The 57,428-nt window shown below is 40.7% G+C and carries 61 protein-coding genes and 1 other RNA gene (1 of these 62 only partly in view); 45 read left to right on the forward strand and 17 right to left on the reverse strand.

The features are described 5' to 3' along the window. The first annotated feature begins 89 nt into the window (after positions 1-89). Positions 90-1,148: a chloride channel protein gene (locus BGC07_RS09265; protein WP_069312868.1), complete on the forward strand. Its 1,059-nt coding sequence runs from the start codon at positions 90-92 to the stop codon at positions 1,146-1,148. A gap of 9 nt (positions 1,149-1,157) precedes the next feature. Here the strand turns inward: BGC07_RS09265 and BGC07_RS09270 are convergent, their stop codons facing one another. The 3 genes from BGC07_RS09270 to rnpB form a co-directional block, all read right to left on the reverse strand. Next, positions 1,158-1,670 (reverse strand): GrpB family protein, encoded by a 513-nt coding sequence (locus BGC07_RS09270; RefSeq protein WP_069312869.1) that lies wholly within the window; start codon positions 1,668-1,670, stop codon positions 1,158-1,160. Next, complete coding sequence (locus tag BGC07_RS09275; RefSeq protein WP_069312870.1) at positions 1,667-2,035, reverse strand: (2Fe-2S) ferredoxin domain-containing protein; 369 nt, start codon at positions 2,033-2,035, stop codon at positions 1,667-1,669. Before BGC07_RS09275 ends, BGC07_RS09270 begins: the two co-directional genes overlap by 4 nt. 78 nt (positions 2,036-2,113) lie before the next feature. Next, positions 2,114-2,461: RNase P RNA component class A (gene rnpB / locus BGC07_RS09280), an RNA gene on the reverse strand. A 624-nt stretch (positions 2,462-3,085) separates the two neighbouring features. Between rnpB and BGC07_RS09285 the strand changes: the two genes are divergently transcribed. Next, a complete protein-coding gene (locus tag BGC07_RS09285; RefSeq protein WP_069312871.1) occupies positions 3,086-4,531 on the forward strand; it encodes a S8 family serine peptidase in 1,446 nt (481 codons plus the stop codon). Positions 4,532-5,158: 627 nt separating this feature from the next. Next, the gene (locus BGC07_RS09290; RefSeq protein ID WP_069312872.1) at positions 5,159-5,836 is read left to right on the forward strand and encodes a C1 family peptidase; all 678 of its coding nucleotides are present in this window, start codon (positions 5,159-5,161) and stop codon (positions 5,834-5,836) included. Positions 5,837-5,905: 69 nt separating this feature from the next. Here the strand turns inward: BGC07_RS09290 and fabI are convergent, their stop codons facing one another. Together fabI and BGC07_RS09300 are read right to left on the reverse strand one after the other, a co-directional pair. Continuing rightward, complete coding sequence (gene fabI / locus BGC07_RS09295; protein WP_069312873.1) at positions 5,906-6,661, reverse strand: enoyl-ACP reductase FabI; 756 nt, start codon at positions 6,659-6,661, stop codon at positions 5,906-5,908. A gap of 361 nt (positions 6,662-7,022) precedes the next feature. After that, a complete protein-coding gene (locus tag BGC07_RS09300) occupies positions 7,023-7,955 on the reverse strand; it encodes a LysR family transcriptional regulator (protein WP_069312874.1) in 933 nt (310 codons plus the stop codon). A gap of 112 nt (positions 7,956-8,067) precedes the next feature. On the opposite strand from BGC07_RS09300, the gene BGC07_RS09305 reads away from it, so the two are divergent. Then, positions 8,068-9,300, forward strand: a complete 1,233-nt coding sequence (locus BGC07_RS09305; RefSeq protein ID WP_069312875.1) for a multidrug effflux MFS transporter — start codon at positions 8,068-8,070, stop codon at positions 9,298-9,300. On the opposite strand, the gene polA is transcribed toward BGC07_RS09305, so the two are convergent. Next, positions 9,297-12,011, reverse strand: a complete 2,715-nt coding sequence (gene polA, locus BGC07_RS09310; protein WP_069312876.1) for a DNA polymerase I — start codon at positions 12,009-12,011, stop codon at positions 9,297-9,299. The two genes, BGC07_RS09305 and polA, sit on opposite strands and share 4 nt — an antisense overlap. A 53-nt stretch (positions 12,012-12,064) precedes the next feature. Beyond that, the gene (locus tag BGC07_RS09315; RefSeq protein WP_069312877.1) at positions 12,065-12,688 is read right to left on the reverse strand and encodes a hypothetical protein; all 624 of its coding nucleotides are present in this window, start codon (positions 12,686-12,688) and stop codon (positions 12,065-12,067) included. Positions 12,689-12,761: 73 nt separating this feature from the next. Between BGC07_RS09315 and BGC07_RS09320 the strand changes: the two genes are divergently transcribed. From BGC07_RS09320 to BGC07_RS09350, 7 genes are all read left to right on the forward strand, one after another. Further along, positions 12,762-13,775, forward strand: a complete 1,014-nt coding sequence (locus BGC07_RS09320) for a threonine aldolase family protein (RefSeq protein WP_069312878.1) — start codon at positions 12,762-12,764, stop codon at positions 13,773-13,775. Positions 13,776-13,921: 146 nt separating this feature from the next. Next, positions 13,922-15,448: a 2,3-bisphosphoglycerate-independent phosphoglycerate mutase gene (gene gpmI / locus BGC07_RS09325; RefSeq protein WP_069312879.1), complete on the forward strand. Its 1,527-nt coding sequence runs from the start codon at positions 13,922-13,924 to the stop codon at positions 15,446-15,448. 34 nt (positions 15,449-15,482) lie between these two features. Further along, a complete protein-coding gene (locus BGC07_RS09330; RefSeq protein ID WP_077216837.1) occupies positions 15,483-16,652 on the forward strand; it encodes a murein hydrolase activator EnvC family protein in 1,170 nt (389 codons plus the stop codon). A 33-nt stretch (positions 16,653-16,685) separates the two neighbouring features. Next, complete coding sequence (locus tag BGC07_RS09335; RefSeq protein ID WP_069312880.1) at positions 16,686-17,996, forward strand: S41 family peptidase; 1,311 nt, start codon at positions 16,686-16,688, stop codon at positions 17,994-17,996. After that, entirely contained in the window at positions 17,971-19,140 is a 1,170-nt protein-coding gene (locus BGC07_RS09340; protein ID WP_069312881.1) for a glycoside hydrolase family 3 N-terminal domain-containing protein, read from the forward strand. The genes BGC07_RS09335 and BGC07_RS09340 overlap by 26 nt, the downstream gene beginning before the upstream one ends. 50 nt (positions 19,141-19,190) lie before the next feature. Continuing rightward, entirely contained in the window at positions 19,191-19,916 is a 726-nt protein-coding gene (locus BGC07_RS09345) for a 16S rRNA (uracil(1498)-N(3))-methyltransferase (RefSeq protein WP_069312882.1), read from the forward strand. A gap of 155 nt (positions 19,917-20,071) precedes the next feature. After that, a complete protein-coding gene (locus BGC07_RS09350) occupies positions 20,072-20,428 on the forward strand; it encodes a hypothetical protein (protein ID WP_069312883.1) in 357 nt (118 codons plus the stop codon). A 23-nt stretch (positions 20,429-20,451) separates the two neighbouring features. Here the strand turns inward: BGC07_RS09350 and gshB are convergent, their stop codons facing one another. From gshB to rdgB, 3 genes are read right to left on the reverse strand one after another with little or no spacing between them, the layout of a single operon-like run. Beyond that, a complete protein-coding gene (gene gshB, locus BGC07_RS09355; protein ID WP_069312884.1) occupies positions 20,452-21,444 on the reverse strand; it encodes a glutathione synthase in 993 nt (330 codons plus the stop codon). A 47-nt stretch (positions 21,445-21,491) separates the two neighbouring features. Continuing rightward, the gene (gene hemW / locus BGC07_RS09360; protein WP_069312885.1) at positions 21,492-22,658 is read right to left on the reverse strand and encodes a radical SAM family heme chaperone HemW; all 1,167 of its coding nucleotides are present in this window, start codon (positions 22,656-22,658) and stop codon (positions 21,492-21,494) included. After that, the gene (gene rdgB / locus BGC07_RS09365; RefSeq protein WP_069312886.1) at positions 22,658-23,251 is read right to left on the reverse strand and encodes an RdgB/HAM1 family non-canonical purine NTP pyrophosphatase; all 594 of its coding nucleotides are present in this window, start codon (positions 23,249-23,251) and stop codon (positions 22,658-22,660) included. The genes hemW and rdgB overlap by 1 nt, the downstream gene beginning before the upstream one ends. Before the next feature lie 159 nt (positions 23,252-23,410). Here rdgB and purE point away from each other — a divergent pair, with 159 nt between their 5' ends. The 4 genes from purE to aroE all read left to right on the forward strand — a co-directional run bounded on the left by purE (position 23,411) and on the right by aroE (position 27,224). Next, the gene (purE, locus tag BGC07_RS09370; RefSeq protein WP_069312887.1) at positions 23,411-23,917 is read left to right on the forward strand and encodes a 5-(carboxyamino)imidazole ribonucleotide mutase; all 507 of its coding nucleotides are present in this window, start codon (positions 23,411-23,413) and stop codon (positions 23,915-23,917) included. Next, on the forward strand, positions 23,914-24,999 hold the full coding sequence (locus BGC07_RS09375) for a 5-(carboxyamino)imidazole ribonucleotide synthase (RefSeq protein WP_069312888.1): 1,086 nt from the start codon (positions 23,914-23,916) through the stop codon (positions 24,997-24,999). The genes purE and BGC07_RS09375 overlap by 4 nt, the downstream gene beginning before the upstream one ends. A gap of 240 nt (positions 25,000-25,239) precedes the next feature. Then, positions 25,240-26,385: a hypothetical protein gene (locus BGC07_RS09380; protein WP_235603063.1), complete on the forward strand. Its 1,146-nt coding sequence runs from the start codon at positions 25,240-25,242 to the stop codon at positions 26,383-26,385. Beyond that, positions 26,382-27,224, forward strand: a complete 843-nt coding sequence (gene aroE, locus BGC07_RS09385; protein ID WP_069312889.1) for a shikimate dehydrogenase — start codon at positions 26,382-26,384, stop codon at positions 27,222-27,224. The genes BGC07_RS09380 and aroE overlap by 4 nt, the downstream gene beginning before the upstream one ends. Here the strand turns inward: aroE and BGC07_RS09390 are convergent. Further along, a complete protein-coding gene (locus BGC07_RS09390) occupies positions 27,204-27,992 on the reverse strand; it encodes a substrate-binding periplasmic protein (RefSeq protein WP_069312890.1) in 789 nt (262 codons plus the stop codon). The two genes, aroE and BGC07_RS09390, sit on opposite strands and share 21 nt — an antisense overlap. Before the next feature lie 129 nt (positions 27,993-28,121). On the opposite strand from BGC07_RS09390, the gene BGC07_RS09395 reads away from it, so the two are divergent. From BGC07_RS09395 to proC, 8 genes are read left to right on the forward strand one after another with little or no spacing between them, the layout of a single operon-like run. Then, entirely contained in the window at positions 28,122-28,325 is a 204-nt protein-coding gene (locus BGC07_RS09395) for a hypothetical protein (protein WP_069312891.1), read from the forward strand. Further along, positions 28,326-28,697 carry a hypothetical protein gene (locus BGC07_RS22200; protein ID WP_069312892.1) on the forward strand — a complete coding sequence of 124 codons (372 nt, stop codon included), beginning with the start codon at positions 28,326-28,328 and terminating at the stop codon, positions 28,695-28,697. A gap of 53 nt (positions 28,698-28,750) precedes the next feature. Next, complete coding sequence (locus tag BGC07_RS22205; protein ID WP_235603064.1) at positions 28,751-29,248, forward strand: energy transducer TonB; 498 nt, start codon at positions 28,751-28,753, stop codon at positions 29,246-29,248. Positions 29,249-29,304: 56 nt separating this feature from the next. After that, positions 29,305-29,856, forward strand: coding sequence for a YqgE/AlgH family protein (locus BGC07_RS09410; protein WP_069312894.1), 552 nt, complete (start codon positions 29,305-29,307; stop codon positions 29,854-29,856). A 50-nt stretch (positions 29,857-29,906) separates the two neighbouring features. After that, a complete protein-coding gene (gene ruvX, locus BGC07_RS09415) occupies positions 29,907-30,308 on the forward strand; it encodes a Holliday junction resolvase RuvX (protein WP_077216838.1) in 402 nt (133 codons plus the stop codon). Then, the gene (locus BGC07_RS09420) at positions 30,295-31,002 is read left to right on the forward strand and encodes a hypothetical protein (protein WP_069312895.1); all 708 of its coding nucleotides are present in this window, start codon (positions 30,295-30,297) and stop codon (positions 31,000-31,002) included. Before ruvX ends, BGC07_RS09420 begins: the two co-directional genes overlap by 14 nt. Next, positions 30,986-31,681 carry a YggS family pyridoxal phosphate-dependent enzyme gene (locus BGC07_RS09425; protein WP_069312896.1) on the forward strand — a complete coding sequence of 232 codons (696 nt, stop codon included), beginning with the start codon at positions 30,986-30,988 and terminating at the stop codon, positions 31,679-31,681. Before BGC07_RS09420 ends, BGC07_RS09425 begins: the two co-directional genes overlap by 17 nt. A gap of 10 nt (positions 31,682-31,691) precedes the next feature. Then, on the forward strand, positions 31,692-32,519 hold the full coding sequence (gene proC / locus BGC07_RS09430) for a pyrroline-5-carboxylate reductase (protein WP_069312897.1): 828 nt from the start codon (positions 31,692-31,694) through the stop codon (positions 32,517-32,519). A 57-nt stretch (positions 32,520-32,576) separates the two neighbouring features. On the opposite strand, the gene BGC07_RS09435 is transcribed toward proC, so the two are convergent. Beyond that, positions 32,577-33,791, reverse strand: coding sequence for an amino acid permease (locus tag BGC07_RS09435; RefSeq protein ID WP_069312898.1), 1,215 nt, complete (start codon positions 33,789-33,791; stop codon positions 32,577-32,579). A gap of 291 nt (positions 33,792-34,082) precedes the next feature. Between BGC07_RS09435 and hemE the strand changes: the two genes are divergently transcribed. The 10 genes from hemE to BGC07_RS20630 all read left to right on the forward strand — a co-directional run bounded on the left by hemE (position 34,083) and on the right by BGC07_RS20630 (position 41,202). After that, positions 34,083-35,138 (forward strand): uroporphyrinogen decarboxylase, encoded by a 1,056-nt coding sequence (gene hemE / locus BGC07_RS09440; protein WP_069312899.1) that lies wholly within the window; start codon positions 34,083-34,085, stop codon positions 35,136-35,138. 23 nt (positions 35,139-35,161) lie between these two features. Beyond that, positions 35,162-35,941, forward strand: a complete 780-nt coding sequence (gene maeA / locus BGC07_RS23240; RefSeq protein WP_268801641.1) for an oxaloacetate-decarboxylating malate dehydrogenase — start codon at positions 35,162-35,164, stop codon at positions 35,939-35,941. Next, positions 35,880-36,887, forward strand: a complete 1,008-nt coding sequence (gene maeA / locus BGC07_RS23245) for an oxaloacetate-decarboxylating malate dehydrogenase (RefSeq protein WP_268801642.1) — start codon at positions 35,880-35,882, stop codon at positions 36,885-36,887. Before maeA (BGC07_RS23240) ends, maeA (BGC07_RS23245) begins: the two co-directional genes overlap by 62 nt. A 30-nt stretch (positions 36,888-36,917) precedes the next feature. Beyond that, the gene (locus BGC07_RS09450) at positions 36,918-37,649 is read left to right on the forward strand and encodes a YjjG family noncanonical pyrimidine nucleotidase (protein ID WP_069312900.1); all 732 of its coding nucleotides are present in this window, start codon (positions 36,918-36,920) and stop codon (positions 37,647-37,649) included. Then, positions 37,643-38,431, forward strand: coding sequence for a hydroxyacylglutathione hydrolase (locus BGC07_RS09455; RefSeq protein ID WP_069312901.1), 789 nt, complete (start codon positions 37,643-37,645; stop codon positions 38,429-38,431). Before BGC07_RS09450 ends, BGC07_RS09455 begins: the two co-directional genes overlap by 7 nt. Positions 38,432-38,511: 80 nt before the next feature. After that, positions 38,512-39,135 carry an outer membrane protein gene (locus BGC07_RS09460; RefSeq protein ID WP_139121661.1) on the forward strand — a complete coding sequence of 208 codons (624 nt, stop codon included), beginning with the start codon at positions 38,512-38,514 and terminating at the stop codon, positions 39,133-39,135. Between the two features lie 241 nt (positions 39,136-39,376). Beyond that, on the forward strand, positions 39,377-40,033 hold the full coding sequence (locus BGC07_RS09465; RefSeq protein WP_069312903.1) for an outer membrane protein: 657 nt from the start codon (positions 39,377-39,379) through the stop codon (positions 40,031-40,033). A gap of 131 nt (positions 40,034-40,164) precedes the next feature. After that, positions 40,165-40,509 carry a hypothetical protein gene (locus BGC07_RS09470; RefSeq protein ID WP_069312904.1) on the forward strand — a complete coding sequence of 115 codons (345 nt, stop codon included), beginning with the start codon at positions 40,165-40,167 and terminating at the stop codon, positions 40,507-40,509. Positions 40,510-40,580: 71 nt separating this feature from the next. Continuing rightward, a complete protein-coding gene (locus BGC07_RS09475; protein ID WP_069312905.1) occupies positions 40,581-41,015 on the forward strand; it encodes an outer membrane beta-barrel protein in 435 nt (144 codons plus the stop codon). Between the two features lie 19 nt (positions 41,016-41,034). Continuing rightward, on the forward strand, positions 41,035-41,202 hold the full coding sequence (locus BGC07_RS20630) for a hypothetical protein (protein WP_158006902.1): 168 nt from the start codon (positions 41,035-41,037) through the stop codon (positions 41,200-41,202). Between the two features lie 354 nt (positions 41,203-41,556). Here the strand turns inward: BGC07_RS20630 and speA are convergent, their stop codons facing one another. Further along, positions 41,557-43,455, reverse strand: a complete 1,899-nt coding sequence (gene speA, locus BGC07_RS09480) for a biosynthetic arginine decarboxylase (RefSeq protein WP_069312906.1) — start codon at positions 43,453-43,455, stop codon at positions 41,557-41,559. A gap of 39 nt (positions 43,456-43,494) precedes the next feature. Then, positions 43,495-43,836: a P-II family nitrogen regulator gene (locus BGC07_RS09485; protein ID WP_069312907.1), complete on the reverse strand. Its 342-nt coding sequence runs from the start codon at positions 43,834-43,836 to the stop codon at positions 43,495-43,497. A 128-nt stretch (positions 43,837-43,964) separates the two neighbouring features. Between BGC07_RS09485 and ubiK the strand changes: the two genes are divergently transcribed. Together ubiK and BGC07_RS09495 are read left to right on the forward strand one after the other, a co-directional pair. Then, positions 43,965-44,225: a ubiquinone biosynthesis accessory factor UbiK gene (gene ubiK, locus BGC07_RS09490; RefSeq protein ID WP_069312908.1), complete on the forward strand. Its 261-nt coding sequence runs from the start codon at positions 43,965-43,967 to the stop codon at positions 44,223-44,225. Positions 44,226-44,304: 79 nt separating this feature from the next. Further along, positions 44,305-45,807 (forward strand): YifB family Mg chelatase-like AAA ATPase, encoded by a 1,503-nt coding sequence (locus tag BGC07_RS09495; RefSeq protein ID WP_069312909.1) that lies wholly within the window; start codon positions 44,305-44,307, stop codon positions 45,805-45,807. Positions 45,808-45,829: 22 nt separating this feature from the next. On the opposite strand, the gene BGC07_RS23250 is transcribed toward BGC07_RS09495, so the two are convergent. Genes BGC07_RS23250 through BGC07_RS09505 form a run of 3 tightly spaced genes read right to left on the reverse strand, consistent with a single transcriptional unit; the run spans position 45,830 to position 50,086 of the window. After that, positions 45,830-47,074: an efflux RND transporter permease subunit gene (locus BGC07_RS23250; RefSeq protein WP_268801643.1), complete on the reverse strand. Its 1,245-nt coding sequence runs from the start codon at positions 47,072-47,074 to the stop codon at positions 45,830-45,832. Next, positions 47,061-48,920: an efflux RND transporter permease subunit gene (locus tag BGC07_RS23255; RefSeq protein ID WP_268801644.1), complete on the reverse strand. Its 1,860-nt coding sequence runs from the start codon at positions 48,918-48,920 to the stop codon at positions 47,061-47,063. The genes BGC07_RS23250 and BGC07_RS23255 overlap by 14 nt, the downstream gene beginning before the upstream one ends. A 26-nt stretch (positions 48,921-48,946) precedes the next feature. After that, positions 48,947-50,086, reverse strand: a complete 1,140-nt coding sequence (locus tag BGC07_RS09505; RefSeq protein ID WP_069312910.1) for an efflux RND transporter periplasmic adaptor subunit — start codon at positions 50,084-50,086, stop codon at positions 48,947-48,949. 418 nt (positions 50,087-50,504) lie between these two features. On the opposite strand from BGC07_RS09505, the gene BGC07_RS09510 reads away from it, so the two are divergent. From BGC07_RS09510 to BGC07_RS09545, 10 genes are all read left to right on the forward strand, one after another. Beyond that, complete coding sequence (locus BGC07_RS09510; RefSeq protein WP_069312911.1) at positions 50,505-50,933, forward strand: response regulator; 429 nt, start codon at positions 50,505-50,507, stop codon at positions 50,931-50,933. A 333-nt stretch (positions 50,934-51,266) separates the two neighbouring features. Further along, a complete protein-coding gene (locus BGC07_RS09515; RefSeq protein ID WP_077216839.1) occupies positions 51,267-51,623 on the forward strand; it encodes a TrbC/VirB2 family protein in 357 nt (118 codons plus the stop codon). Next, positions 51,624-51,818 (forward strand): VirB3 family type IV secretion system protein, encoded by a 195-nt coding sequence (locus BGC07_RS09520; protein ID WP_235603065.1) that lies wholly within the window; start codon positions 51,624-51,626, stop codon positions 51,816-51,818. 88 nt (positions 51,819-51,906) lie between these two features. Next, positions 51,907-52,431, forward strand: a complete 525-nt coding sequence (locus BGC07_RS23875) for a hypothetical protein (RefSeq protein WP_139121662.1) — start codon at positions 51,907-51,909, stop codon at positions 52,429-52,431. Further along, positions 52,331-54,406: a VirB4 family type IV secretion/conjugal transfer ATPase gene (locus tag BGC07_RS09525; protein WP_394332118.1), complete on the forward strand. Its 2,076-nt coding sequence runs from the start codon at positions 52,331-52,333 to the stop codon at positions 54,404-54,406. Before BGC07_RS23875 ends, BGC07_RS09525 begins: the two co-directional genes overlap by 101 nt. Continuing rightward, a complete protein-coding gene (trbF, locus tag BGC07_RS09530; protein WP_069312912.1) occupies positions 54,399-55,085 on the forward strand; it encodes a conjugal transfer protein TrbF in 687 nt (228 codons plus the stop codon). Before BGC07_RS09525 ends, trbF begins: the two co-directional genes overlap by 8 nt. Beyond that, positions 55,085-55,414, forward strand: coding sequence for a hypothetical protein (locus BGC07_RS22210; RefSeq protein WP_235603066.1), 330 nt, complete (start codon positions 55,085-55,087; stop codon positions 55,412-55,414). The genes trbF and BGC07_RS22210 overlap by 1 nt, the downstream gene beginning before the upstream one ends. Then, positions 55,411-56,115 carry a TrbG/VirB9 family P-type conjugative transfer protein gene (locus BGC07_RS09535; RefSeq protein WP_235603067.1) on the forward strand — a complete coding sequence of 235 codons (705 nt, stop codon included), beginning with the start codon at positions 55,411-55,413 and terminating at the stop codon, positions 56,113-56,115. Before BGC07_RS22210 ends, BGC07_RS09535 begins: the two co-directional genes overlap by 4 nt. Then, a complete protein-coding gene (locus tag BGC07_RS09540; protein ID WP_235603068.1) occupies positions 56,115-57,320 on the forward strand; it encodes a TrbI/VirB10 family protein in 1,206 nt (401 codons plus the stop codon). The genes BGC07_RS09535 and BGC07_RS09540 overlap by 1 nt, the downstream gene beginning before the upstream one ends. 63 nt (positions 57,321-57,383) lie before the next feature. Continuing rightward, positions 57,384-57,428, forward strand: partial view of a hypothetical protein gene (locus BGC07_RS09545; protein WP_235603069.1) — the beginning only. The gene runs 192 nt beyond the window's last position; only the first 45 of its 237 coding nucleotides appear in the window; the start codon lies at positions 57,384-57,386; the stop codon falls past the right edge of the window.

Below are 57,428 nucleotides of genomic sequence, written 5' to 3' on the forward strand. Positions count from 1 at the left end.
GGCGCTGTGTCCATTGGGTTTTATGTTAATTATCTGTTTGCAAAAATAAGTTTTTTCAGGGTGCTGAGGGCAGTGGTATTCCACAAGTGATGGCAGCGTTGAGCGTCAAGCAGCAAGCTTCTCGCAAGCATTTAGTCTCAGTACGCATCGCCATCGGTAAGTTCTTTTTGACGGTATTAGGTTTTTTGTGTGGTGGTTCCATCGGTCGTGAAGGGCCAACGATCCAGTTAAGCGCCGCTATTATGAACTCGCTCGGGCGTTGGGGGAGTTTTCATCGTCATGATGTCGAACGTGGTTTATTATTGGCTGGTGGTGCCGCCGGAATTTCAGCTGCGTTTAATACACCGTTGGCGGGGATTGTTTTTGCGATTGAGGAGCTTTCAGGCTCGTTTGAAAAGGGAATTAGCGGTACGATAGTTACGACCGTGATTTTAGGCGGGATTATCTCACATTATATTTTGGGGAATTACTCATATTTTGGTACCAGTACAGCGATTTTGGATATCACCTCAGGTGGTTGGTATCCGATTGTTATCTGTGCTGTTTTGGGTGGTTTGCTCGGCGGTATTTTTAGTACTTTATTGCTTTCTTTAACTTGGTTACTTAGAAATTTTGCCAGAGTTCACCCATTAATTTTAGCGGGCATCATGGGCTTAATATTAGCCATTATCGGGGTGCTTACTCATGGCTCGATCTTTGGCAGTGGCTATCAAGAAGCAAAAGCGGTGGTGACAGGCACAGGGTCGGTATCTGATTATTATGGCCCACTAAAAATGCTCGCTAATTTAGTTACATATTTAAGTGGCATTCCTGGTGGTATTTTTGCGCCTTCACTATCGGCCGGAGCTGGTTTTGGACAGTTATTGTCTCTTGCTTTGCCAGATCATTTTCATCAAGCGGTGATTATATTAGGTATGGTGGCCTTTTTCTCAGGTGTTGTACAAAGTCCCATTACCTGCTTCGTGATTGTGTTAGAGATGACGAACAGTGTTTCAGGCAATATGATTTTACCTATCATGTTAACGTCTGTGATGGCGACTGCGTTCTCCCGTATTGCCTGCCGCCAACCGCTTTATCATTCTTTGGCTAAGCGCTATTTGCGTAAGCCAGAAATCAGAGTGGGCTTAGGCTTAAAAGCGCGAAACTAGCTGCCGAGCTTAATTGTTATTTTTAGCAGATGCTAAAGTCGTCTGAATAAAGTCCGTTTTTGCTCCAGCATAATCATTGCTATCGGTAAATTGAGGAGCTAACTCTAATTTGTGCTCGGCGTATTGTTGAGCAACTGTAGGGTGCGTGCGCAGATAGTCTCTAAACAATAAGTGTCGCTGCCAAAAGTCACTTGTTGTTTCGACAAGGTGAATATGATGAGTATGTAAGCCTTGGTCGTTTAGACGTTGGAAATAGCGACGTTCAGGAAGTTCTTTTTCATATTGACAGATATAGTTGTAACCTAGCTTGATGATTGTAGGCACAATACATTGATCTGCGATTTGTAATAGATCAACCCCTATTAAAATATCGATGATGGGTTTTGCCGTAAGCCCTGGGACAGCAGTGCTGCCGATATGCTCTATCGCAGTAATCCACTGGCCGGCTTGACTCAATAATAGCTTTTTTTCTTGTTGATAGCGCTGTGGCCAGTCTGGGTTATAAGGTGCTAGGTGAATCATTCTTCAAGGTGACCATCCAGAGCACAGTGAAAGGCAAACTCATTAACCACTTCGCCTTTGATTAAATGCTCTTGAATAATGCGCTCAAGTACCTCAGGGGTGCAGGAGTGGTACCAGACACCATCGGGGTAAACCACGGCAATGGGGCCTTGTTTGCAGAGCCTTAGACAGTTGGCTTTGGTTCGATAAACCTCGCCACTTTGGGCAAGACCAAGTTCGTTTAATCTATTTTTTAAGTAATTCCAAGAAGTTATACTGTCTTCTTTATTGCAGCATTTCGGCACAGATTGATCAGCACACAAAAAGATATGGCGTTTGATGTTGCAGATATTGAGTTTATCGCGAGTTTCTTCTAAATTGAGCATCTTGACTCTCTACAGCGGATTGCTATTTAAGTATGAGTAAAATAATAAGAGAATCAGTATACAGTGATGAGAATAAGGATGTCGAGTCAGCCTATAAGCCGGGTTCTGTCGTGAATAGTCATTCATCTGGGATACATGTCGCCATGTACCTCAAGCAACCTACCCAACCTCAGTATGGGCCATACCGTTGAGGTTCTATTTGGTCTTGCTTCAGGTGGGGTTTACCATGCCACGCAATGTTGCCATGCGCGCGGTGCGCTCTTACCGCACCCTTTCAGCCTTACCGGTGATCAATCACTTAGGCGGTCTACTCTCTGCTGCACTTTCCGTAGGCTCGCGCCCCCCAGGCGTTACCTGGCACCTTGCCCTATGAAGCCCGGACTTTCCTCTATAGCCAACGGCTACAGCGACTATCCAGCCGACTCGAACCGCTCTATTATAAGGGGATATTTCACTTCGTCAATAAAAAGTTGCTTTTATGGGGCTGTTGATAGGTTGGAGTAGGCTGTTTGGTGTCCACAGTCAACGGGTTGTTCTAGTTATCTTTGTTAAAGGAGCTAGCATTTGGTTGTTGTATAACTAAAGTGTAAATAGTTTATGTTATTTGTTAATGTTTTTTGTCATGTGTATTTTTATGTAAAATAAAATTATAGCTATTTTTCCTAAATTTTTATTTTAAAGTGTCGTTATTTCCATATATGGGTGGTAATAGTTATTTAATTTCCTTTATTTATAAAGTTAGGTGTGTTTTTTATGTTAATTTCATTTTAAAATTCTAGCATTTCATTTTCTGTTGTTGCTTAAATGTTAACACTTGTTAATAATGTGTTGACTTGATGTTAAGATTCGTTATATAACGTAATTCATGCGGTTTATATAACACAGTTAATCTGATGGAGTAGGGCATGAAACTAAAACCACCTTCTTGATTTAGAATTCTTGCTTCCATCTATGCATTGTTGAGCTGTTAATATTTAATCTTAAAGCTTGATAATAATCAGCTATTTTTCATTGTTAATTATTCTAATGTATTTTATTGGAGAAACCTTTATGCAAAAAAGAAAATTGTCTCTTGCTATCGCTGTAGCGGGAATAGGCCTTCTTAGCCAGGCTTACGCAGGTGAAGTTAATCTTATTGTAAAATATAAGCCAGAAAATTCTTCTCTTATGAATTTAAACGCGATGTCATCTTCTTCAACAAGTGGTTTAAAGGTCACGAAATCACAGCCTATTAACGCTGACACTCAGCTTGTGACGGTAGAAACTAAAGACAGTGACTCTATGTTGCTGATGTCTGCAAATAGTGCATCTGCTGGCGATAGTTCTGCTAAAGTTGATTATAAAACAGCACGAGAATTCATGGATGCGCATCCGGACGTTGTATATGCGCTTCCAGCAAAATCAACGATGAAAGCCTTTGATGTACAAAAAAAAGCAATCTCTAGTCCTAATACGGGAACAGGTGTGCGTGATGATTGGGGAAAACAATGGGATATGGATAGTGATGGTTATGGTTACGGTATTGGTGTAAATGAAGCTTGGCGATTGATACAGAATCCAGCGGGGACTTATGTTGCCGTGGTTGATACGGGGCTTGCTGTTCAAGCTCCTGAAGATATTAGTAAGGAAGTTGTGGATAATGGGCTGCCTTATTTTCATTATGAAAACAATAAAACTGTAGTAGATTACAATGTTTATCAACAAAGTGGCCACTTTCATGGAACTCATGTTGCAGGCACAATTGATGCGAATGGTCCAGAGGTTACTGGAGTGGCAGGCCCAATAGACTCTATTAAAGTTGCTCCGGTAAAAGCACTGGCTGACGAAGGGTCTGGAAACACTTATGCCATTATGGAAGCGGTAAAATGGTCAGCAGGTGTTCCAGTATCTGGTGTACAGACTAACAACTACCCGGCTAAGGTTATTAATTTAAGCTTAGGGATGTCACGTTATTATACTGAAAATGGTCAAGAAAAAACCTATTATAGTGAGAGTTATTGGAAAAATAATGTCATACCAAGCATGTGTGCTGCTTGGTATGATGCTGCAAAGAGTGCGGAGGATGAAGGTGCAACCTTGGTGATTGCCGCAGGAAATGATAGCCATGAGTTATGGAATGATATTCCATCAGGTTGTCAAAATTTCAAATCGATAGTTGTTGAGGCGACTGGCCCTACAGGAAAAAAATCATATTACTCGACTTATTCAACAAATGATTGGAAATTACAAAGCACTGTGGTGAGAGCGCCTGGTGGAGATGCTGATTTTGGTGAAGCAGGAGAAATTTACTCTACTGTGAATGATGGCTATGGCTATATGCAAGGTACAAGTATGGCAACACCCCATGTTGCTGGAATGGTGAGTTTGATTTATTCGGTAGACCCTACAGTGACACCAGATGATGTGGCAACTATTTTAAATCAGTCTGCGTACGACAATACTGGTGTGTTAAGTGCACAGAAAGTTGTGAGTACTACTATTAATAGGATGAAATAAGGGAGTTATAACTCTTCTGTTTTAGCTAATACTGGCCCTTGTTATTATTGAGATTAATAAGGGCTTATACCTGTTTGAAACTTTTTAAAAATAATGAGTGTTATTTTTTGTAAAAAATTGTTGACGGCTTGGTGCTGCTGTTATATAAATGTTTCTATGCTTTTGCAGGGATGGCGGGATGATAAAAATGGAAATGGCAACTTATCTTTATTTTTTTCCTTGATTGAATAAAAATTCCCGATCATTATAGCAATAGGCTTTTAACCTGTTGAAACTATTACATTGATTTGATTTATACTATTGTTGATGAATTTAAGTTTTATAGTTTTGCTTGCCTAGTATTCGTCAATTCATTTATTTAATTTAATTTAATTTTAAATCGGCATGGAGGTCTATATTTGGGGTTTATTCTAGGTTTATTTGATTAGAGTTTATTAACCTATTTTTTTATTTTTTGTTAATTTTACATTATCTATATGGAGATACTTTTGTGCTTAAGAAAAGTAAAGTCGCTATAATTTCATCCTCTCTAGTTTTATCTGCTGCGACCTATGCAGGAACAGTTCAAATTGTTGGATTGATGCACTGAACCAAGAACAACTAAATCCACCACCACCAGTAAGTCAGTTGTGTAATCTTGAATTAGGTAAAACACTGGGTATTCCTGATGCAAATGGTGGTTGGGAAGGGTCTTGGGGGCCTTATGTATTAAAGCAGATCAATGATCATGGTTATATGACGGTTAATAAAGAGCCTACAGGTATATGTGGTGGCTTAACCAGTTACCCAGTAAATAGCCCTGATACAAGCAATCCAATGTCTGTACATGATTTCCAGGCAAATAGTTACAAAGGCTTTACTAAGCAAAACTGGAACAAAATTTTACCTACAGCAAATAACTTTCCTATTGACCCAGCAGAGGCAGATAAAGTATTAACAGGTGTTAAGCGAGCGATTGGTTTAGGGCATCGCGTTACTTTTGGAACATTACTTGATACTAATGGGAGCTTAAAATACCATAATGGTGCTGTGGGTGAGTACAATGGTGTTGAAAATGATACTTGGGTATTGACTAGTCAAATAGCGCAGGATGCTAGAAATGGCTCAATTAATGCAGGCCATGAGATGATTATCACCGGGTATAATGATACTGCGTGCGCAACCTATAAAGAGGGCTGGTTTGGGAAAGAACAACAGCAGTGCGGAATTTTAACATTACGCAATTCATGGGGAAATACTGGTGATTATTACATAACTTATGACCACTTTAAAACGCTTGTTATGGAAGCTCAGGAAATTAAATAAAGAACAGATTGTTAAATAGAATAAAAAGGCGTGATAATAACGCCTTTTTTTTAGAGCTAAATTTATAATTTACCCAACTAGATTATAGCCGCCATCAACAAATAAAGTTTGCCCTGTCATACCACTCGCTGAGTCACTGACAAGAAAACTTGCCAGTCCACCGACCTCTTCTTTATTAATAATACGTTTCATTGGTGATTTTCTTTCAGTATTTTTTAATAATTGATCAAGGTCTTTAATCCCTGTTGCAGCGCGTGTCGGCATTAAACCAGGGGAAATACCATAGACGCGGATATTTTTTTCAGCAAGTTCGACGGCTAAATATTGAATGCTCGTCTCAAGGGCGGCTTTGACAGGCCCCATCATATTATAATTTTCCATGACTTTTTGTGCACCTAAATAGCTCATGCTGATCAAAGCACCGCCGTGAGGCATTAGTTTTTCAGCATGCTTAGCAATGCGAACAAATGAATGACAGGAAATATCCATTGCTTGAGTAAAACCTTTACTGGAAGTATCTACAAGACGGCCTTGTAATTCATGAGGTTTAGCAAAGGCGAGTGAATGAATAACAAAGTCAAGGGCCTGCCATTTTTCTTGAATATGAGAGAATAATGTGTTGACACTCTTTTCATCGGTGACATCGCATTGATAAAGTTCTGCTGAAAACTCGTTGGCAAGAGGTTGTACCTGTTCATATGACTTTTCACTGCGATGGGTTAAAATAAGTTCTGCGCCCTGTTCTTTAAGTATTTTGGCACAACCAAAAGAGATGCTATCACGGTTGGCTAGGCCGATGATAAGACCTTTTTTTCCTGTAAGCATAATAACTCCTTGATAAGTAATTAGTTAATGTGTTTTAACCTTACAGAATCTATAAGTTGGCTTCAAGTGAGGTAAAATTGGTTTAAAGTTTGATGAGGACTCTCTAAGGAACAAGGTATTTAATTACTTAGGTGGTTTTTATTGTTATAGCAAGCCTAATGAGCAGTCATACCACTTTCTATATGGTCGGCGTGAAACTAATGCTTTTTTCTTCAAAGTCAGAGTAAATGGTATAGCAAATAGAGAAATAATTGCTGTGAAAAACAATAAATCGTTAAAAACGATGGTCATGTATCTATGTTAATTTAGCAATCAACAAGACACATCATCGTTTATCAATGGGATGTTATAGCCCACCCTATTATTCGTAATCTTTATAGCGGATCTTATTTTCAGCACGTGCTTGTCTTGCCATTTTTTGTGAGAATTCACGAAACCATTGATGCCCTGGATCTTGTTGATTTTTTTTATTCCAAGCCTGAATGAGCCTAACTTTTGGCACTTTAATTGGACATTTTTGTATTTTTAAATTGCCTTGCTCTCTCATTAAAAATGCCAAGCCACGTGGTAGTGTTGCAATGAGGTCAGAGTATTGTAGGCAGCGAGGGATAGAGGCAGGGTGGTAGGTCGTTAAGCTGACTTTACGTTTTTGTTTTAAGTATGGGATGATTTGTAGCTCATCATTAGGCTGGAGTGCAAGATGCTCTGCGTTCATAAAGTCTGAGGTCGTCATTTTTTTATGTGCGAAAGGGTGATCCTTTCGCATGATACAAAAAAGGGGTGATTCAAAAAGAATATCTCGATGAATATGTGTTGGAGCTGGTTTATCTAAGCTGATGACTATGTCTATTTGCTTATCCTTTAGGTCTAATAGATCATAAGCTTCTTTTATTTTAAGTGGGCAAACACGGATTTTCATGTTGCTATTATGGTCGTGAATCCATTTAAGGAGGTGTGGTACAAGGACCATTTCAGCAAAGTCTAACGTTGCAATATTGAAGGTTCTATCGCTAGTGTAAGGATCAAACTCTTGTTGGGCTGTGATTAATTTTTCAGTACTGATTAAAATATCTTCAACTTGGCTTTGAATGCTTTTAGCAAAGGGGGTGAGTTCTAAGCCTTGACGGCTACGGACAAGTAGGGCGTCGTTAAAGTCTTGGCGTAATTGCTTTAAAGCATGACTGACAGCAGGTTGGCTTAAATGCAGTTTATCAGCAGTTATTGAAACGCTTTTCTCTTTAAGTAACGTGTTGAGAGTATGGAGTAAATTAAGATTAAAATTTCGTATATTCATTTATCTAATGTTCATTATAAAAACTATTCATTTTATTTATATCATAAATATTGCTAAGATCATAGCTCAATCTCGATAATTTCCTTTATTTTTTGAAAGAGTAGGAGTTTTTATGTCGATTTGGGTAGCATGCTCTGAAGTTCGAAAGCCTATCAATGAAACGTTATTTTTGATTGGTATTTTTATTGTTATGGCTGTTGGGCCTTTTCTATCAGATATGTATTTGCCCAGTCTACCGGCGATGGTGCAATATTTTGGCTCTAGCCATGCAATGATCCAAAATAGCTTAAGTTTGTATTTGGCGGGCTTTGCTGTTGCCCAGCTTTTTTATGGGCCTCTTTCCGATGGTTTTGGTCGCAGAAGAGCCTTGCTTGTAGGCGCTGGCGTTTGTTTAGTAGGAACGCTATTAACATTACAAGCTGAAACGGTCAGTGTATTATTACTGGGTCGCTTTATTCAAGGGTTAGGAGCTGCGGCATTTCCGGCGATTTCACGTGCGGCGATGAGTGATATGTATCAAGGAACTAGATTGGCCAAAATGGGGTCGTATACTGCCTTAGTCTTTTCTGCTGTTGCAGCAGGTGCGCCAATACTAGGAGGTGTGATTCAGCATTATTTTGATTGGCGAGTTAATTTTGTCGTTTTGGGCCTATTTGTATTATTGATTTTATTGATAGTGCTTTTTGTGTTGCCAGAAACACATTTTAAGCGTACAGAAAATGCTTTATCACCGAGGGTGCTAGGCAGTCGTTATTGGTTTTTACTGACTAATGGCCGATTTTTAGCCTATACCTTAGGGGCTTGTGTCGGTTTTGGCTCCATTATGGCCTATGGTACAGTCACGCCTTTTTTGTTTCAAAAGGTGCTTGGTTTAAGTGCACAAGCTTATGGTGAGTTGTCTTTATGTTTGGCCGCAGGATTGTTTGTCGGCTCGTTTTTAAATACACGTTTAGTTGCACGTTATGCGACACCCACTTTAATTATTATTGGCTATAGCATCACCTTAGTAGCAGGCTTAACGATGCTAATAGCCGCTGAACTTGGTTTTTTGAATGTGTATGTCATTATTATACCGATGTTTTTATTCGTTATTGGCGCGTGTTTATTATTTTCAAATTCGATGGCGGGTGCATTTGCAGGCGTCGCCCATATGGCAGGGTCTGCTGGAGCGGCTTATGGCCTGGTGCAAGTCTCATTTGCGGTATTCGTCACTTTTTTATTGAGTTTTTTCCATATTAAAAATCAACTGCCTTTTGCGGTGAGTTTGGTGTTAATGTCATTATTTGGTCTGAGCGTGTTTTTAATTGTTGTTGTCAGAACAAGGAAAAGACAAGAAGCGCATTAATGCGCTTCTCCCCAAGTGTTACCATGACCGGCTTCTACAATTAAAGGTACGCTTAACTTAATGGCATTTTCCATTTTATTTTTAATTTCTTTTTTAGTTTCTACTATATCCTTTTCTGCCACTTCAAAGATTAGCTCATCATGCACTTGCATGAGCATCTTCACATCAAGCGATGTTTGTTGTAGCCAGTGATGGATATTAATCATTGCTTGCTTAATAATATCGGCAGCGGTGCCTTGCATCGGTGCATTAATAGCGGTACGTTCTGCTGCTTTTCTGCGCATGGCATTACGTGCATTAATTTCAGGCAGATATAAACGACGGCCACACACTGTTGTGACATAGCCATTAGTTTTGGCTTGTTCACGGATATTATCCATATACTCGGCAACTTTTGGGTAACGGGCAAAGTAAATATCGATATAATCTTGAGCTTCATTACGTTCTACGCCCAATTGCTTTGCTAAACCAAAGGCGGACATACCGTAAATTAAACCAAAGTTAACCGCTTTAGCGCGACGGCGTTGCTCGCTGGTGACGTCATTAATAGCAACGCTAAAGACTTCGCTCGCTGTTGCGCTATGAATATCTAAATCATTTTCGAAGGCGTGTATTAAGTTTTTATCCTCTGACAAGTGAGCCATGATGCGCAGCTCAATTTGTGAATAGTCGGCGGCAATAAGCTGGTAACCGGCAGGTGCGATAAAGGCATCACGAATGCGGCGGCCTTCTTCAGTACGAATTGGAATGTTCTGCAAATTAGGATCAGAAGACGAAAGGCGACCGGTTGCTGTAACCGCTTGATGATAAGAAGTATGAATGCGACCTGTTTTAGGGTTTACCTGAAGAGGCAATTTGTCTAGATAAGTCGACTTTAATTTACTCAGGCTGCGATGCTCTAAAATAAGCTTTGGCAATTCATACTCTAAAGCAAGCTCTTGCAAAACATCTTCTGCGGTAGAAGGCTTGCCTTTAGGAGTTTTTTTAATAATCGGCAAGTTTAATTTATCAAATAGTATTTCTTGTAATTGTTTAGTCGAACTTAAATTAAATGTACTATCGGCAATGGCATAGACATCTTCGGCAATTTCATTAATGCGCTGTGTCACAGCTTTACTTTGCTGACTAAGCTTATCACTGTCTACTAGTACGCCGGTTTGCTCCATTTTAGCTAAGACTTTAATTAACGGTTGTTCTTTATTTAAATAAATGTTAGTTAAATCTTTTTCGTCCTTGATTTTGGGCCACAACTTATTGTGTAATTGTAAGGTAATATCTGCATCTTCTGCCGCATAAGGCGAAGCTTGATCAATATTGATTTGATTAAAAGTAAGTTGTTTTTTTCCTTTGCCAGCAATATCTTCAAAATGAATCGTTTCATGGTTTAAATAACGTAAAGCCAGCGCATCCAGGTTATGACGTGTGGCTGTGCTATTAATAACATATGATTCGAGCATGGTATCGAATTGCACACCTTGTAAATCGATATCATATTGAGAGAGCACATTCATATCATATTTAATATGTTGGCCGACTTTAATCTGTTTTGGATCTTCTAAAATAGGTTTTAATTTTAGTAGGGTTTCTTCTAAATCAAGTTGATCAGGCGCGTCAAGGTAATCATGAGCAAGAGGAATATAGACACTATAGTCTGTCCCTGTGCTGACAGATAAGCCAACAATGTTAGCTTGCATAGAATCTAGGCTGGTCGTTTCTGTATCGATTGCAAAAACTTCGGCTTGTTTGAGGCGTTTGATGCAATCATTTAATTGGCTTTTTGTTAAAATAGTATGGTAATTAGCCGAGTTATCTTTGTTAATTTCTTTAGTTTTGCTATCTGAGTCTGAGATTGGAGCTATGTTGGTATTTATATTTTCAAGCCAGCGCTTAAACTCAAAACGTGAAAAATATTCGCTAAGTAATTCTTGGTTTTTTTCAGTATGGCTAATTAATTCTTCGAAGCTGTTAGGCAATTTAACTTGACAATCAATAGTGACGAGCTTTTGGGCAAGGGTCAGCTGCTTTAAGTTTTCACGTAAACGTTCACCGACCTTGCCTTTAATGTTTTCTGCATTTTCCACTAGGTTTTCTACAGTATTATATTGCGCTAGCCATTTTTCAGCTGTTTTAGGTCCAACACCAGGAATGCCTGGCACATTATCTGAAGTATCGCCAATTAGCGATAGGTAATCGATGATTTGTTCAGGCTTTACACCAAATTTTTCTTCTACGCCCTTATAATCTGTTTGATTTCCTTTCATCGTGTCAACTAAGTTGATGTTATCATTAACCAGTTGTGCCATATCTTTATCGCCAGTAGAAATGAGTACAGAGATATTTTTTTGTTCGGCGATTTTCGCTAAGGTACCAATTACATCATCAGCTTCAACGCCTTCAATAGCAATTAAGGGCAGGCCCATCGCAACAATAATTTCATGCAAAGGTTTTATTTGAGCTGCGAGTTCATCGGGCATGCTACCACGATTGGCCTTATACTCAGGATACATGTCATGGCGAAATGTCTTGCCTTTAGCGTCGAAAATAATCACTGGATGGTGATCTGGAAAATCATCGTTTAATTTACGGATCATATTGATGACACCGTAAATTGCTCCAGTAGGTTCCCCTTGCTTATTCGTCAGTGAAGGTAAGGCATAAAATGCACGAAACAAGTAAGAAGAACCATCGACGAGGATTATTTTTTTAGGCATTTTTCTATCCAGCATTAAATATAAATTTAAAAGTATAAAATGTTTTAATTTAATTAATTATTATCCCAGAGTTTAGAGCTTTGTTTAAAGCCTGAGGGTGTTTTTTTTAGTTCAATTTTATTGTCGCTAATATGTAAAGGCCCCATCTTTTTGGCAGCGGCTAGAAAAGCGCTATTAATAGGGATTAAATCATAGTCATAACTCACTTGGTAAATATTATTTTTAGCGGCTTTATAAAAATTAAACCCGGAGAGTTTTACTGCCGCATAACAGAACTGAAATTGCTGATTGCCCAAGTTTTTGAAATGTTGCTTAGGTGATTTCGCAAACTGAATCGTAATATTTTTAGGATTATCTTTAATTGTATTAATAATAAGTTCTTTATGTTCAGCTAAGGCGGACAGCATTGGGTTTAGTTCAAGGTTATTTTTAGGTTGCTTGCCAAGGGTAAATTCAGTGCAGCCGGCTTGTGAGGTGGTGAGTAGCTTTTCTAAAAATGTTTGAATGCTGAGTTCTATATTCGTTTTTTCGCTATTGATATTAGTTTTTGCTTTCGTTGCTTTTGGCTGTGCTTGATGCGAGGGGGTTGGAGCTTGAGCAGAGAAAATCGGCATTATCATGCTGACGATGATGGCGAGTGTGCATATAACTTTATTAAACAGCCAAAATTGGGTCATTGGTACAGATAGCCTTCTTGAGTTGAATTTCTGTATAGTATCATTGAATGGGTGATAAGAACATGAGGTGAAAATGAAAGCATTTGCAAGTGATAATTATGCCGGTGTGGCCCCTGAAATTATGGCAGCTCTAGTCGCTGCGAATCATGAGCATCAGCCTTCTTATGGCGAAGATGTGATGACAAAAGAAGCAATTGACTTAATTCGTCAGCAGTTAGGCGGGCAGGCTGAGGTCTTTTTTGTTTATAATGGCACAGCGGCGAATACGCTTGCCCTCAAGGCTTTGTTGCAGAGTCATGAAAGTGTGATTTGCCCAGACAGCGCGCACATTGTCAACCATGAAGTCGGTGCGCCGACAGCAATGACTGGCTCTACTTGCCTGAAAACAGCCAATATTAATGGCAAAATTACTCCGGCATGGATAGAAGAAGCATACCGAAGCCAAGTACGCTGGGGAGCGCATGCAACCTTGCCGCGAGTAGTGAGTATTACCCAAGCAACAGAGTTTGGTACCGTTTATCAACCAAAAGAGTTGGCTGCCATTAGCGAGACTTGCAAGCGTTTAGGTTTATATCTGCATATGGACGGTTGTCGGCTTTATAACGCAGCAGCTGTACTGAACGTCTCTCTTGCGGCGATGACAACCGATGTTGGAGTGGATGTATTGTCTTTAGGAGGGACTAAAAACGGCTTGATGTTCGGTGAAGCTGTGGTGTTTTTGAACCCAAAACTGGCTGAAAATTTTGCTTATATTCAAAAGCAGGGCTTGCAATTACAATCGAAAATGCGCTTTATTGCCGCACAATTTGTGCCGTTTTTTAAAGAGAATCTATGGCAAAAATATGCTAATCAGGCGAATCAAATGTGCCAAGTCTTGGCAGAAGGTTTAAGGGCCAAGGGCTATCATCATTTTGATTATCCGGTTGAAACAAATCATGTTTTTGTAAGGCTTAGCTCGGACGTGGTTGCGAAGGCTCAAGAGGCTGTGCCTTTTTATATTTTCGATGAAAAAACACAGCTGGCAAGATTAGTCACGTCCTTTGATACGGGACTTGCTGATATTGATAAATTACTTGCTGTTTTATAAAGTTTTTTAATCGTTGGTATGGCTGTGGGGGCGAGTCTGCCATCTGTAGGGCGATGTGCTACAATGGCGGCGGAGCATTAAACTTTAGACGTTTTTATGTATCTATAGCTAATAAAATGAAATAGTATCAAGAAGTGAGTGTTGTCGTGAAGAAAACTGCAGTGTTACTCGTGCTCGATGGATGGGGCTATTCTATTGATGTAAATAGCAATGCCATTCTCAATGCCAAGACCCCAAACTGGGATCGTTTTGTCGATGATTATCCTACAACGTTAATTTCTGCATCTGGCACCGATGTAGGCTTACCGGCAGGGCAAATGGGCAACTCTGAGGTGGGTCATCTTAATTTAGGTGCGGGCCGTGTTGTTTATCAAGATTTATTACGCATTGGTCGTGATATTGAAAGTGGGGCCTTTTTTAATAATGCGGTGCTTACTGATGCTATAGATACAACAGTTAATAAAAATGCAGCCGTGCACATTATGGGCTTGTTATCTCCCGGCGGTGTGCACTCACATGAAGACCAAATCGAAGCGATGATTGATTTGGCCTTGCAGCGTGGCGCTAAAAAAATATATTTACATGCCTTTTTAGATGGCCGTGATACGGCGCCTAAAAGTGCAGAAGCATCTCTTTTACGCTTTGAGAAAAAGTTGATTGATAGCGGCAAGGGAAAAATTGCCAGTATTATTGGTCGTTATTATGCGATGGATAGAGATCAGCGTTGGGATCGTATCGAAGCCGCTTATAACCTAATTACACAGGGCCAAGCGGTCTATCAAGCAGAAAGTGCAGCTCAGGGCTTGCAGGCAGCTTATGAACGTGATGAGCGTGATGAGTTTGTTCAAGCAACGCGTATTGGTGATGTGGTGACTTTAAACGATGATGACGCCTTGGTCTTTATGAATTTTAGGGCTGATCGTGCACGTCAACTCTCCCATGCCTTTAGTGATGAAAGCTTTAGTGGTTTTACTCGTGTTGCTAGGCCGAAGCTTTGTGCTTTTGTAACCTTAACTGAATATGCGACAACAATTGATTCACAGATTGCTTATCCGCCCTTAGCGCTTAAAAACGTGTTGGGTCAGGTTTTATCCAAAGCCGGTAAAAAGCAACTACGCATTGCTGAGACAGAAAAATACGCCCATGTGACTTTCTTTTTTAATGGTGGTGTTGAAGACGCATTTTCCGGTGAAGAGCGTGAGTTAATTGCTTCGCCTCAAGTGGCAACCTATGATTTACAGCCAGAGATGAGTGCGCAAGAGTTAACCGATAAGCTGGTTGCAGCGATAGCCAGTCAAGAGTTTGATGCGATCATTTGTAATTATGCTAATGCTGATATGGTAGGGCATACGGGTGATTACTCAGCGGCCGTCAAGGCCATTGAAGCCTTAGATCAATGCATAGGTCAGGTGGTTGCAGCCGGGCAGAAAGTCGGTGCTGATATCTTGATTACGGCCGATCACGGCAATGCTGAGCTGATGGTGAATCCACAGACAGGACAAGCGCATACCGCGCATACCAGTAATTTAGTGCCACTTGTGTATGTAGGTAAAGATGCTACGCTAACTAAAGAAGGTGGTAGTTTATCTGATATTGCACCGACGATGTTACAACTGTTAGATCTCACGATTCCCACGGAGATGACTGGCAAACCATTGGTGCATTTTAAATAACGGTTACAGGGCCACCAGTAAAGGTGGCTCGACGATGCAGCAGCGATATCTTCTATTTCTTTACTTTACACTGTTTCTTTGCACTTTTTCGTTTATTCTTGACCTTAACTTTAAGAACTCTTATGCCGCTGATGAAGATCGCTTAATTAAAGTGCGCAAAGAAATTACTAAGCTTGATAAAAGTTTAAGCCTAGAAAAATTAAAGCTAACAGACATCAAACAGCGTATTGCGATTATTGATCAGCGCATTGATAAATCTAATTTAATAATTATTAACAATCAAAATAAAATTAATGATAGAAAACTAATATTAATTGGCTTAAGAGATAAAAAAGAAAAATTAAAAAAATCACTTGTTATCCAACGCCAACATATTAATAAATATATCAAAACAATTTTTTTAATGGGGCGCGAGCCTTATTTGAAATTATTGTTTAGCCAACAAGACCCAAAATTATTTGGGCGAATGCAACATTACTTTCAATATATCATGCGAGCGAATCTAAAGCGGTTGGATCAAGCAGAAAAAACAGCAGAGCGCCTTAAAGAGACTAAGGATAAATTAATTTCTGAAAAGAAAAATTTAGAACAATTGATTGATCAGCAAGAGATTAATCTAAGTAAGCTATCAAAAGATAAAATTTTAAAAAGTCAGTTGGTTAGTGTTATTTCGGCATCTATTAATGATAAAAGTAATAAATTAAATAGGTTGTATAAAAATGAGCAAAGACTATTAAAACTAATCGAAAAAATTGATCAAGAAAGTCTTAAACTCGTCCAAAATAAAGCTAAATCATTTAGTATGATGAAAAATAAGTTAATTTGCCCATTTATTAACCAAAAGATAAGAAGGAGTTTAATATCATTAGCCACTGGCGATATACAGAAAAATCAAGCAGTACTTATACCCGTAAAAGAAAAATCTGCGGTGAAAGCGGCATATTATGGCCAGGTTGTTTTTGCTAATACCTTAAAGGGATATGGAGAGCTAATTATTATTGATCATGGTCAAAACTATATGAGCTTGTATGGCTATAACCATAAACTATTAGTCACTAAAGGTCAGTGGGTTTCAGCGGGCGATAAACTTGCACTCTCCGGACAAGGGTTGGAAGGGCAGGGGATTTATTTTGAATTACGCCATAATAATCAAATAATTAGCTGGAAAAGCTGGTGTAAAAAAACAAACTTGGCACAAAAATAGCTTATCTCCCTTTATAAAAATAAGGGGATATACATGAAACGCTTACTAACACATCCTATTTATTGCTTATTGGCATTCTCGTTTTTGATATCATCATCGGTGGGGGCTTATGCTCAGCAGCAGCAACCCTTACCTGTTGAAGATCTACAGCGTTTTGTGCGTTCTTTGGATATGGTAAAACGTTATTATGTAAAGGAGATTGATGATAAAGCCGTTTTTGAAAATGCAATTCGTGGCATGTTGTCTGGTTTAGATCCGCATTCTGCTTATTTGGATAAAAAGGATTATGAAGACCTGCAAGTCAGTACATCAGGGAAGTTTGGAGGAGTGGGGATAGAGGTTACGATGGAACGTGATGTCGTTAAAGTAATTTCCCCAATTGATGATACACCTGCTTATAAAGCAGGGATACAAGCGGGCGATTTAATTATTAAAATTGATGAAACACCGGTACGGGGTTTAAAGCTTAGGGATGCTGTTGATAAAATGCGTGGAGATGTAGGGGCTAAAGTTAACTTAACCATATTACGTAAAGGTGAGAAAAAGCCTCTCTCTATCGATGTAGTGCGTGATCGTATTGTTGTGCGCAGTGTTAAGTCTAAAATATATGATGAGAGTTATGGTTATATTCGAGTCAGTCAATTTCAGGAGAAAACAGGTCGTGACTTGATTAAAACTATTAATAAAATGAAACATGGCTCTAAAGGTAAAATTAAAGGCTTAGTTCTGGATTTACGTAATAATCCAGGTGGTTTATTGAACTCAGCAGTTGATGTCTCAGAAGTATTTTTAGATAAAAATAAACTAGATAAAAATAAGAAAATTGTTTACGCGAAAGGGCGCTTTCCAGGGTCTTCTATTGAAGAGCTCGTTCAAGATAATGATATGACTGGAGGCATTCCTATTGTTGTGTTGGTCAATGGTGGTTCAGCTTCTGCCTCTGAGATTGTCGCCGGTGCTTTACAAGATCACCGTCGTGCAGTGGTGATGGGGACAAAAACTTTTGGTAAAGGATCAGTGCAAACGATTTTACCATTACCTGATAAAACAGCATTGAAAATGACGACAGCCTTATATTACACGCCAAAAGGACGCTCTATTCAGGCTCAAGGAATAGAGCCCGACATTAAAGTTGAAAAATTAAAATTAAAAATCGAAGAAAGTAAAGATTTTTCATCGATCTCTGAAGCAGACTTAGATAAACACTTAGCTGCTGTTTCACCTAAGAAAAAAGACAAGTCAAAAAACTCATCAGATAAGTTGGTTGAGAGTGATTACCAGCTTTATTCAGCAATTAATTTACTTAAAGGCATGACTGTTGTTAACCCTAAAAAGTATTTATGATCGATTTTTATTGCTAGCTAAATGGCTGTTGAAAGTAACCCTGATTATTATAACAGTAATCTGCCCTAGTTATTCTTTTGCGGCTATTAAATCTAGCCCAAGTATTGAAGATAAAATAGGGCAACTTTTTATTGTTGGTTTTGATGGTTTAGAAGTTGATAAGGACTCGGCTATTATAAAACTGATTGAAAGATTTAATATCTCAGGTGTTTATCTTGTTGATATTGATGGTGAAGGCTATGCTCGTAATATCAGCTCTCCTGAGCAGCTAAAGCAACTTATTTCATCATTAAAAAATTATGCAAAAACTAAAAGAAATCAAAAATTATTTGTTGCTATTGAGCAAGAAGGTGGAGCAATGAATAGTTTGCATAAATCTTTGGGTTTTAATGTTGGTAAAAACTTAAGTCAGCAAAGATTAGGTTTTAAAGAAGAGCCATTATTGATTTATAAACAAGCTTTGCATCAAGGAAAAATGTTAAGTCATTATGGAATTAATATTAATTTTGCTCCTGTTTTAGCTTTAAGTGTCAATCGTAATAGTCCTGTGATTGCCCGCTATGAGCGCTCTTATAATTTTTATGCAAAACTTGTGGCTGAAGATGCAGCGGCAGCAGTTAGGGGCTACCAAGATGCCGAAATTAATTGCACATTCAAATACTTCCCGGGTTTAGGTAGCGCAGAATATACGCCAGGAGTTAATATACCTGATATTTCCAGAACATGGAGTGATAAAGAGTTAACACCTTATAAATTATTAATTAATTCAGGGCAGTTTTGCCCATTGGTGATGGTTTCTCATGTTATTAATCGTAAGCTCGATGCAACAGGAGTACCAGCGACGCTTTCTAAGAAAGTGATTAATATTTTGCGTGATGAACTACAGTTTAGAGGAACGATCATTTCAGATGATATGACGCGACGAGATATTTTATTATATGCAAAAGGAGGGGAAGCTGCGGCTCGCGCTTTAATTGCGGGTAATAACCTATTGCTTTACGTTGGTCACCCTCCTAAGCAATTGCTGACATTGATTCCAGAAGTGATTTACTACTTGGCAGCGGAAGCGAAAAAAAATCCAGTACTATTATCAGCTATTAACGCTTCATACCTTCGTATTCAGAGGATGAAAGAAGCTTTATAGTAATAATAAAGCGTGTAGAATAAAGAGTTTTTAAGTGAGTAAATAGTAAAGTGAGAGTGATACGCTTATATACAACAAGAAAGCTAGTCGTCGATGAGAGTATCGACCTTGATGAAAAGCCCGCTCACCATGCCGTAAATGTGCTGCGAATGAAAGAAGCTGATGAGGTCACTTTATTTAATGGTGATGGTTTAGAATATTCGGGGGTTATTCAAGCTTTATCAAAAAAATCAGTGGCTGTTAAGGTTACCAGTTATCAGCCCGTTAATAATGAATCACCTTTATCTGTACATTTAGGCCAGGTGATCTCTCGTGGTGACAAGATGGATCTAACCATTCAAAAAGCCGTCGAGCTTGGTGTAACTCAAATTACCCCACTATTTTCTGAACGTTGTGGTGTACAGCTGTCAGGAAAACGTTTGGAGAAAAAACACCAGCATTGGCAACAAATAGTCATTAGTGCCTGTGAGCAGTCAGGTCGAGCTCGTATTCCACTTGTGCGTCAGCCAGTTGCCTTAAAAGATTGGATAAATACTGATTTAGGTGTCCATCGGGTGATTTTACATCCTCATTTGGATCGTCGTTTAAATATGACTGAAAGCGTCGATGCACTCACATTACTAGTTGGCTCCGAAGGTGGTTTTAGTGAAGAAGAAGTAAAAATGGCAGACCAGCAGGGTTTCAATGGTTTTAAGCTCGGTCCGCGTATTTTGCGTACAGAAACAGCGGCATTAACAGCCTTAGCGATACTACAAAACCGGTTTGGAGATTTGTGAGGGGTGAAAGAAAGTTATTGTAAAGAACATATAATTCATTTAGAAGTGATGAAGGGGAATGTTTTTCATTAATATGTATAATATTCTTTAAAAGAAGTTGTTGTTGTTGTTGTTGTGTTATTATCGGCCACGATAATAATAAACTAGGAAAGGTCATGTTAGGATCACTAAAAAAGAAAGCACAACAAAAAGCAATGGAAAAATTCGAGGCGACAATTAAACCTCAAATCCAAGATAAGTTAGATGTATTTACAAGTCTAAAGCCCGCAGATGTTGTGGGTGATGAAAAGTATCAATCAATTGTTATTAAGCCAATTTGGGTGAGTATTTCTGCAGCGTCATCAGGTGCGATCACTGCGGCATCTAAATTTATTGATGTTGAAGGTAAGTTTAATAAAGCATTTTTTCATGTGCGTGATGAATTAATTACAGTAGAAGATGAAACAGTAAAATTAGATCCAGACTTTAAAGAAAAAGCATTGCCAACCTTTATTACGGCGATTAAACAGTGATATTAATGAGGTAGGCTTTCAACCTACCTTATAAAAATTAAAGTTATTTTTATTTGCTTAATTTTAAAATTAATCTTAGTTTCAATCACATCAAAGAGTGCGCTTAGAATATTATCATTATATTGAGCATCAAGCTGGCGGACACAGGTTGGGCTGGTGACATTAATCTCGGTTAAATAATCGCCGATAATATCTAAACCTGCGAATAGTACCCCTTTTTCTTTAAGCATAGGGGCAATTGTATTAGCTATTTCTAAATCGCGTTCGCTTAAGGCTTGACCAATACCGGTGCCACCAGCGGCGAGATTAGCACGGCTTTTATCATCTTTCGGAATACGAGCAAGAGCATATGGGTAAGGGGTGCCATTAATAATTAAAATGCGTTTATCACCTTGAGTTACTTCAGGAATAAATTTTTGGATCATTAATGTTGTGCTTTGATTTTTGCTGATTGTATCTAAAATGACTTCAAGGTTAGGATCGCCATTTTTAACTCTAAAAATAGATTCACCACCCATTAAATTTAATGGCTTAATAACGACCTCGTTATGTTGATTAGAAAAATTAATAATTTTCTGTTTATTTTTTGTGATTAATGTTGGTGCACAAAATTGCGCATATTGACTGATAGTGAACTTTTCATTCAAATCACGCAAGCTCTGTGGTTTGTTTACAATAAGAACATTTTGGTTTTCTAATTGTTCAAGCATATAGGTCGTATAAATATATTCTAAATCAAAAGGAGGGTCTTTGCGCATTAAAATAACATTAAGTGTACTTAAGTCCCGCGTTTGTTTTGATTCTAGGTGATAAAAATCTTGAGCCTGGTCTTTTACAGTGACTTGTTGGCAATATGCATAGATTTTCCCGTTATCGCTGTAAAGATCATGTTGTTGAATATAGAAAATTTCATAACCTCGGCGCGCAGCTTCTAGCATCATCGCAAAACCGGTGTCTTTTTCAGGAATGACCTGGTTGATATCATCCATGATAATGCCTAGTTTAGGTTTAGTCATTTGAGTTGAGTCTCCCTATTATATGGATATTAATAAATTCTTCACTATTAGATAAATTTTTCAAGTAGGCTGTTTAAGAATTGCATGCCTTTAAAACTGGTGCAGATTCGATCTGAGTGATCGCTTAACAAGCCTTGTTGCTGTAGTTGGGTAAGAATATTGTCGATGCTATTTAGTGACAAGCCTGTGCGCTCAGTAAAATATTCTTTAGGCACACCTTTGGTTAAGCGTAAGGCATTCATCATAAATTCAAATGGTAGATCTTTAGGTGCTATGATTTGTGAGCCTGCCAATAGGTTTTGCTTTGGGTCGAGATAAGCTTTTGGATGTTTTAATTTCCAGCGTCTGGCAATGGAGTTTTGTTTAATCGAAGTGATTTTGCCGTGTGCACCAGCACCGATACCGATATAATCACCAAATTGCCAATAATTGCTATTATGTTTGGTTTGGTGGTTATCTTGGCTATAGGCCGAGATTTCATATTGATTTAAACCGTGATTTTCTAATAGCTGTTGGCCGGTGAGTTGCATTTGCCAAATTGCCTCGTCAGTGGGTAATTGAGGAGGCTTAGCATGAAATAAGGTATTGGGTTCTAATGTTAATTGATACCAAGATAAATGAGGTGGCTTTAAGTCAATCGCTTGCTTTAAATCAGCCAAAGCTTCGTTTTCACTTTGTTTGGGTAAGCCATACATAATATCGATATTAAAGCTGTTAAAGCCAGATTGATGGGCAATTTCTATGGCTTTAAAGGCTTCTTGGCTATCATGGACACGACCGAGACTGGTTAATTTATGGTTGTTAAAACTTTGAATGCCGATGGATAAACGGTTAACTCCAGCCTGTTTATAATCGATAAAACGTTGGTACTCAAAGGTGCTCGGATTCGCTTCTAGAGTAATTTCTATATTCCCTTTAAACGGGATTAATTCTTGTATTTGATTTAATAAATTATCGATAGAACTGGGTGAAAATAAACTAGGGGTGCCGCCACCGATAAAAATACTGTTTAAAGCACGTGTGTTTTCTTTATCTTTCTTTGCTATATTTTCTAGCTCTAGTTTTAAATCTGTAATTAAGCGCTTAATATAACTTTCTTCAGGCAAATCATCTTCACGTTTAGGGTGTGAGTTAAAGTCACAGTAAGGACATTTTTTGATGCACCAAGGAATATGAATATAGAGTGAAAGTGGCGGTAGTGTGGTAATTTGCATTAGCGATACTTTTTCTTTAATGCATCGACTAAATCAGCGAGTGCATGGCCGCGGTGGCTGATTGTTTGTTTAACATCAGCAGGAAGTTCAGCAGCGCTACACTGATGAGTCGGTACCCAAAAAATAGGATCATAACCAAAACCACCGCTGCCTTGGCATTTGTTCAGTATTTCACCGTGCCAACGGCCGTGACAGACAATCGGGCAAGGATCGTTAGTATGTTGCATATAGACCATGACACTATGAAACTCGGCTTGGCGATTCGTTTCACCTGTAAGCTCGTTTAATACTTTATCGATATTAGCCTGATCAGAACGTTTTGCGCCGGCATAGCGGGCGCTAATGATGCCTGGTGCGCCATTGAGTGCGGCGATAGCAAGGCCTGAATCATCAGCAATTGCAGGGAGGCCGGTGTGCTGGCAGGCATGACGCGCTTTAATCAAGGCATTTTCGACAAAAGTTGCGGCATCTTCAATCGCATCGGTGAGATCAAATTGGCTTTGTGGAATGATTTGTAAAGGTAAATCTTTTAATAACGGCTCAATCTCACGGATTTTACCCAAATTGCTCGAGGCGAGAACCACTTGTTGCATGATCACTCCAATGTCTTTATAAACTATGAAGTGTACTGCAATTACTGGGCTAGCAGCAACTATTCGCCATTGCTTTAATCTTTGAGTGTCGTTGGTTTTCCTGTATGATGAGGCTGCTCATTAGTCAATGCAATTTTTGATGAAATCAGGGGTATGATTATGAATGAATCTCAAGCGTTAGTGGGTGTTATTATGGGGTCCAGCAGTGACTGGGAAACCATGCAACATACGGTGCAGATGTTGCAACAGCTCGGTGTCCCACATGAATATCGTATCGTCTCAGCACACCGCACTCCTGATCTACTTTTTGAGTATGCTAAAACGGCAAAAGAGCGTGGTTTGCAAGTTATTATCGCTGGTGCTGGCGGTGCAGCTCACTTGCCGGGTATGGTTGCAGCGAAGACGTCTTTGCCCGTGTTAGGTGTACCTGTACAGTCTAAAGCACTTAACGGTATGGATTCGTTATTATCGATTGCGCAGATGCCAGGGGGGGTTCCAGTGGGCACTTTGGCGATTGGAAAAGCCGGAGCAACCAATGCAGCCTTACTCGCTGCGAGTATACTTGCGAATCATGATGAGAAAATAGATCAAGCACTCACTGGCTTTCGTGAGCATCAGACGACTAAAGTATTAGCAGATTCGTTACCCGCAGGAGAGTCGTTGTGAAGACGTTAGGGGTGCTTGGGGGTGGACAATTAGCTCGAATGATGGCCTTAGCCGGCTATCCTTTAGGGATAAAAGTGATCGCTTATGAGCCAACGGATGCAAACTCTGCCAGCGATGTGACCGAGGTGATGCGCGGACGCTTTGATGATGAGGTGAAGCTAAAAGAGTTTGCTCAAAGTGTCGATGTTGTCACGATAGAGACTGAAAATATTCCCGTTGATACGGCACGTTATGTTTCACAGTTTGCAAAATTTTGCCCATCATTGCAGGCGCTAGAAATTGCTCAAGATCGCTTATTAGAAAAGCAATATTTAAATAAACTCAATATTAAAACCACTGAATTTATGGATATTACCAGTGAAAGCGATTTAAGCGTGGGTGTAGAAAAGTTAGGTTTACCTTGCGTTTTAAAAACACGTCGCTTTGGCTATGATGGTAAGGGCCAATACTGGTTACGTCATCAAGAGGATATTGCTAAGGCTTGGCAACAGCTCGGTGGCCAACCTTTGATTTTAGAAGCTGCTATTGATTTTGATTTTGAGATTTCTGTGATTGGTGTCAGAGATGCTCAGGGCAATATCAAAGTGTATCCGATTACAGAGAATGAACATCGTGATGGTGTGCTGCATATTTCTAAAGTGCTTGATAATCAGAATTTACAGCAACAAGCAAGTGATCATATTCAATCATTAATGAGCCATTTAAATTATGTGGGCGTTTTAACGGTTGAGTTATTTTCGATGCGAGGTGAGCTAATTGCCAATGAGATTGCGCCTCGAGTTCATAATTCGGGCCATTGGACAATAGATGGGGCTGTTACTTCTCAATTTGAAAATCATTTACGTGCGGTTTTAGGATTGTCTTTAGGAGATGTTGGTTGTCGAGGCCATGCGGCGATGATGAATTGCTTGGGTGCAATGCCAAAGCTCGATACCGTGTTAGCGGCATCTAGTCAGGCGCGTTATCATTGTTACGGTAAGTCTGCACGCGCTGGGCGTAAGGTCGGCCATATTAATCTATGTGTAGACTCTGCAACCACACTCTCAGAACAATTACAGCGTTTAGAGGCTACTACTTTTTAATTTATCCTTTAGGATTTATCTTAAATTAGGCGGTTTTTTGTGAAAACCGCTTGTTTTATTGGCGATTTTTATTTCTTAGTCTTAGTATTAAATTAGAGTCAAAATGATTTGTGATTTGGCGGGCAGATTACAGGGGAGTTAGCATGGACGCTACAGTAGCCAAGGAAAATGAGTGTGAGCCGGTGGACTGGCTGGGTATAGAGACTTTTTTCGCGCAAAGGAGGCCGTAGTAAAGCGTCGGTGATTGACTGCTTAAAAAGTGTTGAGCTGCATGCTGAACAAGGGCAAATTTTGCTTGGAGAGGTCGCCTTATTACCATTGCTCGAAAACTGCCTTGAAGGGGCTAAGGACCGGTTGGGGCGTAAGCTCAGTCAGTCCGCTTTGGTATTATTGCGTGGCAAGGCTATTTACCCTCGCGAAAGCATTGATACTGAGCATTTTAATGTTAAAGCCTGGTCTGAACAGAGCCTGAATTTTTTACAGCGTGAGTATCAAGATAATTTGCGCTTAGTGTTACTTGTTGAAGAAACACTTTATTTTTATGCTTTTCCTGGCTGTGATGAGAACAATAGCTTTAGCCTTGCAGACTGCCATCGTGGTTTGCAGGCTCAAGAGATTGTCGATCGCTCCTTATCAGATTACCGGAAGCAGCAGCGCTACTTAATGCGTGCAGCGATGAATGAATTAAACGAAGAGTATGCCAAAGAAGTATTATCTTCATATAGCATTGTGCAAGAGGAAGTGAGTGATGCTCCTTATGGTTTAGTCTATACGCGACAAAGTCTAATGGAGCAGGTGAGCCAGTTGGAAGGGCGTTTACAGAAGCTTGATGATGAACAGCGAGTGCTAACCAGTGCTTTGGCCGTGGTCTGTGTGGATGTAAAACGCTATCAAAATACATTACTTGCCTACGAGCACCTACTGGAGCAAAAAAGAAAAATTGAAGGTGAAGTGCAAATTGTCAGTAATCGCGTTAAAAGTATTACCAAAGAAGATCGTTCAATTTGGGGCTCTTTAAGTTACTTTTTAGCTGTTTTAGCGGGTAACTCTCATTCTATTAAAGAAGAGCGTAGTTTGTTGGCTGAGTTGTTCCGTGAATTGAATGCTGTGGATGAAACGATTCATAATAGTCAAGAACAGCTTAAGCAAATGTTGCATGATAAGCATGATGCGATTGTTTGGGCGCGTGCCCAGAAAGATCTTGATAAGGACGTTGAGCTTGAAGATGTGTATAATCGCTTTAGGTGCCTACAGTACTACCAGGCGAAGCTCAAGCGTGATGAGCGCCAGTGTCAGCAACGTGCCAATCAGTTGCAGCGTGCTTTACAGGTGTTGAGCCAGCAAATTAAGCAAGACGAATCAAGTGATCTAGGAGAAGTGGGATGAAGAAATTTGCCGTTGTTGGCAACCCTATTAAACACAGTTTGTCACCCTTTATTCACGAAGGCTTTCGTGAACAGATCCAGGGTGAATATAGTTACGATAAAATTCTCTCACCACTCGATCAGTTTGAAGCTACTATTAAACATTTTTTTGAACAAGGGGGCAGTGGTCTTAATGTGACACTGCCTTTTAAAGAGGAAGCTTATCGGCTCTGTGAGCACTTAACGATGGGTGCTAAAACGGCAAAAGCGGTCAATACGTTGGCCATGAAAGATGGTAAGCTCTGGGGTCATAATAGCGACGGTATTGGCTTAGTTCGCGACTTAACGGTTAATTTAGGTTTGATGATTCTAAGCTCGCGTATTTTAGTTTTGGGGGCAGGGGGAGCTGTGCGTGGCATCCTCGGCCCATTAACGGTGATGGCACCTAAAGAAATTGTCATCTGCAATCGAACCATTAGCAAGGCCGAGCAGCTCGTTAAAGAGTTCCAAGTGACTGAAAATATTTTCAAAGCAGCGGCAGTGAGTGAGCTGGCGGATTTGGGGGAATTTGATTTAATTATTCACGCGACTTCAGCTGAATTATCGGGCGGTCAGTTGGATTTGCCGACGAGTTTAATTGGCCCTCAAACTGCTTGTTATGACTTATTTTATAATCAGCAACAAACGACTTTCGTTGCATGGGCACAGCGTGCTGGTGTTAAAAAAGCAGTTGATGGCTTGGGGATGCTGATTGAGCAAGCCGCTGAGTCTGCAAGTTTTTGGCATAATTGTGACATTAGCGCAAAAGCGGTGATTAATACCGCACATAACGAACGTGAGTTATTTTTTGCGGGCAAGTAGAACGCCATATTTGTTTTCAACTTGTTTAGTGAACTCTTGATCGTTAAGCACAGTCGTTAAAGAGGCGTTAAACTGGCCGATCATGGCAGCTTTAACGCTTTTTTTAGGAAAGCCAACGCCATATTCAATATTATCAACTTTAAAGGCATAGTGAATATCTTTTAACTTTAATACTTTTATTAAGTGCTCACCGGTTGCTCTATCTGCTAAAACTGCGTAATTTTTAAAATTATTTTGATTAAAGCGTTTAAAGCTATTTTCAATATTTTGATCGATATAAAGAGTGCTGTTTGGTATTTCTTTACTTAAAATAACCAGTTGGCGCATGAGTTCACCTGGCCCTGTGGTTGCCAAATGAAATTTTTTAAGCGCATGATATGAGCGTGTATTTATTGATTGCTTTCGAATAAAAAAACCAAACTCACTTTTAATAATCGGCTTTGAAAACTTTAACCAATTTTTAGAAGATGCATTTTTTACCATTGGGAATATTCCTGTTGCTTGGTTATTTTGAGTCATAATGACTGAAAAATTCCAAGGAACAAAATGGAAAAAGCAGTCTTGGCGCATTTGTGTACAGGTGGCTAGAATAACGTCGTGCATCGGCCCTTGTGGATTATCGGTGCTGCCTGTGCTGTAGGGAGGGAATTGCCCTGTTGTAAAATTTAATAGTTTGGCTTGTATCGTGCTTGAACAAATTAAATTAAAAATAATCGCTAAATTAATAAAAATATAAACCATGATTAGGGATTTTAATGACTTCATCATATATTTTAGTGTAATAGCTTATCTTTGATTTTTTCTACTTGTTTTAAAGTATAACGCCTATCGGTTATTTTGACTGGCATGGTTAGTGCATTCTGTTGACAAGCATAAAGCTTGATTTGGGGCAGTAAGATGTTATTACAAGAGCGTATCGGCCATATTAAAAGTGAAATTCTATGGATTAAGAATACTGAAAATGTGTTAATGGAAGTGCAAGACTATAAAGATTGGTTGTCAAATAAAGGCTATGAGATTATTGGTACAGAGCCACTGCAAGCGCGTTTAAATCGCGAAGGTAAATCTTATGTTGAGGTTATTGTTCGTAAAGTAAAATAAATGTCTTCTGCTTACTCGCAGCGTGTTGCCTCACGTGTTTTGCTCGCTTGTGATAACCAGGTTGCGATACGCTTACTTTATGCCTTTTCTATTGCAATTTTTGTTTTTGCCGTATTATTTTTAACAGGGCTAATTGATTTTAAAAGCCAGACGTCTCATACAAAAATTTTAAATGTGAGTTTAGTGGCTGAACCGATTAACAAACCCGAGCCTGTTAAGCCAGTTAAAGCAGTAAAAGCAATCGCCAAATATAATGCATCAGGAAAAGTAGCCTTAGCTCCTGGAGATGTTAGCGCCCAAGTCGGCATCGCAATGAAAAAAAGCCTTTTGTTAAGCCAGTCGCTAATAGAACAAATCAAACTCCTTTTGTAAAAAATGATCAACCGATTCGCCGTGCAGCCACAGCGCAGAGTCCGGCAGAACGCTTGGCCCATAAACAGGCAGCAGCTCTACCTAAAATGAAAGCTAAACCTTCACCTCAGCTTGAATCTGACCCTGTCGTTGAAAAAAAACAGCCTAAGCCCACTCCTTTAAAAAAAGTAGCGCCGGCGCCAGTGAAGCAGGTTCGAGGCTTGCAGCATAATCTGCCTGTTGCAACGATGAAGGATGAGGACGCGCTTTATTTATTGGCTTGGCGTCACCAGGTTGAAGCTGTCGGCAATCGCTTATATGCACGGGCAAGCCATCCAGGGCTTGAGGGCAAGCTACGTTTGCTCGTTGCGGTGAATCCGGAGGGCAGTCTTCGCCATGTGGTTGTTAAACAAAGCTCTGGGAATCAAGAGCTTGATGACTTTGCTATTGAAATTGTTGAACGTTCAGCGCCTTTTGCGCCCTTTACTGCCAATATGCGTAAGCATACCAAAGTTCTTGAAATCACACGGGTTTGGCGATTTGAGCTCGGGGATAGCCTGAATATGCGATGAGCCACCTATACTTTAGGTTAGGCGCTTGGCTGTAGGAGGTGCTGCACTTGAGCGAAATGATTCTCGTCGATCACTTTCTAGTGGCTATGCCGCATGTTGAGGACCCGAACTTCTATCAGTCGGTGGTCTATGTGTGTGAGCACGGTGAGAAAGGCACGATGGGGATTATGATCAATAAGCCAATCGGATTAACGCTAGGTGAGCTGTTAAATTATGTTGATATAAGTTGCAAGTCACCTAAAGAAAATCAGCTAGAAGTGGTCGCTGGTGGGCCGATTCAGCAAGAGAGCGGCTTTATTCTTCATCCAACTGAAGAGGTCTGGCAAACGACTCTACATATTAATGAGCACGTTGCGGTGACTTCATCACGGGATATTTTAGAAGCGATTGCAATGGGTAAGGGGCCAAAGCATATCTTGCCCGCATTGGGTTATTGTGCTTGGGGAACTGGGCAGTTGGAGCAAGAGGTGTTGGATAATCTGTGGCTTTGCATTCCAGCGGCGACAGACTTAATCTTTGAATCGCCTTTTCAAGAGCGCTGGCAGGGCGCGGCTGACTTGATCGGTGTCAATCTAAATGAACTTTCTTCTGATGCAGGACATGCTTAACCTGGTATGATACAGCTTTGAGTGTTTAAAGAAGCATCAGAGGTGTTATTTTGGCAGCAGCACAGACAGTTTTGGGTTTTGATTTTGGTATGAAGCGCTTAGGTGTGGCTGTGGGCAATACACTATTACAAAGTGCCAATCCATTGACTGCATTAAAAACACGTGACGGAATTCCGACTTGGGGCGAAATTGCAGCCTTAATCGAGGAATGGCAGCCTACCTGCTTGATTGTTGGTCGCCCTTTGCATATGAATGGTGAAATGATAGACCCGGTCAGCTATGCTGCTCGTAAATTTTCTAATCGCCTCCATGAACGCTTTAAAATACCAGTGATACAAGTTGATGAGCGCTTATCATCAATAGAAGCAAAGTCACGCTTGCAGCGTGAAGATAAGCTGGACTCTATGGCGGCAGTGGTGATTATTGAGACTTGGATGCATGAGCAAGAATAATTTAATAACAAGGCTTCAGGCAAAAGTTTTAGCAAGTAAACTGGTCTGTCCAGGCTATTTAACAGTGCGTCTATTGTTTGATACTGCCCAATTGGGTTTGTCTGCTGGTTTATTGAAATATAATAACTATAATGGCGTTTTATTAAATATTTCAGAGGATAGTTTAAGAGCGGATGTACTATTTTCTGGACTTGCTGCTGTTAATATTCACCCAGGATTAGAGCTAGAGTTAGCTTGCTATAGCTTAACACTGCGAGAATCATCGCCTGATTTAATCTTAATTCCTAAAAATAGTTTGATCGTTGGCTTGGCTAGCGTATTGCTCCAAGCGGATAGTTCCTTATGCAAAAATAGTTTATTTTTGTTTGAATGTGATGAATTACCCTTATCGATTCGTCCTTCTTTGCGTGTTATTGAAAATTTGCCTAATGAGGTGATTGGTAATTTTCAGCTTTTAGAAGATCATGGAATTGCTGCGCGTATTGCCAGTGAAAAGGGGAATATCGGTTGCTATGAAGGTGATTTATTAAACATGCTTAATGATTATTTATCGTCTTATTTTAGATTTTATCCAAATAAAAAATTATCAATTATGGTTTTTCCTGGTTTATCTACAGAATCAAAGCATCAATTAAAATCATTAGAGTTGGATTTAGAATTAGCTGTGGAGTATGTAAATGATGAATATTGCTGATAATTTAGCGGGTATTCATAAGCGTATAGAATTAGCAATGAGAAAAGCAGGGCGGATGGATCGACCAAAGCTAATTGCGGTCAGTAAAACCAAGCCTGTTGAGATGGTGAATGAGGCTTTGAGTGCGGGTCAGTATGATTTTGGTGAGAATTATCTGCAAGATGCACTAGTAAAAATAGATCAGTTATCTAAAAGCAATAATAAAAATAAAAAAATAATATGGCATTTTATAGGTCCATTGCAGAGTAATAAAGCCAGCCAAGTCGCTGAGAAGTTTGATTGGTTACATACTTTGGATCGGCTTAAAATTGCTCAGCGTTTAAATGATCACAGACCAGAGCACCTAGCACCTTTAAAGGTATGTATTCAGGTGAATTTAGCCAATGAGAGTACAAAATCAGGGATACATCCGACAAAATGTTTAGAGTTTGCCGAGAAAATAATGTTAATGCCAAGACTGTCTTTACAAGGCTTAATGGCGATTCCAAAACGATTAACAAGCTTTGACGGGCAGTATGAACAGTTTATGCAATTAAGGCAATTACGTGATGATTTAACAAGGCAAGGTGTAGGTGTTCCTGAGTTATCTATGGGGATGTCACAAGATTTAGAAGCAGCTGTGTGTGCTGGAGCAACTATGTTAAGAATTGGCACTGATATTTTTGGTGCTCGTAATTGAGGAGAGAACAATGCAAAAGATGATTGGGTTTATTGGTGGCGGTAATATGACGCGCAGCTTGGTTGCAGGTTTGATTGCTGATGGTTATCCGGCTAAAAATATTTGGGTGGCAGATCGTAATGTTGATAAATGCGAATTATTAATAGAGCAGTTTGCTATTCACGCGGTAACTGGTATTAATCAAGTGATTGACCAAGTAGAAATAGTTGTATTATCAGTTAAACCACAAGGGTTAAAAGTTGTTGTTAAAGAATATGCGGAATTAATCCGGCAAAAAGAAAGTTTAGTGGTTTCTGTAGCAACAGGGATCCCCATGCAGGCTTTACAAAGCTGGTTCGGGGCGCAAGTGCCGGTGATTCGAGCGATGCCAAATACACCAGCATTGATCCGCAGTGGTGTAACAGGCTTATATGCCGGTGAAAATATCACCGAGCAGCAGCGTGAAGATGCTGAATCACTCATGCGTGCGGTGGGTCTAGCGGTTTGGGTGAGCTCAGAAGCTGAGTTTGATGCTTTGCTTTCATTATCAGGCTGTGGGCCGGCTTATATTTTTTTAGTGATAGAGGCAATGGCAAAAGCTGGGGTTAAAATAGGTTTAGAAGAAAAGTCGGCGAATTTGTTGGCAATACAAACAACTTTAGGGGCGGCACGCATGGCCTTAGAAAGTGATGAGGGTGTAGATCGTTTACGCCAGCGTGTGATGAGTAAAGGCGGGGCAACAGCTGAGGGAGTGAAAGTGCTAGAGCAAGAAGGTATTGCTAAAATGTTTGAAAATACTCTACGCGCAGCTAAAGAGCGCGTTCAGCAAATAAGTTTTGAGTTTGGCCAGGAAAGTTAAAAATAGCGACTTTTGTCGCTATTTTTTATCTTAAAGACTATTTAATAGTTGACATGATTAGCTACCAAATTGGGCGAGCATGCCAAGGTCACTACCAACTTGGATAACACAAATAACCAGGTAGTAAGCGAGTAAAATAATAAAGAGCGCTGACCCTCCAGCAACTTTATAAGCACCACTTTTTCCAGTTGCACGTAAGCGCCATGCACTGAGTACAGGGACTGCTAAGGTAATAGCAAAGACAATCGCGGCATTGGATAAAGCTAAAATAAAGCCGTTGGGGTAGAATAAGGCGAAAGCCAGTGGAGGCAAGAAAGCCATTAATGCGGTTTGGCTACGGCCTTTGGTGGTATTAGGACGCTTGGTCGCATCAGCGATAAAATCAAATAAAGCTAATGAAACACCTAGAAATGATGTTGTCACCGCAATATCAGAAAAGGCATTGGCAGCGAGTGTTGTGAGTTTGCTGTTAAGTACATGATCAAAAGTGATCATCATCTCGCCCACTGAGCCGTGTTGGCTTAATATATTAAAGAAGCTGTTAGCGCCGGTGCGTGGAATGATGCCTAGCGTTGAAATTTCCCAAACAAGATAAATGATTAAAGGCAAAGTACCGCCAATCAGAATAATGCGGCGGCAGCGTTTAGGGTCTAAATTGTTATAAGATGCAATTGATGGGATGACTGGATGAAATCCAAAAGAAGTGAAGAAGATTGGAATCGCATAAAGCAAGTAATGTGAGTTTCCTGCACCAAAGAGTTGCTCAATGTTGACATGGGGGGCGAACAGGCTGAGTAAGAGGATAAAGGCAATACCTTTTAAGCTAAATAATATGGTGTTGACTCGATCAACAGCGCGTGTGCTATACCAAACAATGCCACCGAGGACGATTAAAAATAAGCACGCGCTTAAGTGGGGTGAGACATGAATACCTGCCGCTTGGCTTAAGGCGGCAACAATCAGTGATGAACCTCCGGAAATATAGGCAGCATCTAAGGCGTAGAGTAACATTAGCATAGAAACCCACATGGCAATTTGCCCAGGCAAGCCTAAGGTTAAGCGTGCAATCGTGCTGAAGTTTGTCCCTTTAGGAAAGGCGAGCACTGCCTCGAGTAAGACTAAAGCTGAGGCGAGTAAACCAAGCCATATGATGGCGAGCGTAATAATAGAGTTGCTAAAGCCAGGTCCTGCTGAAGCGAGAGGGAGGGCAAGCATACCACCACCGATTGCAGTGCCGGCAATGATTAAAATGCTCCCGAGTGTATTTTTCATGGTGAACTACCTGATTTATTAATAAATTTATTAACTGAATAGATGTTGGTGATGAAGTGGAGAGCAGCTTACATCCCCGCAGGGAAACGGCGATAATCAAGATAACTGTATTTGAGGCTGAGCACTGAATATGACATAAGGTTTTGAGCTAAATCTAATCTATAAATATAAGAGCTTTTTCGAAGTTAACAAAATCTATTGTACTTGTCTAGCATTATATTGTGGTCGAGGTATGCCGTCTTGTCGACATCAGGTATAATTGTGCGGTAAACCAGATGGGGATAAGAAACAATGTTGCAAAATGACTTATTAATTCGCACACTACAAAAGAAACCGGTAGAGCGAACGCCAGTTTGGTTGATGCGCCAAGCGGGTCGTTATTTGCCCGAGTATCGGCAGGTACGTGAGCAAGCAGGCCACTTTATGGCATTATGCCAAGATGCCGAAAAGGCATGTGAAGTCACTTTGCAGCCCATCGATCGTTTTGGTTTGGATGCTGCGATTTTATTTTCGGATATTTTAACGATTCCCGATGCGATGGGCTTGGGGCTAAAATTTGTCGGCGGTGAAGGCCCTGTCTTTGAACGACCGATTCGTTGTGCGGCCGATGTTGAAAAGCTAGTGGTTCCTGACCCTGAGGATAGCCTGGCCTATGTGATGAATGCGGTACGGTTAATCCGTCAAGAATTGCATGGGCGTGTACCTTTAATCGGTTTTTCCGGGAGTCCGTGGACACTGGCGAGCTATATGGTTGAAGGTTCAGGCAGCAAAACTTTTAGTATTGTGCGTAGAATGCGCTATCAAGATCCAGTTTTAATGCATAAGTTATTGAAAATTTTAAGTGCATCGGTCACTGAGTATCTAAAAGCACAGATCAGTGCGGGTGCACAAGTGGTGATGATTTTTGATACTTGGGCCAGTTTGCTGTCTCCACAAGACTATTTAGAATTTTCACTGCCATATATGGCAGAAACAGTAAGAGAATTAAAGCGTTTTAATGCTGAAGTCCCCGTTGTTTTATTTTCTAAAAACAGTGGTAAATGCCTAAAAGAGATTGCAGAGAGCGGCTGTGCAGGCATCGGTTTAGATTGGACAACAAGCTTGCAAGAAGCACGTTGTCAGGTGGGTGAAAAAGTGGCCTTACAAGGGAATATTGATCCGGCAGTTTTATATGGTACTGCTGATGTGATCAATAGCGAGGTTGAGCGAGTGTTGGGTGAATTTGGTCAAGGGTCGGGGCATGTCTTTAATTTAGGGCATGGCATTTACCCTGATATCGACCCAGAGAATGTTAAAGTATTAGTGAATGCGGTTAAAAATTTAAGCCCAAAATACCATAATAAATAATTAATCAAATAAAGGATCAGCTGATGAAAGAGAATGCGCGATTTGGCCATTTTACCGATGAAAAAACTGGTGAAAATTATATTAAGACATCGATCAAAGGAAAGTCGTTATTAACAATGCCACAGCTCAATAAAGGGACGGCATTTACCGAAGAAGAGCGAAAAGCATTTGGCTTATGTGGAAAGTTACCGCAACGGGTAGAAACAATTGACGAGCAAGTTGAGCGTTGTTATTTGCAGTTTCAGCGTTTTGGAACAGCACTTGAAAAGAGTATTTACTTAAGAAATCTCCATGAAATTAGTGAAACTTTATTTTATAAATTGGTCAGCCAGCATATGCACAGTATGTTGCCGGTGATTTACACGCCAACTGTGGGAGATGCTGTAGAGGAATATAGCCGTGAGTTTCGTCGTCCTCGTGGCCTGTTTATTAGCTATGAAGATCGCCACCGTATTGAAGAAATTTTAGATAATCGCACTAATCCGGAAGTCGATCTTGTTGTTGTTAGTGATGCAGAAGGAATTCTAGGAATTGGTGATCAGGGAATTGGCGGTATAGAAATTCCAGTCGCAAAACTAATGGTTTATACCTTATGTGGAGGCTTTCATCCAAGTCGAGGCGTACCAATTTATTTAGATTGCGGCACCAATAATCGTGCGCTTTTGGATGATCCTTTTTATTTGGGTTGGCGTCATGAGCGTTTAACACGTAAACAATATGATGAGTTTGTCGGCTTATTTGTTGAAGCAATACGCAAAAAGTTTCCAAAAGCAATTTTTGCATTGGGAAGACTTTGGTCGTGATAATGCGCGTCGTAATTTAGAGCGTTATCGTCAGGAAATTTGCACGTTTAATGATGATATGCAAGGCACGGGGGTCGTGACTCTAGCCGCATTATTGGCCGCAGTAAAAGCCTCAGGGACTGATTTTGTCGATCACCGTGTTGTTATTTTTGGTGCTGGGACCGCAGGTGCCGGAATTGCTGATCAAATTTGTGATGCGATGTGCCATTATGGCTTAAGCCGAGAAGAGGCGTATAAACGCTTTTGGTTGATTGATCGTAGTGGGTTATTGCTTGAAGACAGTGAAGGCTTACAGGATTTCCAAGCGCCTTATGCACGGACCAACCAGGATGTGATGGGTTGGACAGGTCAAGCGAGTGCGGCTGGAATTGGTTTGGCTGAAGTGGTTGCAAAGGTGAAGCCGACGATTTTAATAGGAAGCTCAACTGTGGGTCGGGCGTTTTCTAAGGAAATTGTCCAGGATATGGCTGCTAATGTTGCGCGCCCAATTATATTTCCGTTATCTAACCCAACGGCACGTGCTGAAGCTCATCCACGCGACTTACTAGAATGGACCGAGGGTAAGGCTCTTGTTGCAACCGGCAGTCCGTTTAGTCGTGTCCACTTTAATGATAAATTAGTGCGTATTGCTCAATGTAATAATGCGTTTGTATTCCCAGGTATTGGCATGGGTGTTATTGCGGCAGGTGCCTCATGTTTGACTGATGAGATGTTGTGGGCGGCAACTGAGGTATTAAGTGAGCTAGCCCCTGTGCATGCTGACCCAGAAGCGGCATTGTTGCCAGAGTTACGTGAAGCGCGTGCGGTAAGTCGTGAGATTGCCATTGCTGTGATTAAGGTGGCTCAACAAGAAGGTGTTGCTGCACATACAGATGATCCTGCCAAGCTATATGATAATTTAGTGTGGGAGCCACAGTATTTACCTTATCGTTACAGCAAGAAATAATAGCGAAGTACTTTCAAAGAGGATATGAAGATGAAACAATATCGATGTTTGATTTTTGACTTGGATGATACTCTTTATAATTTTGCTTATGGGCAAAGCGTGGCATTAGAGATGCTTTATGCCGAATATTTTCCTGAACTTGATGATTATAGTTTTTTTAAAGAACGCTATGCTGTTATCAATCGCTCATACTGGCAACAGGTTGAGGCAGGAAAGATAAGTGTAGGTCAACTCAGTGCGCTACGTTTTGCGGCTATAAAAGCAGAGTTTGCAACACAAGTTTCGGTTGATGATTTAGTGGAATCTTATCGTCGTGTAAGCTGCACTCAGCGCGCATGGTGCCAAGGCGCTGAGCAGGCGATAGCCTTACTTACTAAACAGTTTGATTGTGCGTTGTTAAGCAATGGTACTCTTAAAGATCAACAAGCAAAGTTGCATGCTTTAGGCTTAACTGATGTGTTCAAACCTGTTGTTCTTTCTGATGAGCTGGGTGTATCTAAGCCTAATCAGAAAATCTTTCAGCCGATATTTAATGAGCTTAATGTTGAGCCAAAGCACTGCTTGCTGATTGGTGATTCATTAACTAGTGATTATCAAGCGGCATTAAATGTAGGAATGGATTTTTGTTGGTTTAATGAAAAGAAAATAAGTCGTGGTGATTATCCGTTACCGCTTGTGGAAATTGATGATCTTATGGAGTTGGTTCGCTATTTGCGTATTATAAAAGCCAGTGATGGGAGGTTTAAAGACGAGTTATGTTAATTGAACGCATTTATTTAAATAATCCGCCGTTATCTAATTTTAACCATATTATTGCCTGTGAAAAAACAGCTGAAGCGATAGCGATTGACCCTTTTGATGCCGATATCGTTTTAAAACGTGCTGAAGAAAAAGGTTGGACAATTAAGCAAATTATCAGCACCCATGAGCATGGGGACCATATACGTGGCAATAAAGAGCTAATTGCAAAAACTGGAGCTAAGTTACTTGCACATAAAAATGCGTCTGGGAAAATTAAGGAAGTTGATACTTTTGTAGATCAGGGCGATATTATCCATGTTGGTGAGACGGTGAAGTTTGAAGTATTAACGACATTGGGTCATACGATGGCACACTTGTGTTTGTATGCTAAAGACCCTGAGCCTGTGCTTTTTTGTGGTGATACGCTGTTTAATGCCGGTGTTGGCAATTGTCATAATGGTGGAGATGCGGGGGCTTTATATCACACGGTGATTGACCACTTATTTGATTTGCCGGATGAAACTAAGATTTATCCAGGACATGACTATATTGAAAATAATTTAGGTTTTGCACTGTCGCGTGAGCCGCATAATAAGGAAGCTAAAGAGCTTTTAGAGCAGGTTTCAAAGCAAACGCCGGATACTCGGATGGTCACTAATATTAAGCTTGAGAAGAAAGTGAACCCATTTTTGCGAGTTCACAGTCAGGCTTTAATTAGTCAATTAAAACAGGATGTTAATCAGCTCGTCGAAAGTCCAAAAGAAGTTTTCTTAGCGCTAAGAGAGTTACGTAATCACTGGTAATTTTTTCTACTTTAATGCTCTTCTTGTGCATGCTTTTTGCAGCATGCCAAGAACCACTGTTTTTTGACGCATTATGCTAGATGAAGTTAATATTTATTCCAGCCATTTTATTGTCTGGAATTACAATGGCTTATAGCCAAATCCGTTTAGATATTAATGCAATGTCTTCTTATCTTAATGAATCATTGCCTGAAAAAAGCGCTGTTAGCTTTACTCAAGTCCATGCCGGTGTGGGCGCTGACCTAAGTCAACTCATTGAAATTACACATTTTGTTAATGTGGGGTATAAATTTGGTTATGCCTTTTATGGCAAGTTAAATATCGAAGATACTGATGATGTGGGGACGCAATTTGACGACAAATTAACAACACAAGCCGTCCATTTAATGGCCATCGTTCATTATCGTCTTTATAAAAATATCCGCCTAGAATTTGGAGGAGGTGTTGCTTATGAATGGAATAGCTTCACCTTGGATAAGCCTATCATTATTGCTGGTCAAAAATTAAATTTTCCCACTACAGCAGGGACTTATTCATCTTTTCGGCCTATTGCAGAAGTTGGTTTTTATTATCGCTTTAAGAAAGGTCTTTCGGCAGGTTTGTCTTATCGCCATATTTTTGGTGATCAGGTTGGTGGAGCTGGCTTTACTGGTGACTCGGTTGGGGTCAACAGCTTGGCTGCAACTTTACGCTATCGATTTTAATCTTTCCTTAAGGTTTTTATGCGGCTTAACCGGCCTTAATTAGCTTATTATTCTGAGAATATAGTAAAAATATTTATTTTAAGTAAAGGTAATGTTTTAGGCTTTACAGCTTTTATATTTTGTATTAATATCGCCGCCAGTAGAGAAATTCAAGGAATTTCTATAATTAAAAATTCAAAAAATTTACTTAAATTTAACAGTTTGGGTGAGTCTTTTATTGTGTGTTAAAAAAGGTTTTAAAATGAAAAAAATATTGATCGCAACAGCAGTTGCTACTGCTTTAGTTTCAGGTGCAGCCATCGCAAAACCGGGTGCGTATGTAGGTCTTAACCTTGGTCTTGGTGGAATGGACACGCCGAAGTGGGATACAAACAAATTGCCTGCAAATACATCTGATAAAGAGGAACGAGGCGGTTTAGCTGGCCGTATTGATGCAGGCTATCTTTGGGGGCAAGGGCCGTTTAACTATGGTGTAGAAATGGGCTTTGCTAGCTATGCAAACAATACATATAAAATCAGCTCAGGAAGTGCATCAGAGGAATTGAAATACTCAGGTTACAATGTTGATCTTCTAGGTGTTGCTCAATATAACTTCACGCCGAACTGGAACATTTTTGGTAAAGCAGGTGTTGCCTATGTGCACCAGAAAACTGAAATTTCTGTGGCTGATGGGGGTCTTAGCGCTACACCATTCAGTAAATCAGAGAATAAATTGTTGCCAGAAGTAGCTATTGGTGGCGGTTATCAATTTGCAAATGGCTTAGGTTTAAATCTAACGGTGAGCCATATCTTTGGTAGTAAGCCTCACGCATGGACTGATACAGGGAATACGGAAGATAATATGACATCAGTCGCTTCAGTTAATATGCTAACATTTGGTATTAGCTATAACTTCTAAGTTATAACTTAAAGTTGATTATGAATAAAGCCCGTGATTGCGGGCTTTATTTTTTCTTTTTAATAAACTTATAATATTTAGTCGATATAATGCTTTGCCATCTTATTTGATAGAGAATAATCGATGTTGCTGTGGACTATAAATTAATTTACCCTAAGAAAATTGCAGGCAGAACTCTGGGTGAGGTAAGTATTTGCCGACCTAATGTAAGCCACTTTCTAAATTTTTCTAGAGAAAATAGCAGATCTGACTTTTACTATACAGTTGTACGAGAGTTGTGTGCATTTAATAAGCAAGAAGTAATGCAGTTGGATTTAGAGGATTTTTTTAATATATTGTCGTTAATTGATCAAAATTTTTCTTATATTTTTAGCTGCAAATTTAGTGGGTATGAGGATGGGTGGTTGGCTTTGCAGGATTCAAAAGCATTTATTGAGACTGAGCCAGCCTCTGTTGATAAAGTAAAAAATCTTTAAATTTAAAGAGTTTTGGGGTTTAATGTTTATCTCTAGTTGGTTGATATTATTGAGATTAGGTGAAATTTGTTATGAAAAAAATAGTGTTATGTTTATTGGCTGCGGGGTTATTAAGCTCTGCATATGCGCAAAATCAACCCAAGAGTGAACTGCCGAAGAGTGGCTTGTATCTAGGCATAGGTTTTGGTAAGGCGAACACCCATACAAATTATAACGAAGTGATAGGTAATGATCCTTTGGGGCAAGCGATAGGGGATGCATTAGCTTCTGTTTTCAAAACGAGTGCTAAGCTATTTGTTGGTTATAAGTTTAACCCTTATATTGCCTTAGAAGGGAGCTATGCTGACTATTATGATGATGATACTGAAATTTCCGGAGTGGGCAAATCATCAGAGCATGTTTATGGCTTAGGATTGTCTGCTAAATTATCTTATCCAGTAGCTTATTGGTTTTCGCCTTATGCTCGACTTGGTGTGGATTGGGTGAGTCGAAAAAAATACAGTTGAATATTATGATGAATCGTCTTTGAATACATCTACAAGTGCTCATAAGTTGTTGCCACAAATCGGTTTAGGTGCTGACTTTATAATTGCACGAAAATATACTATAGGCTTGGACTGGACACATGATTTTTCTAATAAGCCTATAGAGCGTATCGACAACTATAGCATGTCATTTTCTTATACTTTTTAAAATAGAATTATTAAAAATATTTAATTTTTATTTTTTAAGTTGAGGTAATTGGCTCTTGTTAGGGCCAATTTCCTAACACGCAAGTTTTCGTTTCTATTCTATTTCTATCACTGGTTGATAAAATTAACAAACCTGTAAGGGTAAGCAGTAAACTAATATTTAATAAAATTATAGGGCTGAAGTGTAGTGGTATGAACAAAACTTTATTTGCTGTTAAAAAAACATTTGGCAATGATCCTGTTCGAAAATACCAGTGCATTTGGGTGTAAGTAGGTGGTTTGAATGTATGTGATAAATAACTATAAAGTCAACTCATAGTCTATAGAAGGCCAATGCTAGCCTTCTAATTAATGATTAAGATTTAGAGTTATCTGGCACCAAATAAGTCGAACTCTCAAAATGGGCAATTAATTCACCAAAATATTGATGCTTCTCTGTTTCGTTTAATGTGCTGTTTTTTATTTTGGTTAAATAAGCTTCTGTTAAATTTTTGGGGTTAAATTGGACATAGCTTAACACATCGGCAATGGTATCGCCTTTTAGTGTTTCACAAATTTCTATGCTGCCATCAGTATTGACTTCGACATGTACCGCATTAGTATCACCGAATAGATTATGCAAATCGCCTAGGGTTTCTTGATAGGCACCGACCAGGAAAATAGCGAGGTTATAGGGTTTGCCTGGATTATCAGCAGGCAAAGGCAAGCTGGATTCGAGACCAAAACCATCGACATATTGCTTAATAGTGCCGTCAGAATCACAGGTGATATCTTGTAATATGCCTCGTCGTGTGGGCTCTTCATTTAATCTTGAAGTTGGCATGATAGGGAAAATTTGATCAATCGCCCAAATGTCAGGTAGAGATTGGAAAATAGACAGATTGCAGAAAACCTTATCGGCTAAACGCTCGTTTAAATCATCAAGTAACTCACGATGGCCACGATGGCTTGGATTTAAGCAGTTTTTTATTGTTAAGCAAATAGATGAGTAGAGATGTTCAGCTTGAGCGCGTTGCTGTAAATTTAAAATACCATGATTAAACATGGATTGAGCTTCACCTAAAGCATAAGCGGCATCATGAAAACGCTCAATGGCATTGCGAGTGGTAATATTTTTTTGCGAATCGGCGAGTTGGTGTAAAATTTCATGGTCTTGATTTTTTAGTGCAGGAGCAGGCTCTGTGCCGACAGGCTTTTCACAATCGATAATATTAGTGACCAAGACGGCATGATGAGCGGTTAGCGCGCGGCCGGATTCAGTAATTAAATGGGGTTCGGTGATATTGGCTTGGTTGCAGTTAATTTTAAAAGTATTAACAATATTACTAGCATATTCATCTAAGCTGTAATTCATTGAGCAAAAACTACGTGAACCCGTGCCTTCATAATCGATACCTAAGCCACCACCTAAATCGACATAATTTAAAGGTGCATGAAGTTGCTTTAGCTCGATATAAATGCGGGTTAATTCGTTTACTCCTCGTTGAATATCACGAATATTGGCAAGCTGTGAGCCAAGGTGACAGTGCAATAAACGCAAGCAATCTAATTTTTTATGTTTTTTAAGGGTATTAATCAGCTCAATGACTTGCCCAGCATAAAGGCCAAATTTCGCCTTTTCGCCACCGGTATTTTGCCACTTGCCTTTGCCGAGGGAGGCTAAGCGAATGCGCACGCCGATATTGGGAGTGATATCGAGTTTTTTGGCTTCATCAAGAATAAGGGCAAGCTCAGAGATTTTTTCGATGACAATAAAGGTATCATTGCCTAGTTTTTGTGAGATTAAAGCCAAGCGAATATAGGCACGGTCCTTATAGCCATTGCAGACGATGATTGAATTTTTACCGGCCAGCGCAATGATTGCCATCAGTTCAGGTTTACTACCGGCTTCAAGGCCAACTGTGGTTTTATGAGCGGAGAGTAAAGATTCGACAACAGCGCGCTGTTGATTGACTTTAATCGGGTAAACGGGGGTGTAGTTTCCTTGATAGTCACAGTTTTGAATAGCGGTGTTAAAGGCTTTCGCTAATTGCTGGGCACGATGGCGAAGAATGTTGGTGAAGCGGATGAGCAGTGGTAGTTTCTCACCTTTTTTAGCGAGTGTATTAACAAGGTCATCTAGACAAATGGAGGCTTTGCTGTGGCTGCCTTGTGGGCGAACAATGAGCTGGCCCCTATCATCGATATTAAAGTAACCATCGCCCCATTCAGAGATATTGTAGAGTTCTTTAGACTGTTTGATCGACCAAGCCACGGCATTCTCCGCTGTTATTTAATCTTAAATGCTTAATAATTACTGTAGGGCGTCGTGATCCATTTCTTGGCTACGAATGCGGATCACTTGCTCGAGAGGTTGTACGAATATTTTACCATCGCCCATCTTGCCGCTGTAAGCGTGTTTGAGTATGGTATTGATAACCGCTTCTGCCATATCGCTACTGATTGCGATTTCTATTTTTACTTTAGGCATAAAATCAACGACATACTCAGCGCCGCGGTAAAGTTCAGTATGGCCTTTTTGGCGGCCAAAGCCCTTGACTTCGGTCACCGTCATTCCAGAAATACCGGTTTGATCTAAGGCTTCTCTGACTTCATCGAGTTTAAATGGCTTGATGATAGCTGTAATAAGTTTCATAATTTACCCTCCCTTTTGGCTGCTAGTATCCTTTAAAGCACTATTAAATACAATGAGTGTTTGTCTTTTGATGGAAGTTGAGGTCAAATAAGGTAAGTATAAAATGAATTTAGAGAGCGGAGAGCATAATGTTTGATCCTAAGTTGTTTGATGATATGGCAAAAAAAATCACAGAAGCGATGCCAAGTGGCATTAAAAATGTGCAAGAAGATATTGAACGGAATATGAAAACGGTTTTACAGTCTTCTTTTCAAAAGATGGATTTAGTTACGCGTGAAGAGTTTGACATCCAATCGGCTGTATTGACTAAAACCCGTTTAATGGTCGAGGCACTAGAAAAGCGTGTTGATGATTTAGAAGCGCAGCTACAGAAAAAAGACAGTAAGTAACTTTCTTTTTAAGACAAATCGATTGTATAGGTATGACTCTATATTTTTAGGTTTAAATAATAAAACAAGGCAGGGATGCATGAAATTAGCAATTGTTTACTCACGTGCTCAGGTGGGGGTAGATGCGCCACAAGTTACCGTTGAAGTTCATATTTCCAATGGCTTGCCTGGCTTTACCATTGTTGGTCTACCGGATGCGGCGGTTAAAGAAAGCCGTGAGCGGGTGCGTAGCGCCATTCAAAACTCGGGCTTTAATTTTCCCCAGCGACGCATTACGGTAAACCTTGCTCCTGCCGATTTACCTAAAGATGGAGGACGTTTTGATTTAGCCATTGCTATCGGTATTTTAGCCTCTTCTGGGCAAATAGATGCGGACATTTTAAACCTTTATGAGTTCATCGGTGAACTTGCTTTGTCAGGTCAGGTGCGTTCTGTCACTGGTGCGTTGACCAGTGCGACGGCGGTTAAAAAAGCAGAGCGTAAACTCATTATTGCCAATGAAAATGCTAATTTAGCAGCTTTGGTCGATGGCTTATGTGTCTATAAGGCAAATAGCCTGGCAAATATTAGTGCTTTTTTAAAGGGTGAAGGGGATTTAGAGCAAGCTAATTTCAAAGTAAATAAATTACAAGAAAATTATCTGGATATGGCTGATGTTAAAGGTCAGGCTCATGCGAAACGTGCTTTGGAAATTGCAGCGGCAGGTCGCCATCACTTATTGTTCGTTGGTCCGCCGGGGACAGGAAAAACCATGTTAGCCTCACGTTTGCCTGGGATTTTGCCGCCGTTGTCGAATCAAGAGGCGTTAGAGTCGGCCGCTGTACATAGTTTAACTAGCTCTGAAATTAATCTATCATGTTGGTATATTCCAAAGTTCGCCAGCCCCCATCATACCGCGTCGAGTATTGCCATGGTTGGCGGTGGCTCGGTGCCAAAACCCGGTGAAATATCGCGTGCCCATCATGGTGTATTATTTTTAGATGAATTGCCTGAATTTGATCGTAAAGTGCTAGAAGTATTGCGAGAGCCGTTAGAGTCGGGGCAAGTGGACATTATTCGTGCCAGTCATCGTGCGTCGTTTCCAGCCTCTTTTCAACTGATTGCGGCGATGAATCCGTGCCCTTGTGGGCATTTGGGTTCGCAAGAGCAGAGCTGTCGTTGTTCTCAATTGCAAGTAAAGCGTTATTTAAATAAACTCTCTGGGCCTTTATTAGAGCGTATTGACCTGCAAATTGAAGTGCCTCGATTATTGCAAAATGAATTGAAGAGTAGCCAGGTGTCTGAAAATAGTGCACTAATACGTGAGCGTGTGGAAAATGCCCGCAATTTGCAATTAAAACGTCAGCAGTGCCCAAATTCAGGTTTAATGCCACGGCAAATCGATGAGTTTTGTGCGCTGGGGCAACAAGAGTCTAACTTACTAACGCGAGCAATAGAAAAGTTTGGCCTCTCCGCACGGGTTTATCATCGCTTATTAAAAGTTGCTAGAACAATTGCCGACCTTGAGCAAAGCCGTGAGATTAAACTCAATCATATTCAAGAGAGTTTATCTTATCGAAGCTTAGATCGGCGTCAGAGTTAACTTAATTAATCGCTTCTAGTTATTATTCTATAATGGCCTCAGTGTGATTTGGATTTATTACTGTCTTTGATTTTTTAGGTTTTAATGCAGCAAAGAGCATATAGGCCACTGGGACAACGAATAGGGAAAAAATCGTGCCGATGATTAAGCCGGCAATAATGACTGTACCGAGTTGGGTCCGACTATTTGAGCCAACGCCGCCAGAGAGTATCAAGGGGACTGCACCTAACACCATCGTTGCTGTTGTCATTAAAATAGGGCGCAAGCGCACACTCGCCGCTTCTATCACCGCTTGTTTTATACTCTGACCTTGTTCACGTAATTCATTGGCAAAGTGGGTAATTAACACGCCATGTTTGGCAACCAGGCCGATTAAGGTGACGAGGCCGATGGAGGTGTAAATATTTAAAGAACCACCAATGAGTTTTAATACTGCAAGCGCGCCGACGATGCAAAGGGGTACAGTCAATAAAATAATGAGTGGGTCAATAAAGCTTTCAAATAAAGCGGCTAAAACCAGGTAAATAAATATCAGGCCGAGACTGAACACTAAAATCATCGTGCTATTGCCTGCTATCATCTCACGGGTTTGTTGATCATATTGCAAGCTCATACCGGTCGGTAAGACTTGCTTGGCGGTTGCTTCTAATTGATTAACTACCTGGCCGCTGGTGTAGCCGCTATTGGGGACGACTGACATTTCTCCAGCACGGATGGAATTAATATGAACGTATTTGGGTAAGCTGGTGGTATAGCTAACATTTACCAAACGATTTAAAGCAATTGAGCTGCCCTGACTATTGGTTAAGAAAATATCCTTTAGAATATTTAAGTCATGGAGTTTATTTTTAGCGAGTTGTAAATAAAGTGGATATTCAACGCCGTCAAATTGATAGCCATCAGAGAATTTATAACCACCTAGATAAGTGCTAATTGCAGTATTAATTGTGTCTATAGAAATACCGAGCTCACTGGCAAGTTGGCGTTTTATTTTAATCGTATATTGTTGGTTAGAGTAGCGGCTATTATTGCTGACCTCTTGGAACATTGGTAATTTTTTCAATGCTTTTTCTAGCTCGCTACTGGCGGTAACAATCTGATTGTAGTTGGCATAGCCGGTGACAAAAAAATCGATTTCACCCGGGGAGTCACCGCTATCATGGCCCATGACATTAATGGGTGAAGCAAAGACCTTCACATTCGTTAGATGCTTGAACATTGAACTAATTTTGGTCGCAACCTCAGCATTTTTTTTAGCTGCTCGCATAAGCCGGTTTTAATTTTGCAAAATTAAAGCCAAAGTCGCCTGAGTTACCGGTGCCACCGGCAAAAGACATAATCGCCTCAACTTCTGGCATTTTAGCAATTTTAGTAATAATGGGTTTTGCGGCACGTTCGGTATAAGCGACACTGGCAGAGTCAGGAGCTTGAATACCGATAAAGACATAACCGGCATACTCATCGGGGATCATCGTACTGGGTAAATAACGGAAAATAGCAATGCCTGAGCCGAGTAAAATGATAAATAGGCTAATCGGTAGCCAGCGCCGCGAGATGACCCCGCCCAGTATTTTTTTGTAAAACTGCATGAGCGCTGAAAATACATGTTCGAGTTTATCGCTATAGCCACCAGGTGTGCTGGGTTTTAATAGGCGTGCGCACATCATCGGTGTGAGTGTTAAGGCAATAATCCCTGAGATTAATGTAGCACCGGCAAGAGTAAAGGCAAATTGTTGGAAATAAACCGCAGTTTTACCGCTTAAAAAGGCAGTGGGTATATAGACGGCAATGATAGAAATTGTCATGCCGATGACCGGAAAAACGATTTGCTTCATGCTTTTAATCGTCGCGGTCATGGGGTGTTCACCCAGCTCAACATGGCGATGGCTATTTTCTAAGACGACAATCGCATCATCGATCACTAAACCAATTGCTAACACTAAGGCAAGCAAGGTCATTAAATTAATACTAAAGCCGAGCAACCACATGATCGAAAAGGCGGAAATAATGCACACAGGGATGGTTATAATCGGGATCATGGCAAAGCGCCAGCTGCCTAAAAAAAGCAAGGTGACGAGGGCAACGAGAATAACTGACTCTATAATGGTTCTAAAAACTTCATCGACGGCATGTTTGATGAGGTTAGATTGATTCCAAAGAATATGCAGTTTCATACCAGGGGAAAGCTGGTTTTGTAATTGATTTAGGACTGTTTCCAGGCTTTTACCCAGTGCAATCGGGTTGGCATCATCGCTGGCTTTAACGCTGATAGCAACACCTTGCATGCCATTATAAAAGGTATAAGCGCCGGCATAAGAAGTGTTATCAATGGCGATATGGGCAATGTCGCTTAAATGAGTAATGTGAGTGCCTTGCTGCTTGACGATAATATTTTTAAATTGGTCAATACTGGTCAATCTAGAGTCCAGATTAATAGAGATGGTCTGGTCTGCATTGGTAATTTGGCCGGCTTGGGCGGCGGTATTATTCTTTTTAAGTGAGTCGATGACCTCTTGGACGGTAATATTATTTAAAGCCATCTTGTTCGGTGATAGGTTAATGCGCAGGGCGTCAGTCGTTGACATTTGGCGCACCTGGCCGACACCCGGGACTTGTTGCAGTCTTTTGGCAACGTGATTAGCAACGTAATCTACAAGTTCATGCTGGCCCATTTGTGGGTCAGAAACGCCGATGAGTAAAGCTTGTTCACCACTGCTGCCGCGCAAATCAATCACGGGAGTGTCGGCATTGTCAGGGAGTTCTGTGGCATTGACGGCTTGCTGGACTTGAGACTGTACGGTTAAAAATTGCTCTGGAGTAATATTTTTAAAGTGCAAATCAACTTCAGCATAGTCTTGCTCTGACTCTGAATAGGTATAGGACAGGTAGGGAACTGACTGTAAGTTATTTTCCAGAGGAATAATAATGTTCTGTTCAACGTATTGCGGACTACTACCTGGGACGGTGATACGAATTTCAATGCCAGGCTTAAAGACTTTGGGTTGATCTCGCAAGGTGAGCTGTTGATAACCTAATAGACCTAATAAAATCAATATGAGGCTAATCACCACTGAGAGTACGGGGCGCTTGATGCAAATTTCAGGAAGTCTCACGAGAAATAACCTTACAGTTAAAGATGTTAAAGAGTCTGAGTGACTTTGACTAAGGAGCCTGGATGGATGTCATTGAGGCCGCTGACAATGATTTTATCGCCTGCTTTTACGCCTTGATTAATGGCAACCCAAGTGTCGTAACGGTTGCCTGTTTGGACAGGAACGGCTCTGGCTTTGTGGTTTTCTATCATATAGACGCTAAAACCAGTGAGTGAAGGAACCAAGCTTAAACCTGGAACGGCAAGCGTTTGGCGGCCTTGTTGTAGGGTTTGGGTGAGTAAGACAGTCATGCCCGGCTTGAGTGTATCGCGATTGGCTGCAAGATGGACAGTTGCGCGCGCAAGGTAGGCGTGACTGTTAGTGAGTAAGGTCGGTGAGATATAGCTGACTTTACCGGTGAATGTTTGAGTGCTTGCCTGTTGTGCACAGGTAATCTGCACTGGCTGACCGACGGCCATATCCGCACTATATTCTTGTGGCAGTTGGTACTGAATTAGAATATTTTTAGGTTCAGTTAAAACAACGATATTATCACCTTCCTCTAAATAACCGCCGAGGGTGATTTGAGTATCTTGATTAAGCGCGGCTCCTGTCGCATCACTACTATTACTAACCGCTTCTAAAGCGCTGATTTGACCTGAAAATGGCGCGCGTACTTGAGTTTCTAACAGGTTCTCTTTCGCTTTGGCTACATTGGCCTTGGCGGCTCTGACTGCGCCTAATTTTTGGTCGAGCGTGTTGGGTGATACCGTGGCTTGATCGTTTTTTGCCATTAGCAGATTGCGCTTATAATCGGCCTCTAAGCTAAATAAATTCGCTTGGGCAGCGGCGAGTGCTGCTTTTTGTTTGGCATTATCGATTTGTAAGAGTAGCTGGCCCTGATGCACTTGTTCACCACTATGAAAGTAAATATGGCGAATGACACCGGCTTGTTGGGCTTTTAGCATGACGGTTCTTGGAGAGATGACTGTGCCTACTGCACTGAGCTGCAAAGGAATGGCTTGCGTTTTTACTGTGGCCACTGTCACGGCGGTCGCTTTGGCTGCGGTCGTCGTTGCTTTGGTGGTGTTGCTTAGGTGGTAGTAACTTACAGCTGCGGTAATGATGGCGAGGGCGACAATGCTGATTATCCAAGCGGATGGCTTTTTTAAAATTTTTTTATTCATTCGAGTTTACCTAGAGCTGAGTTTGCCTTTGCCCGCTATATTAAAGTGTTATGATGATGTTAGGTTCTGGAAGAAGGTTTAAGGGCCTTGGCCAGAGTATTGCTCTAACGCATTTGGACGCCTATTCGCCCAGTTGAGTATTAAGGTTTAATGTGTGTTCCATAAATATGATCCTTATAGCGATATATAGTAACCTAAAATACATTAAGATATTATTAAATAGTTGTAAATAGCAGCGAGTGTGATCGCGCAGCCGCTTTGTTTTACTTCTAATTTGTAAAACTGCTTTGTCTGGCCATAGATGTACAGTGAGAAATGAAGGTTATGGAGTCGCTGTATTGAGTATTTGTAGATTAATTAAAGCGCTATTAATGAATTGCTATACTTATTGATGAAGCTGTGAGGGATGGTTGAGTGAATGGCTCTTGATAAACAACATCGCTATCATATTTTGCTGGTTGAAGATGAGGTGGCTGATGCAAATTTGCTCATTAATGCCTTGTCTCATGTTGATACTTTGTTCAGTATTGATATGGTAGAGCATGGAGAGACGGCCTTGGCTTACTTGAATCGTCAAGCGCCCTATGAGCACGTTGTGAATCCAGAGCTGTTGATTTTAGATCTGAATTTACCCCGGGTGGATGGCCGTGAATTGCTTGCACAGTTAAGAGCAAATGAGAGTTTCAAAAATTTAGCGATTATTGTTTTGACTACTTCTCACCATGAAGAGGATGTCGCGATTGCTGAAGAATACCAAGCGACTTATCTACAAAAACCAATGTCGCTAGAAGGTCTGGATCGTATTGCACGCATAATTAAGCAGCATTGTGTCGAATCGAAGTCATGATGCGATGCATCATTAAGAAAATGAGTGATTTTATCTATATTATTTTCACTATTCGAGCATAAAATAACTCATCAACTGTAATTTTCACTGCATTGTCAAGGTGAAAATCGTGTCTTGGAAAACACAGCTAAAACAGTAGACCTTAGATTTAATAAATTTTCCTATGTATAAGCCGCAAAGTGTTGTAGCTTAAGGGTGGCTTAATTTGAATCATTGACAATAGGGCGACTTCAACTGAGGTATGAAACGGCGTGTCGTGCTGCTTCTGGTATGAAAAAGAGAATCTCGCTATAATGCTTTGAATTGAGTGTGAATGACAGACAGGAGAGAGAAGTGGGACAGGCGATAGTTAACAAATTTCGAAAAAACATAAAGAAATTCAGTCAGTTTGTGACGATGATTGTAGGTGTATTGTTATTTACAATGCATACAAGTTTTGCCACGACAACCGATGGCTCGCCGATGCCGTGGGAAGGGCCATTACAGAAAATACTGGCTTCTATCCAAGGGCCAGTGGCGAAAATTTTGGGTGTGATTGTGATTATTATTGCAGGTTTAGGAATCGCCTTTGGTGAGTCTGGTGGTGGTATGCGCAAGATTTTCCAAATTGTCTTTGGCTTATCTATCGCCTTTACTGCAACAAGTGTTGTGACAAGCCTATTTGGTGTAACTGGCGGTAGTGTATTTTAAATGTCGATACTTGGGTTCTCGGTTACTATACACAAATCATTAACGCAGCCGCTACTGTTGCTTGGTGTGCCGCGAGAGATTGCGATTATTAACTTAACGCTGGGCTGCGCAATTGGTTTGGGCCTACAAACTCTTTATGCTTTGCCGGCGAATGTATTGATTCATATTGTTGCTGTAGTGCTAACGAAAAAATGACCCGTATTTTTTTCAGGTTATTCTACGCAGTATCCGTAAAAAGAGTTATTACCGGGTTTAGGGACGTCGTTAGTTGTTATGTTTAATATTGCAGAATACCGCAAAAAATCCTGACCGTATTACTGACTTATTGCCTTGGGCGGCTTTAATTGCACCTGGGGTTGTATTAAATAAAGATGGTTCATATCAACGTACACTACGCTTTCGCGGCCCTGATCTTGAGTCATCGACAGATGCCGAGCTGGTTGCAACAACCGCTCGCTTAAATAATGCCTTAAAGCGCTTAGGTTCTGGCTGGGCAATTTATATCGAAGCGAGGCGCAGCCAAGCTCAGCGCTATAGCGAAGAAAATCGCTTTGAAGATCCGGTGAGTTGGCTCGTCGATTTAGAGCGCCATGAACTGTTCAAGCGTGACGATGAAAACTTTGAAAGTCACTATTATTTAACCTTGCAGTTTATGCCCCCGAGCGAAGCGGCAAATAAGCTATCTGAGGCAATGGTTAAAAAAGAGGGTGGTAAGAAAAGTCAGGATAGTAAGCCTAAAAAACTCAGCCGCAAAAAAACAGCAGAAACAAGCAAAGCAGCAGTTAGAAACTGCCGAGAAATTAGATAACTATCAAGCACAATTGAATTTTTTCAATGTTTCTTGTGAGCGTTTGTTTGATATTTTAAAAGACTTTATGTTTGATGCGGCGTTCTTGGATGACGATCAGACACTAACGTATTTGCACCAATGTATTTCTGAGAAAGAGCATCCGGTTAAAACACCCGACGTGCCGGTGTATCTTGACGCTGTGCTTGCGGATACTCCCTTGCTCGCAGGCTTAGAGCCACAACTTGGCCAGTCTCATCTCAGAACTGTTTCGATTTTGGGCTTTCCGTCGACTTCAGCGCCGGCTTTACTCGATCAGCTCAATCATTTGCCGATTGAATATCGCTGGGTAACGCGCTTTTTACCTTTGGATAAAACGGACGCTGAGAAAGAGCTTAAAGGATACCGCAAGCGTTGGTTCGCTAAGCGCAAGGGCTTAGGCACCATGTTGATGGAGATGATGACCAAAAGTGAAAGCGCGATGGTTGATCAAGCGTCTGTTAATAAGTCGCGTGATGCCGATCAGGCGATTCAAGAGCTAGAAGATGATCATGTCGCCTTTGGTTATTATACGGCAACGATTACGGTATGGGATAAAGATCCACAGGTCGTCACGCAAAAAATTCGTGAGGTTGAACGTGTCGTTAATGGCTTGGGCTTTACAACAATATTAGAAACACTAAACGCTGTAGAAGCCTGGCTTTCTTCATTGCCTGGGCATGCCAATGCCAATATTCGTGCACCTTTGATGCATACCTTAAACTTATCCCATTTAATTCCATTTTCGGCGATTTGGGCCGGGCCAGAAGGCAATAAGCACTTAAATGGGCCACCACTGATGCATGCGCGGACTCGTGGTAATACGCCCTTTCGCTTAGTTAATCATATTGGTGATGTGGGCCACCAGATGGTGTTAGGACCAACGGGGGCGGGTAAATCTGTACTACTCAACATGATGGCGCTACAATTTCGCCGTTATCAAAATTCTCAGGTCTTTATCTTCGATAAGGGTGGGAGTTTTCTTGCTTCAACCTTGGGCGTCGGCGGTCATTACTATGAAGTCGGTAAGCCTGAGAATAAAGATTTGGTCTTTCAACCTTTGGCGCATGTCGATAATGAAGCTGAGCGCATTTGGGCCACCGAGTGGTTATTGGGGTTATTGCAGCATGAAAAAATTAAAGTCACCCCTCATGTGAAAGATACGCTTTGGCAGGCGATGGTTGGCCTTGCTGCGGTTCCTAAAAATCAGCGCACACTCACCGGTTTAAAGGCGTTATTACAAGATCATGAATTACGCCAGGCTCTCGACCACTATACGTTAGGCGGCCCGTATGGTGATATTTTAGATGCGGATCATGAGTTATTTACCACGGGAACTTGGCAGTGCTTTGATCTAGAAGCGTTGATGGAAACTCCCGCGATTATCCCGCCGGTACTTGATTATATTTTCCATGTATTGCAACAGCGCTTTACTGGCGTGCCTTCCTTATTGATTCTTGATGAAGCGTGGTTGTTCTTAGATCACCCTATTTTTGAAGCAAAAATTCGTGAATGGCTTAAAACCTTGCGTAAATTAAATGTTTCCGTGATTTTTACCACGCAATCGGTCGATGATGTTTTAGAATCGGCTATCACCAATAGTCTATTAGAGTCTTGCCCATCACGGATTTTCCTGCCAAATAACCGCGCATTAGAACCGAGTGTTTACAGCGCATATGAACAGTTGGGTTTAAATGCCAGACAAATTCAGATGCTCTCTTCGGCCATGCCCAAACGTCAATATTATTATGAATCGACACAAGGCAACTGTATGTTCGATTTAAGCCTTGGTCCGATTGCCTTGGCCTTTGCTGGAATCAGTCGTCCTGAAGAGAAGCAAAAGATTCGCGCGCTTTATAAAAACCATGAATACCGAGCCTTTGTCGAGCAGTATTTGCGTGAAAGTAACTTAGAGTGGGCGCTTAGCTTATTAGAACAATGGAAACCCTATGAGTAAAAAGTTAAAGAAAGAACAGTCAGATTACCGTTATGATGAAGCGGTGACGCCTTATCAAAAAGCGGCTCAAGAATGGGATAAGCGCATAGGCTCTTCACGTGCTCAAGCGAATAATTGGCGTCTGATTGCCTTAGCCAGTGTATTGGCCTGTGTTTTGTTGCTTGTTGGCATGATTATGCTGATTCAGCAGAAGAAAAATGTGGTTTATGTCGCTGAAGTCGGCTCGTCTGGGCAGGTGATTAATGTGGTTAAAACCAATCAACCCTACCGGCCGACGGATGCACAATATCAGTACTTTATTGCTAAGTTTGTGCGCAGAGCCATGAGTTTGCCTTTGGATCCGGTGATCTTAAAAAATAACTTATTAGAAGCCTATCAACTCACGGCAAGTAAAGGGCGTTTGCAATTTAATAGCTTGATGCAAAAACTACAACCGACGCGTCATATTGGTCAGTTGACACAAACAGTCGATGTGCAGTCCGTTGAGCAGATTACTCCAAATAGTTATTCGGCAAGTTGGCGGCAAACGTCTTATGATCAAAATGGCAAAGTGACTGAAGTCAAGCGCTACCATGGTATTTTTACCGTCAGTCAAACTGAGCCGACGACAGAGCATGAAATATTAATCAACCCACTCGGGATTCATATCCAATACTTTACATTGGCGGAGAAAAATTAATGAAACTAAGGGTATTTAAAGTCGTAACCTTTGCAGCATTACCTTTGGCATTATCTAGCTGCGCGTCGATGGGAAGTGGTCAAGATTCAAGCAGCAATGCGCCGGTACATTTTCAGCCGGCGGTGAATCAGAATCTAGTGAAAACCAAGGTTGTCACTCAATATGTTCCGGTGCCAGTTCCAGGTCAGTTAAAGTACCTAAAAAGCCAAGGTAAGGGTCTAAAAAGGTTGGTGATAAGACCTTTAAGAGCAAAGAAGCGGCGGTTCAATACGCCAACAAAGAGGCTTTACGTTATCCAAACAGCCGTGATTTCGTCAATAGTATCATGACGTATCAATATATGGATGGTGCGTCCTATGTGGTTTATGCGTCACCCGGGCAGATGACGGATATTGAGTTTCAAACCGGTGAGAAATTAATCTCGCAGGCGGCAGGGGATACCTTGCGTTGGCAGATTGGTAAAACCGTGAGTGGTTCAGGTGCCTATCAACGTGAGCATTTATTGATTAAGCCCAATCAAGCTGGCCTCAAGACGACGATGGTGGTGATGACCAATCAGCGTGTCTATCATATTCAGCTGATTTCAACGCCTGATGCTTATATGCAGGCGGTGAAGTGGCAATATCCCAATGAAAATGTGGTAACCTACCAATCAACTGATGATAGCGCAACAGGAGATACCAGCCTATCGAGCGGAGGTGCCAGTGGACTTGATGTTAATATTGCCAATATGTTCTCGCACTACAAGACCGAATCGGTGCAAGGAGATACCAGTCACTTTATGCCGACATTAGTCTTTGATGATGGCGTGAAAACTTATATTAAGTTCAATAAAACGACCTTGAATCGCCAGATGCCATTGGTCGAAGTCGATACCGGTGATAAAAGCTATGCGACCTCGGTGAATTATCACGTTAAAGGTCAATATATTATTATCGAAGGCGTGTATCCAAAAATTCGTCTGCAATTAGGCACGAAACTCGCGGATAACTTAGCGTTGATTCAAGTTGATCGTGAAGAGAAAGCCTGATGAGTGGGTTGGGCGGTAAAAAAATTGCGCTTAAAAAGAGCATTTGCTTAAGCTTGATTGCAAGTTTAATCTTGCCTACAGCCTTTGGCGCAACAGCAACCGATGGATCGCAAGGAGCCAGTAATAATATCAACCAATTGCCGAATTATAATCAGGCCAAAAAAATAGATAATCTGCTTGATCGTAACCAAAAACCAAAATACGTCGATCAGATTCCTCCAGAGATTCGCCAAGAGCTACAAGCTTTGCGCGCTTCTCAGCAACAATTAATGGAACAGCTCAGCCGCTTGAAAAATCGTCCGCGGCAACCTATGCAACAAGCTCGGCCGATGACGCAAATGGACCAAGAAGCCGCTTCAAGTGCGATTTTCTTTGCCGGCGGTGCGCCACGTTTGCAGCAACAACAGCAGCAAAATCAAGGTCGCTCAGGTCAACAGCAATCTAAAGGCAATGCACCTGCTCAAAATGGTAAGAGCGGTAAGCTATCACAATCGCAAAAACAAATTAACTTCTTAAATCAAAGTGCCAAAGACGACACCCAAAGCAAGCATGTGATGCAAGACCCTGATTCGCCTTATATGATCATGGAAGGGACCTATATTCCTGCGGTCTTGCAGACGGCGATCAACTCGGATGTGCCGGGACTTATTCGAGCGCGAGTGACGCGTAACGTCTATGATACGGCTAGCGGTCGTTATTTATTGATTCCACAAGGCACCACTTTAGTCGGTATTTACAACTCTGATGTCAAATACGGTGATGAGCGTGCGCAGATTAAATTCACGCGGATGATCCGCCCGGATGGCTCCTCGATTGTCCTGTCTGCGCCTCCAGGCATGAACGATATTGGTGAATCGGGTATTTCTGGTGATGTTGATAATCATTGGGGTGCGATCATCGGAGCTGGCTTACTTGGCGTTCTCTTTAATATTCCAGCGATTTTGGCAGAAAATAGAGCGAATAGTAGCAGTAACCAAATATGTTACACCAGCGCGGGTGACGCGTATAGTTGTGGAAGCTCTACGTCATCAAGCGTTTCAACATCAGCCGCGCAATCTTTAGGGCAAACCTCTTCGCAAATTGGTGGTAAAATTGCTGATAGAAGCTTAGGCTTAAAGCCAACGATACGTTTGCCAATCGGCACGCTATTTAGTGTCTTTACTCGTAAGGATATGACAATTCCGCCGTATCGAGGAGGTGCTTAGTGTTAAGAGTATTCTGTGTTGTATTAATGTTTGCCTGTTCGAGTATCACTTGGGCTAATATTGGTGATACCGATACGGGCGACACAAATACCAACACGAATACGACTA

Source organism: Piscirickettsia litoralis (assembly GCF_001720395.1).
In the GTDB taxonomy this organism is placed as follows: Bacteria; Pseudomonadota; Gammaproteobacteria; order Piscirickettsiales; family Piscirickettsiaceae; genus Piscirickettsia; species Piscirickettsia litoralis.

Excerpts from the sequence above, each read along its gene's own strand:
- BGC07_RS09265 (WP_069312868.1), top strand. The coding sequence starts at position 90 with ATGGCAGCGTTGAGCGTCAAGCAGCAAGCTTCTCGCAAGCATTTAGTC.
- BGC07_RS09270 (WP_069312869.1), bottom strand. The coding sequence starts at position 1,670 with ATGATTCACCTAGCACCTTATAACCCAGACTGGCCACAGCGCTATCAA.
- BGC07_RS09275 (WP_069312870.1), bottom strand. The coding sequence starts at position 2,035 with ATGCTCAATTTAGAAGAAACTCGCGATAAACTCAATATCTGCAACATC.
- BGC07_RS09285 (WP_069312871.1), top strand. The coding sequence starts at position 3,086 with ATGCAAAAAAGAAAATTGTCTCTTGCTATCGCTGTAGCGGGAATAGGC.
- fabI (WP_069312873.1), bottom strand. The coding sequence starts at position 6,661 with ATGCTTACAGGAAAAAAAGGTCTTATCATCGGCCTAGCCAACCGTGAT.
- BGC07_RS09300 (WP_069312874.1), bottom strand. The coding sequence starts at position 7,955 with ATGAATATACGAAATTTTAATCTTAATTTACTCCATACTCTCAACACG.
- BGC07_RS09305 (WP_069312875.1), top strand. The coding sequence starts at position 8,068 with ATGTCGATTTGGGTAGCATGCTCTGAAGTTCGAAAGCCTATCAATGAA.
- polA (WP_069312876.1), bottom strand. The coding sequence starts at position 12,011 with ATGCCTAAAAAAATAATCCTCGTCGATGGTTCTTCTTACTTGTTTCGT.
- BGC07_RS09315 (WP_069312877.1), bottom strand. The coding sequence starts at position 12,688 with ATGACCCAATTTTGGCTGTTTAATAAAGTTATATGCACACTCGCCATC.
- BGC07_RS09320 (WP_069312878.1), top strand. The coding sequence starts at position 12,762 with ATGAAAGCATTTGCAAGTGATAATTATGCCGGTGTGGCCCCTGAAATT.
- BGC07_RS09330 (WP_077216837.1), top strand. The coding sequence starts at position 15,483 with ATGCAGCAGCGATATCTTCTATTTCTTTACTTTACACTGTTTCTTTGC.
- BGC07_RS09335 (WP_069312880.1), top strand. The coding sequence starts at position 16,686 with ATGAAACGCTTACTAACACATCCTATTTATTGCTTATTGGCATTCTCG.
- BGC07_RS09350 (WP_069312883.1), top strand. The coding sequence starts at position 20,072 with ATGTTAGGATCACTAAAAAAGAAAGCACAACAAAAAGCAATGGAAAAA.
- gshB (WP_069312884.1), bottom strand. The coding sequence starts at position 21,444 with ATGACTAAACCTAAACTAGGCATTATCATGGATGATATCAACCAGGTC.
- hemW (WP_069312885.1), bottom strand. The coding sequence starts at position 22,658 with ATGCAAATTACCACACTACCGCCACTTTCACTCTATATTCATATTCCT.
- rdgB (WP_069312886.1), bottom strand. The coding sequence starts at position 23,251 with ATGCAACAAGTGGTTCTCGCCTCGAGCAATTTGGGTAAAATCCGTGAG.
- purE (WP_069312887.1), top strand. The coding sequence starts at position 23,411 with ATGAATGAATCTCAAGCGTTAGTGGGTGTTATTATGGGGTCCAGCAGT.
- aroE (WP_069312889.1), top strand. The coding sequence starts at position 26,382 with ATGAAGAAATTTGCCGTTGTTGGCAACCCTATTAAACACAGTTTGTCA.
- BGC07_RS09390 (WP_069312890.1), bottom strand. The coding sequence starts at position 27,992 with ATGATGAAGTCATTAAAATCCCTAATCATGGTTTATATTTTTATTAAT.
- BGC07_RS09395 (WP_069312891.1), top strand. The coding sequence starts at position 28,122 with ATGTTATTACAAGAGCGTATCGGCCATATTAAAAGTGAAATTCTATGG.
- BGC07_RS22200 (WP_069312892.1), top strand. The coding sequence starts at position 28,326 with ATGTCTTCTGCTTACTCGCAGCGTGTTGCCTCACGTGTTTTGCTCGCT.
- BGC07_RS09410 (WP_069312894.1), top strand. The coding sequence starts at position 29,305 with ATGATTCTCGTCGATCACTTTCTAGTGGCTATGCCGCATGTTGAGGAC.
- BGC07_RS09420 (WP_069312895.1), top strand. The coding sequence starts at position 30,295 with ATGAGCAAGAATAATTTAATAACAAGGCTTCAGGCAAAAGTTTTAGCA.
- BGC07_RS09425 (WP_069312896.1), top strand. The coding sequence starts at position 30,986 with ATGATGAATATTGCTGATAATTTAGCGGGTATTCATAAGCGTATAGAA.
- proC (WP_069312897.1), top strand. The coding sequence starts at position 31,692 with ATGCAAAAGATGATTGGGTTTATTGGTGGCGGTAATATGACGCGCAGC.
- BGC07_RS09435 (WP_069312898.1), bottom strand. The coding sequence starts at position 33,791 with ATGAAAAATACACTCGGGAGCATTTTAATCATTGCCGGCACTGCAATC.
- hemE (WP_069312899.1), top strand. The coding sequence starts at position 34,083 with ATGTTGCAAAATGACTTATTAATTCGCACACTACAAAAGAAACCGGTA.
- maeA (WP_268801641.1), top strand. The coding sequence starts at position 35,162 with ATGAAAGAGAATGCGCGATTTGGCCATTTTACCGATGAAAAAACTGGT.
- BGC07_RS09450 (WP_069312900.1), top strand. The coding sequence starts at position 36,918 with ATGAAACAATATCGATGTTTGATTTTTGACTTGGATGATACTCTTTAT.
- BGC07_RS09455 (WP_069312901.1), top strand. The coding sequence starts at position 37,643 with ATGTTAATTGAACGCATTTATTTAAATAATCCGCCGTTATCTAATTTT.
- BGC07_RS09460 (WP_139121661.1), top strand. The coding sequence starts at position 38,512 with ATGAAGTTAATATTTATTCCAGCCATTTTATTGTCTGGAATTACAATG.
- BGC07_RS09465 (WP_069312903.1), top strand. The coding sequence starts at position 39,377 with ATGAAAAAAATATTGATCGCAACAGCAGTTGCTACTGCTTTAGTTTCA.
- BGC07_RS09475 (WP_069312905.1), top strand. The coding sequence starts at position 40,581 with ATGAAAAAAATAGTGTTATGTTTATTGGCTGCGGGGTTATTAAGCTCT.
- BGC07_RS09485 (WP_069312907.1), bottom strand. The coding sequence starts at position 43,836 with ATGAAACTTATTACAGCTATCATCAAGCCATTTAAACTCGATGAAGTC.
- ubiK (WP_069312908.1), top strand. The coding sequence starts at position 43,965 with ATGTTTGATCCTAAGTTGTTTGATGATATGGCAAAAAAAATCACAGAA.
- BGC07_RS09495 (WP_069312909.1), top strand. The coding sequence starts at position 44,305 with ATGAAATTAGCAATTGTTTACTCACGTGCTCAGGTGGGGGTAGATGCG.
- BGC07_RS23250 (WP_268801643.1), bottom strand. The coding sequence starts at position 47,074 with ATGCGAGCAGCTAAAAAAAATGCTGAGGTTGCGACCAAAATTAGTTCA.
- BGC07_RS09505 (WP_069312910.1), bottom strand. The coding sequence starts at position 50,086 with ATGAATAAAAAAATTTTAAAAAAGCCATCCGCTTGGATAATCAGCATT.
- BGC07_RS09510 (WP_069312911.1), top strand. The coding sequence starts at position 50,505 with ATGGCTCTTGATAAACAACATCGCTATCATATTTTGCTGGTTGAAGAT.
- BGC07_RS09520 (WP_235603065.1), top strand. The coding sequence starts at position 51,624 with ATGTCGATACTTGGGTTCTCGGTTACTATACACAAATCATTAACGCAG.
- trbF (WP_069312912.1), top strand. The coding sequence starts at position 54,399 with ATGAGTAAAAAGTTAAAGAAAGAACAGTCAGATTACCGTTATGATGAA.
- BGC07_RS22210 (WP_235603066.1), top strand. The coding sequence starts at position 55,085 with ATGAAACTAAGGGTATTTAAAGTCGTAACCTTTGCAGCATTACCTTTG.
- BGC07_RS09535 (WP_235603067.1), top strand. The coding sequence starts at position 55,411 with ATGACGTATCAATATATGGATGGTGCGTCCTATGTGGTTTATGCGTCA.
- BGC07_RS09540 (WP_235603068.1), top strand. The coding sequence starts at position 56,115 with ATGAGTGGGTTGGGCGGTAAAAAAATTGCGCTTAAAAAGAGCATTTGC.